This window comes from Galbitalea soli, from assembly GCF_010686725.1.
Taxonomy (GTDB): Bacteria; Actinomycetota; Actinomycetes; order Actinomycetales; family Microbacteriaceae; genus Galbitalea; species Galbitalea soli.
On sequence record NZ_JAAGWZ010000003.1, the window covers coordinates 1 to 56,740 of the forward strand.

A 56,740-nucleotide genomic window follows, 5' to 3' on the forward strand; every position below is an offset into this window, starting at 1 on the left:
TCAACGCCACCACCGGCGAACTGATCCGCGAACTCACCCTCGACCCCACCAAGGACTACCAACCCCAAAACAAAGAAAACCGCTGAACCCAGGGGTTCAACGGTTTCCTATGTCCCGAGACAGGACAGCGGTGCGCGAGGGGGGACTTGAACCCCCATGCCCTCACGGGCACACGGACCTGAACCGTGCGCGTCTGCCAATTTCGCCACTCGCGCTCACCGGTCGACGACGAGTCGTCAACCCAGCGAGATTATCACAGCAAGCGCCGTCGCACGGCCACGCTCTGACCGGGAGCGGACCCGCGCTCACGCCGCGCCGCTGAGCAGGCCGTAGAGGAGGATCGCGAGAAGAGCGACGCCGAGGACGATCATCCCCGCGATCAGAAGCACCTGTTCCACCACGGGTGCAAGACTATGCGAATGAGTCTCAATCATTTGAGTCTTATCCACAGCCGTGCGTGCTCGCGGAGGCGGTCGGCCGATGCTCAGCGTGAGCACGTCGCGCGCCGACTAACATCAAAAGATACGTATTCGCAGACTTGGGGAGAGCCTTGGGCCTTCTGGACAGCTTCGAGAAAGGTCTTGAGCGCGCCGTCAACGGCGCGTTCGCCAAGACCTTCAAGAGCGGGCTGCAGCCGGTCGAGCTGACGAGCGCGCTGCGCCGCGAGCTCGACACCAAGGCCGTCGTGGTGGCGCGCGACCGCATCCTGGTACCCAACAAGTTCACCGTGCATCTCGGCCGCACCGACTACGACCACCTCAACGCGATCGGCCCGACCCTCATCGACGAGTTGGTGCGGCAGGTGCAGCGCCACGCGACCGCGCAGCACTACGCGTTCGCGGGTGGAATCTCGATCCGGCTGTCGGCCGACGACAAGCTCGGACCCGGGATCATCGACATCGAGTCGAGCAGTGTGAAGGGCGCCGTCAACTGGAACCCCGTACTCGACATCAACGGCAAACGGCACCCGATCATCCACTCGCGCACCATCATCGGGCGCGGGTCTGAAGCCGACATCACGGTCGACGACAACGGGATTTCCCGCAAGCACGTCGAGATCCTGTGGGACGGCAAGCGCGCGCAGGTCAACGACCTCGGGTCGACGAACGGCTCGAAGCTCAATGGCGCGCCGCTCACCACCGCGCCGCTCGACCCCGATTCGGTCATCGACATCGGTCGCACCCGTATTGTGTTCCGAGTGCTTCCCCAGTCAGCCGACGTCGACCAGTTCTCCGACCTCCGCATCGACGAGGGTCGGCAGAGTTAGATGAGCGCGCTGACGCTTCTCATCCTCCGCCTGGCGTTCCTGGCGGTGCTGTGGGCGTTCGTCTTCGCCGTCGTCTACGCGCTCCGCTCCGACCTCTTCGGTCAGCGTGTGCGCCGACAGACCGCGGAGCAGGCCTCTTCCCCCTTCCCCACCGCACCGGTCGCGCCGCTCGCACCAACCCCGAGGGTCGCCGCTCCCGCGCCGGCCGCCGTGACGGTGCCCTCCATTCCCCTCGCTGCCGCGCCGGCCCCGCCCACCGAGCCGATCCGCTCCACCCTCTCCCCCAGCTTCGGCGAGCGCCCCGGCCCCGCCCGGCGACTCGTGATCACCTCCGGCCCCAAAGAGGGCTTGGAGATCGAGCTGCCCAGCGAGCAACTCGCGATCGGGCGGTCGAGCGAGTCGGGGCTCGTCATCCGCGACGACTACACCTCCACCCACCACGCGCGGCTCATGCTCTGGAACGACGGCTGGGTGGTGCAAGACCTCGACTCGACCAACGGCACCTTCCTCGACGGCGTTCGCGTCACCCTTCCCACTCCGGTGCCGCTCAACACGCCCGTGACCATCGGCACGACGACGTTCGAGCTCCGGCGGTAGCACGTGGCCAACGACGACAAGAGCGCCGCCGTCTCGCATGTGGGCAAGATCCGAGCCAACAATCAGGACAGCGGCTACGCGGGCACCCACCTGTTCGTGGTGGCTGACGGGATGGGCGGCCACGCCGGGGGCGACGTCGCGTCCGCGATCGCGGTGCGCCGCATCCTCGAGATCGACCGCCACTACCCCACGCCGCACGAAGCCGTGTTCGCCCTGCAGTCGGCACTCATCGCGGCGAACGCCCTGCTCGCCGAGACGGTGTTCGAGCACAACGAGCTCACCGGCATGGGCACCACGGTCAGCGGAATCCTCCGCGTCGACAACCACATCGCGGTCGCCCACATCGGCGACTCCCGAATCTACCGGCTGCGCGGCGACGCCCTCGAGCAGATCACGACCGACCACACCTTCGTGCAGCGGCTCGTCGACAGCGGCCGCATCACGCCCGAGGAGGCGGCCGTTCATCCTCGGCGCTCGGTGCTCATGCGCGTGCTCGGTGACGTCGATGCCGCCCCCGAGATCGACACGAGCGTGCTCGAGACCGCCCCGGGCGACCGATGGCTCATCTGCTCCGACGGGCTGAGCAGCTACGTCTCCGACGAGAAGATGAAGCACGTGCTCGAGACCGTCACCGGCGCGAATGCCGCGGCCGAACGACTGGTCAAGGAGAGCCTCGACGCGGGAGCGCCCGACAACGTCACCGTGGTCGTCGTCGACATCGATGAGACGAACGACTCGGCCCACGTGCCGCCGGTCACGGTCGGGTCGGCCTCCATCCCGCTCTCCTACGACAGCGACAGCGCCAAGCGCTCCCTGCGCCTGCCCACCCTTCTCCTTCACCCGCTCAAGGCGACGCAGCCGGATCCGAGCCACTTCGAGCCCGAATCCGAGGACTACCTCGACGAGCTCATCCAGGAGGATCGCCGCCGCGCCCTCCGACGCCGCGTCACCTGGCTCGTGGGGTTGGCCCTCGTGGTCATCGCCGTGGTGGTGGGGCTGGTTCTCGGCTACCAGTGGACGCAGCGGCACTACTTCGTCGGCAACGACAACGGCACCGTCGCCATCTACCGGGGCGTGCAACAGGATCTGGGACCGATCAAGCTCTCCTCCGTCTACTCGACGACGAAGATCAAACTGAGCGACCTCCCCTCCTTCAACCAGCAGCAGGTGAAGTCCACCATCAGTGCGGACAGCCTCGCCCTCGCGCAGCAGATCGTGGATCGGTTGGCGGATGCCCGCACCAACTAGCTGGAGTCCGAACCCGCCCCCCGCGCCGTCCTACGACGCGGGCCCCCGGTCGACCTTCACGAACACGATCCGACTGAAGCTGCGTGTGCCGGCGCGACTGCGCAACCTCGAACTCGCACTCCTCGTCCCCGCCCTCGGAATCGTGGCGTTCGCGCTCGTGCTGGTGCAGCTGGCGACATCGGGCAAGACGGATGCGGGCATCCTCACCCTCGCGGGGCTCCTCGCGCTGCTCGTGCTCGCGATGCACGTCGCGATGCGGCTCGTCGCGCCGAACGCCGACCCGCTCATCCTGCCGATCATCACCGTTCTCAACGGACTGGGCATCGCTGAGATCTACCGCATCGACATCTCCGCCAAACTGAGCGGCTGGGAGAGCGCCGGCGTGCGCCAGATCGCGTGGACCGCCATGGCCATCGTGATCGCCATCGTCGTCATCGTGCTCATCCGCAACCACCGAGTGCTGCAGCGCTACCGCTACATCGCCATGTTCAGCGGAATCCTGCTCCTCATCCTCCCGATGCTCCCGCTCATCGGCACCACCATCAACGGTGCGCGGGTGTGGATCTCGGTCGGCCCCTTCTCGTTCCAGCCGGGCGAGCTCGGCAAGGTGGCCCTCGCGATCTTCTTCGCCGGCTACCTCGTGACCGCGCGCGATTCGCTCTCCATGGTCGGCCGCAAAGTGCTGTGGATGACCTTCCCCCGCGCCCGCGACCTCGGCCCGATCCTCGTCGTCTTCGCCGCGTCCATGGCCGTCCTGATCTTCCAGAAGGATCTCGGCACCTCGCTCCTCTACTTCGGACTGTTCCTCGTGATGCTGTACGTCGCGACGGGTCGGGCGAGCTGGGTGGTGCTGGGGGTCGGCATGTTCCTGGTGGGCGCCTACGTGGCGTTCACCACCCTGAGCTACGTGACGGGTCGCGTGAACTCCTGGCTCGACGCGTTCAGCAACGCCAACTACACGGCGCAGGTCAACAGCAGCTACCAGATCGTGCAGGGCATCTTCGGGCTCGCCCACGGCGGGCTGATCGGAACCGGCCTGGGCCTCGGCCAGCCGTATCGCACGCCCCTCGCCCGCAGCGACTTCATCTTCTCCTCGCTCGGCGAGGAGCTCGGCCTGGTCGGCATCTTCGCGATTCTCGCGCTCTACCTGCTGTTCGTCTCGCGCGGCTTCCGCATCGGCTTCGCGGGCGAAGACGACTTCGGGCGACTGCTCGGCGTGGGGCTCGCCTTCGTCGTGGGGCTCCAGGTCTTCATCGTCATCGGCGGAGTCACCCGGGTGATCCCACTGACCGGCCTCACGACCCCGTTCCTCGCGGCCGGCGGTTCCTCGCTCGTGGCCAACTGGATCATCGCCGCCCTGCTGTTGAGACTCTCCGACACGGTGCGCACGACCCCGAGGCTGGTGGTGGAACCGTGAGCAAACAGCTGCGCCGGGTGAGCATCGTGGTGTTGATGATGTTCGTGGCACTGTTCGTGTCGAGCTCGATCATCCAGGTGTTCTCGACCGACACGCTCAAGTCGGACTCCCGCAACGTTCGCACCCTGTACGACAGCTATTCGGCGCAGCGCGGCGAGATCCTCGACGCGAACGGCAAGGTGATCGCGCAGTCGGTACCGTCGAAAGACGTCTACAAGTTCCAGCGGGTGTACGCCGACCCCAAGCTGTACTCCGCGGTGACCGGTTACTTCACGATCAACCAGGCCAACCCCGGCATCGAGGGCTCGCTGGGCGACTACCTGAGCGGCACCGCCAACGAGCAGTTCTTCGACAATCTCAACAACATCGTCACCGGGAAGACGCCGAAGGGCGCCTCGGTGCAGCTCACCATCGATCGCGCCGTGCAGAAGGCCGCCTACGACGCCCTCGGTGACAACCGCGGAGCGGTGGTGGCGATCGACCCGAAGACGGGCGCGATCCTCGCGATGGTCTCGAAGCCCGCCTACGACCCCAACCAGCTGGCCGTGCACGACACCAGTAAGTTCTTCGCCACCTACAACGCGCTCTCGGGGCAGAAGTACTCGCCGCTCGTCAACCGGGCCATCGCGGGCGACCTCTACCACCCCGGATCCGTGTTCAAGCTCGTCGTCGCCTCGGCCGCCCTCGAGAGCGGCAAGTACACGCCCGAAAGCAGCTTCCTCAACCCTGCGCGACTGCAGCTCCCCGAGTCGACGTCGTTCATCCAGAACGCCGGGGGCGGCACCTGCGGCGCGGGGGCGAAGGCCACGATCGCGACCGCGATCAAGCTGAGCTGCAACATCCCGATGGCGCAACTGGGCGCAGCCCTCGGCAATCAGGCGATCGCCGATCAGGCCGCCAAGTTCGGCTTCGGTCAGAGCGTGCAGATCCCGATGAAGTCGACGCCGAGCATCTATCCGACCGGTCTGGATGCCCCGCAGACGATGCTCTCGGCCTTCGGGCAGAGCGACGACCGCGTCACTCCCCTGCAGATCGCGATGGACTCCGCGGCGATCGCGAACGGGGGCGTCGAGATGCAGCCCACGCTCGTGCAGAAGATCATCGCCCCCGATCTGAGCACGATCAAGTCGCTCACCCCCACCGTCTTCAGCACGCCGATCAGCGCAGATACGGCCGCCAAAGTCCGCGACATGATGATCTCGAGTGTGGCGGGTGGTGCGGCGAGCAATGCGACAATAGACGGAGTCGAAGTGGCGGGGAAGACCGGAACAGCAGAAAACGGCCCAGGGGATCCCTACACCCTGTGGTTCACCGGTTTCGCGCCTGCGAACGACCCCAAGGTTGCCGTGGCAGTCGTGGTTGAGAACGGCGGTGGACTCGGCCAGGACGCCTTCGGCAACCTGGTCGCCGCTCCCATCGGCAAGAAGGTACTTGAGGCGGTGCTAAACAAATGAGACCGACGAGCGGGCTCACTTTCGGCGGCAGATACCAGCTGTCCAGTCGCGTGGCGATCGGCGGCATGGGCGAGGTGTGGCAGGCGACCGACCTCGTCATCGGGCGCACGGTCGCGATCAAGATCCTCAAGGACGAATACCTCGGCGACCCCGGCTTCCTCGAGCGGTTCCGCGCCGAGGCCCGGCACGCCGCCCTCGTCAACCACGAGGGGATCGCCAACGTCTTCGACTACGGCGAGGAGGACGGCAGCGCGTTCCTCGTCATGGAGCTCGTGCCGGGTGAGGCGCTTTCCACGATCCTCGAGCGCGAGCGCGTGCTGTCGACCGACCGCGTGCTCGACATCGTCGCGCAGACCGCCAACGCGCTGCACGCCGCGCACTCGGCCGGCCTAGTCCACCGCGACATCAAACCGGGCAACCTCCTCATCACCCCCGACGGCCGCGTGAAGATCACCGACTTCGGCATCGCGCGCATCGCCGACCAGGTTCCGCTCACGGCGACGGGGCAGGTGATGGGAACGGTGCAGTACCTCTCGCCCGAGCAGGCGAGCGGTCATCCGGCCAGCCCGACGACCGACATCTACTCGCTCGGAATCGTCGCCTACGAGGCTCTCGCCGGCCGCCGGCCGTTCACCGGCGAGTCACAGGTCGCGATCGCGATGGCGCAGATCAACGAGACGCCACCGGAACTGCCGGTGACGGTCTCCGAGCCGGTGCGCAACCTCGTCTACTCCTCCATCGCGAAGAGTCCCGCGGATCGCCCGGCCTCCGCCGCGCATCTCGCCCGCGCCGCGCAGGCGCTGCGACGGGGGGATGTCGCGGCCGCGGCCGCCTCGGTGCCCGGCATCATCGGCCCCGGCTCGCTCGCCTCGACGGTCGGCGCCAACTACGGCCAGCCGACCACGGCGACGCGCCTCCTCACCCCGACGGCGGTGCTCGCCACCGAGCAGCCGGTGGAGGAGAAGAAGCGCAACCCGTGGACCTGGCCGCTCATCGCCCTCGTGACGCTGCTCGCGCTCGTGCTCATCGGCACGATCATCGCGCTCGTGTCGCAGGCCAACAAGCCGACGCCGGCCGCCTCGACCTCGGTGTCGCAGTCGCCGTCGATCTCGCCGACCCCGAGCGAGTCACCGACTCCGAGCCCCACCCCGACACCGGTGGACACGAACGTCTCGTTCGACCCCGCCGACATCATCGGCAAGACGAAGGACTACGTGGACGGCTACCTCACCGACCGCGGTCTCACTCTCAACGCGGTGACGGGCACGCCGGCGAGCGACTCGGGCAAGGTCGGGCTCGCGTACAAGGCCGACCACGTGAAGGGCAACGTTCCCCCGGGGTCGACCATCACGGTGACCTTCTACGGGCCGGTGGCGACCCCGCCCGCACCGGCGACGCCCACGCCCACCACGCAGGGTCCGTACGCGGGAGGGTCGACGGTGACGATCAACTGGCCCGCCTACTCCGGATGCCCGGGAGGAGTGCAGCCGACGGCCTACAACTTCACCGTCACCAACGGTCAGGCGGCCGACCAGAACCCCATCAGCGGTTCGGTGACCTCCCTCGACATCACTGTCGGGCCCGCCAGCTCGGGAACGACGCAGGTCACGTACACCGCGACCTGCGGCACGAGCCAGACCTCCAACACCTCCGACCCGCTCGTCCTCCAGATCGCGCCCTGAGCGCAGATTTTCGACGGGTACACTGGCACCCTCATTCGTGACAGAAGTACAGGAGACAGGTTCGTGACAGAGGTCGTGGGGGAAGGTGTGCGGCTCCTCGCGGGGCGCTACCAGATCGGCGAACTCATCGGCCGCGGCGGCATGGCCGACGTGCGTGTGGGAACGGATGCCCGGCTCGGGCGCCGCGTCGCGATCAAGCTCCTCAAGCCCGCCCTGGCCATGGACCCCGCGTTTCGCACTCGCTTCCGCCGTGAGGCCCAGGACGCCGCCAAGATGGCTCACCCCACGATCGTGCGCATCTTCGACGCCGGCGAGGAGACCGTCACCGACCCGAAGGGCAACGAGGCGCAGATCCCCTTCATCGTGATGGAGTACGTCGACGGGCGCCTGCTGAAGGACGTCCTGGCGGAGGACGGCCCGCTCGACCCCGCGGAGGCGACCCGCATCATCGCTCAGGTGCTCACCGCGCTCGAGTACTCGCATCGTGCGGGGGTGATCCACCGCGACATCAAGCCCGGCAACATCATGATCGCCAGCAACGGCCAGGTGAAGGTCATGGACTTCGGCATCGCCCGCGCGATCTCCGACTCCTCCGCGACGATCGCCGAGACCAGCAAGATCGTGGGCACCGCGCAGTACTTCTCGCCGGAGCAGGCGCGCGGCGAATCGGTGGATGCCCGTACCGACCTCTATTCGACGGCCGTCGTGCTGTTCGAGCTCCTCACCGGCCAGGCTCCGTTCCGCGGGGAGAACCCGGTGGCCGTCGCCTACCAGCACGTCAACCAGAACCCCGCCGCACCGAGCACGATCAATCCGAAGGTCTCCCCTGCACTCGACGCCGTCGTGCTGCGCGGACTCTCGAAGGATCGCACGACGCGCTTCCAGAACGCGACCGAATTCCGCGACGAGGTGGAGGCCGCCGCCGCGGGTATCGCCCCGCCCCGCAAGACGGTGCCCGTGACCGACTTCACGGCCACGCTCTTCGGCGTGAACCCGCAGGCGACCGCGAGCTCCGAGGCCGCGCTGCGGCAGCTGACCGTGGATGCCGAATCCCGCGGTACGCGCACCCAGACCCGTCCCCCCGTCGCCTGGATCTGGGCGGGCATCGTGCTCGTCGCCGTGGTGCTCGTCGCTGTCGTGTTCTGGACCATCAACCTGCCGAAGGGCACCGACATCGCGCAGGGCCTCTCCGTCGCGGTGCCGGATGTCGCGGGCGAGAGCTACGCCTCGGCCGCCAAGGAGCTCACCGGGCTCAAGCTCATCCCGCAGCGCCAAGACCAGGCGAGCGACACGGTCGACGTGGGCACCGTGATCGGAACCGTCCCCGGCGCGGGCACCAAGGTCGGCGCAACCCAGATCATCGAGGTCATCGTCTCGCTCGGCCCCACGACGATTCCCGTGCCCGATCTCGCCGGTTTCAACACGACGAAGGCGAAGTCGACGCTCACCGCTCTCGGGCTCACGCTCGGTTCGACGACGAAGGCCAACTCGCCGACCGTCAAGGCGGGAATCATCATCAAATCGAATCCGGCCGTCGGCTCGAACGCGGTGAAGGGCGATGCGATCGACATCATCGTCTCGACGGGCAAGGTCACGGTGCCCTCCGTCGTCGGCGACGCCGCGGGAGTGGCGGGGAGCACGCTCGCCGCACTTCACCTGAACGTGCAGGTGGTCACCACGACCACCTGCAGCGGCGGCAAGGTCACCGATCAGTCACTGAGCCCCGGCACCCACACACAGGGATCCGACATCACGCTGACGGTCTGCGCGGGCTGACCGTTCCGCTCCACCGGCTGACCGCTCCACTCAGCGCAGGGGCTGACTGCGCCGGGCCCACTGCTCCGCTCAGCTCGCGTTGATGAGCGGGGTGAGGCCGACGGCCGCGTCGCGCGCGCTGGGCAGCCCGGCGACCGCGAGCCAGTTGCCGATCATCCGGTACCCGCCCTGGGTCAGGACGGACTCCGGGTGGAACTGCACGCCGAAGATGGGCAGCGAGACGTGGCGCACTCCCATGATGACGCCGCCCGCGGTGCGCGAGGTGACGACGAGGTCGTCGGGCACGGTCGAGTCGACTACGGCGAGCGAGTGATAGCGGGTCGCGAGAAACGGCTGCGGAACCCCGTCGTAGAAGTCGCTGTCGTCGTGCGTGATGAGCGAGGTCTTGCCGTGCATGAGCTCCTCGGCGTGAGTGACGGTGGCACCCATGGCCTCGGCAATGGCCTGATGCCCGAGGCAGACCCCGAAGGTGGGCTGACCCGAGTCGAGCACCGCCTTCACGATCGGAATGGACACGCCCGCGTCGGCCGGCGTGCCGGGGCCGGGCGAGAGAAGCACGGCGTCGTACTCGGCGATGCGATCGGCCGCCTCGGCGGGAGCGAAGTCGTCGTTGCGCACGACGGTCGTGGTCGCGCCGAGCTGCAACAGGTATCCATTGAGGGTGTAGACGAAGCTGTCGTAGTTGTCGACAACGAGTACGTGGGTCACTTCTTCACCGTCACATCGGGGCTGGGCGTCGGGGCCGGCGTTCGCGGCCGGGCTTGTGGTGCCGCGCGAGCACCAGCATGAGTACCCAGAATACGCAGACGGTGACGATGACGGCGACTCGGGGCGCCCGCACCCACCTCATCGTGGCGGTCGCCCGTGGTGCTCGAGCATGAATCTGCGCGGATGCGCGGGCCCAGCGATCGGGCTCTGGCCGTCTCGGAGGGTCGACAGGCTACAATTTCGGCATGGCTCGTACAACCAACACCAAGCCCGCCCGCAGCGTCGAGGCGCGGAGCGGTGAGCAGGCACCCAATCCGGTGTGGTTCAAGCCGGTCATGTTCGGGTTCATGCTCATCGGTCTGATCTGGATCATCGTCTTCTACGTGAGCGGTAGCTCCGCGCCGATTCCGAGCCTCGGCACCTGGAACATCCTCGTCGGTTTCGGCATCATGTTCGTCGGCTTCCTCATGACGACGCGCTGGCGCTAGCCGTCCCGCGCCTGTCGCCCGCCCTCGACACTCACGCCTTCGCGCCTGCCGCGCTCCCACCGGATCCCTGCATTCGCAGGGCCTGTCGACCCCCGATCGGGGGAACTACACGCGTGTAATTATCCCCACTGTGGAGACGCCTGTGGATAACTCTGGCGACGGGAGAACGGTTCAGGCGTAGACGTGCGCGTACAGCGCGACGATCATCCCGATGGCGACGACGGCGATCGCGGCCACCTCGAGCGGGCGGCGTCGGCGCGCGCGCAGTTCGAGCATGACGAACGCGACGAGACCGCCCGTGAGGAGTCCGCCCACGTGGGCCTGCCAGGCGATGCCGGGGATGACGAATCCAATCACGAGGTTGATCACGATCACCGAGATCAACGACCCGCTGCCGAGCCCGCGTCGACGCTGGATCACGAAGAGCGCACCCAGGAGTCCGAAGATCGCACCGGACGCCCCGAGCGCGGCGTTCTGCGAGAAGAAGTCGACGGCCACCCACCCGCCGGCCCCGCTCAGGAGAAAGAGAACAAGAAAGCGGCTGCGGCCGAGGAGGGTTTCGACGATCGGCCCGAGAACGAACAGCGAGTACATGTTGAGGGCGATGTGCAGAATGCTGCCGTGACCGAAGTCGGCGGTGAGCAGAGTCCACGGCCGGGCGACGATGTCTCCGGCGACGTAGGTCACCTGGTTGCTGACGACCGCGCCGAACACGAACTGCAGCACGTAGGTGACGATGGCCGTGGCCATCAGCACGAAGGTGACCACGGGCAGCCCGCTGCGACGGAACAGCGCGCGGGGCGCGGTCACGAGTGGCGTGCGAGTCCGGGGGCCGCCGAGTCGGGCCTCGCGCACGCACTCGGGGCAGTGCACGCCGACCGCCGCGAGCGTCTGGCACTGCGGGCAGATCGTGCGGCCGCAGCGCTGGCATCGCACGAAGCTCTCCCGGTCGGGATGCCGGTAGCAGCGGTTGAGCTGGTCGGTGGGCTGCGCCACACCCGTCTCATCACTCACGCGACGAGCGCCTTGACGAGGGCGAGCACGACCAGCACCGCCGAGATCCCCGTGAGCATCAGTCGACGCTGTCGGGCCTTCGCCGCCGATCCCTCGAAGTAGTAGGTGAGCGCCGTCACGGCGCCGACGACCAGTCCGCCGAGCGCGCCCTGCCATGACACGGCTCCCGGCAGGAGGATGACGAGCACCAGGTTGATGCCGATGATCGCGTAGATGAAGATCATGTTGCCGCCCAGGCGCCGCGCGAACACGACGAACGCACCCATCAACCCGAAGATCGCCCCCGAGGCACTCGCGACGATTCCGCCGAAGAGCGCGACGAACACGGTCGCCCCCAATCCGCCCAGCACGTACAGCAGCAGGTAGCGAGAGCGGCCGAACTGCTGCTCCAGCTGCCGACCGAAGACCCAGACCGAGAATCCGTTGAACAGCAGTGAGAGGATGCCCGGGCTCAACAGCATCGCGGTCAGAAAGGCCCAGGGCCGCACAAGCGTCGAGCCCGAGGTGAAAGCGAACGCGTTCAGGATCGCCCCGCCCGCGAACAGGTCCGCGAAGAACACCACGACGAGCACGGCCATGATCGCGTAGCTCGCGATCGGGGATCCCTCGGGGAGGTTCAGCGCGGGGCGTCGGATCCGCCGGCGCTGCTTCGAACGGATCGGCGTGACGGGCGCCATTCGCACCTGGTGCGCGTCATCCGGGCACAGCACCTTCCCGTCGACGTGGGTCTGGCACTCGAGGCAGATGGTGCGGGCACAGCGATCGCAGAGCACGAAGCTCGGTCGATCGGGATGCCGGTAGCAGTAGTCGTCCGCCCGGAGTGCCGAGTCGCCCACCTAGACCTCGACGACGCTGATGCTCTCGATCACGACCGGCGTGAGGGGCTTGTCGCGCGAATCGGTGTCGACGGCCTCGATGGCGTCGACGACTTTCTTCGACGCCTCGTCCGCGACGAGGCCGAAGATGGTGTGCTTGCCCTGCAGCCAGGGCGTCGCGACGGTGGTGATGAAGAACTGGGAGCCGTTGGTTCCCTTGCCGCCGCGCGTTCCCGCGTTGGCCATGGCGAGCACATAGGGCTCGTTAAAGGTGAGCTCGGGGTGGATCTCGTCGTCGAACTGGTATCCCGGGCCGCCGAAACCCTCGCCCAGCGGGTCGCCGCCCTGCAGCATGAACTGCTTGATGATGCGGTGGAAGATCACGCCGTCGTACAGCGGCTTCGTCGAGACCTCGTTGGTCGCCGGGTGCGTCCACTCGATCTCGCCCTTGGCGAGTCCGACGAAGTTCTTGACCGTCTTGGGGGCGTGGTTGCCGAGCAGGTTGACGACGATGTCGCCCAGGTTCGTGTGGATGGTTGCAACAGCGGTGTGAGCAGACATGACGACAATTCTTGCATAGCGTGCCCACCCGAACCCGAGTGTGTGCCCAGCAGGTGCACAGGTCAACCGGTTTGCCCACAAAGTAATGAGTGGGAGGATGGAGGCGATCGCTCGACCAAGCTATGGAGGGTTTCGATGGGACTGACACGAAAGCGCCGCAAGGAGCTGGGCAAGCTCAAGGGGCAGGCGGGAGATCTCTGGGATGACCAGAAAGAGGTTCTCGACCAGGCCAGCCGCATTCTGCGCGAGGCCAGCCGCCAGGCGTCCAACTACACGAGAGAAGAAGTGGCACCCCGCGTGCGCGAGGCCTACGAGCACCAGGTCCGCCCCGTCGTCGCCACCGGCGTGAACGCAGCCCACCACGTCGCCGGCGCCGCCCGGGAGAAGTTCTCGGAGGATGTGCTCCCCGCCGTCTCCTCCGCCGTCGGCTCGGCGCTCGCCATGATCGACGTCGCGAAGGACCCGAATGTGCGCGCGGCGCTCAAGCGCGTCTCGGCCGTCGGCAGCGGTGCCGCGAGCAAGGCGGGTCTCGTGAAGGCCAAGCCGACCCCCGGGCCCGGTCGCTACATCCTCATCGGAATCGGCATCGTCGCCGTCGTGGGCGTCGCCTACGCCGCGTGGCAGACGCTTCGCGCCGACGACGACCTGTGGATCGACGATGACGACATCTCCGAGGCGGGAACGGCGTCGCAGCCCTCCTGACCTCACCCGCGGGAGCGACCCGCGACGCTGTGCCCCGATGGCGCCCACCACACGGTGGGCGCCATCGGCGTCTTCGGGCGCCGCGGGCCGGTCATCCACCGCAGCGCGTCGTGCCAGCTATAGGCTGCCCTCACACCCGGCCACGGAAAGGGATGCGATGCGAGCGAGCCGACGCGGCGCGGCGACGGTTCTGGCCGCGACACTCGTGGCGGTCATCCTGAGTGGCTGTACGGTCGCCGACGTGTTCCGCCCCAACGACCCCGGCGCCGACGCCTTCATCGGCCAGTGCTGGTTCGGTCCGCCCGACGAGATCACCCAGTGGGGCACCTGGACGGGCGACACCGCCATCGGTTGCGGCGAGAGCCACAACCTCTACACCTTCGCGGTGGATGACCTGCCGAAAGGCATCGCGAAAGACTGGCGCCGCGCGGGCAGCAGCTCGACGCCCAGCGACGTCGTCTCGACCGCCGCTCAGAAGCTGTGCGCGGCCAGCTTCGACCGCCTCCTCCCGACGCACTCGTGGAAGCAGGAGCTCCTCACCTGGTACTTCTTCCTGCCCTCCGCGAGCGCGTGGGAGCAGGGCAAACGGTGGGTGCGCTGCGATCTCGGCGTCTATCGCCTGGGCACGACGCTGTCGACGCGCACGCTCCGGGCGTTGCCCGATCCCATCAGGCCGATGCTCGACTCGGTGAAGACCCATCCGAAGGCGTTCGAGCTGTGCCTGTCGGGCGCGCGGAATCCGAGCCCGCTTCTCGATACGAGCGCCACGCTGGCCGACTGCCGGCGTTCGCCGCAGTGGGTCCTCGCCGCGCGCGGCGCGCTGCGCGCGTCCGCCACCGACCCGTACCCCGGAGACGCGACGGTCGCTCGGGAGGTGGCGGCGCTGTGTCGGGCCGCGACGCCCGGCGTCGGCCTGGAACGCGCCGGTTATGGACCGACGGAGATGACCTGGCCCCTGGGTCGTCGTGAGGTTCAGTGCTGGGTGTCGCAGCCGTAGGGCTCAACCGAGTTGTCACTCACCGAACGTCCGATACATCTGCCGGTGGAGCCTAGGGGAATCGAACCCCTGACCTCCTGCTTGCAAAGCAGGCGCTCTACCAATTGAGCTAAGGCCCCGCACCTCGGAATCGAACGTGTCACCGTTCCAATGCGTGGGGGTACGTGGACTTGAACCACGGACCTCTTCGTTATCAGCGAAGCGCTCTAACCGCCTGAGCTATACCCCCGTGAGGCAGATACGAGAGTATCGCACCCGCCCGATTTTCCGTAATCGCGCCGATCCGGCCGACGCGCGTCAACGGAACGGTGCGATCACTGGTTGGTGAAGCCCACCAGGAGTCCGCCCGTCAGCTTCACGCTGAAGTTGTACAGAAGGCTCGCAATGGCCCCGAGAGCGGTGCCGATCACCGTGTTGAGCAGGGCGACCACGATCGCGAACAGGGCGACCTGCGGCAGGGAGACCGACTGCGATACCGAGTAGGTGTTGTCGGAGAGGATCTGCTGCATGATGCTGTCGATCGACGAGAACACGCTGGTCGAGGCGAGCACGACCCAGATGAAGATGGTCGCCACCACGAGGATGATCCCCAGCGAGATCGACACCAGGAAGCTGAACTTCAGGGCCGACCAGAAGTCCACATAGACCAGCTTGAGGCGAACCTGCTTCGTGGCAGCGGGCTTCTGGGATTTGCGCTGGAGCTTCTCCGCAACGCTACTCATCTACCGACTCGTCCTTTCCAGGTTCTGCCTCGGTGTTCGCGGATTCGGCCGCGTCGAGGTCCTGACTTTCTAGATTACGTTCCGTGTTCCTGGCGACCGCGATGATTCTGTCGTCTTCAGCGAACCGGGCGAATACCACGCCCATGGTGTCACGACCCTTGGCCGGCACCTCGGCCACGGAGGAGCGTACCACCTTGCCGCTGGCAAGAACCACGAGCACCTCATCCTCCTCGCCGACGATGAGAGCGCCCGCAAGATCTCCGCGCGCTTCCTGAAGCTTTGCCACCTTGATTCCCAGCCCGCCCCGGTTCTGCACGCGGTACTGGTCGGCAGAGGTGCGTTTTGCGTACCCGCCCTCGGTGACCACGAAGACGAATCCGCTGTCTGACACTACGCTCGCGTCGAGCAGGCTGTCGTCATCCCTGAAGTGCATTCCGATCACTCCAGAGGTTGACCGTCCCATCGGACGCAGGGCCGCGTCGGACGCGGTGAAGCGGATCGACATGCCCTTGCGTGAGACCAGGAGGACGTCGTCCTCCTCCTCGACAAGCATGGCCGAGACGAGCTCATCACCCTCGCGCAGGTTGATGGCGATGATGCCGCCGCTGCGGTTGGTGTCGTAGTCGGTGAGCGCCGTCTTCTTGATCAGACCGTCGCGAGTGGCGAGCACGAGGTATTTCGCCGCGGCGTAGTCGCGGATATCGAGAACCTGCGCGACCTCTTCACCCGGCTGGAGCGCGAGCAGGTTGGCGAGGTGCTGGCCCTTGGCGTCGCGCCCGGCCTCCTGGATCTCGTAGGTCTTGGCGCGCAGAACGCGACCGGTGTTGGTGAAGAACAGCAGCCAGTGGTGGGTGGTGGTGACGAAGAAGTGCTCCACCACGTCATCCGCCCGCAACTGCGCACCCTTCACGCCCTTGCCGCCGCGGTGCTGGCTGCGGTAGTTGTCGCTTCGCGTGCGCTTCACGTATCCGCCGCGGGTGATGGTGACGACCATCTCCTCCTCGGGAATCAGGTCTTCGACACTCATGTCGCCGTCGAAGCCGAACATGATCTCGGTGCGCCGGTCGTCGCCGAAGCGGTCCACGATCTCGGTGAGCTCGCTCTTCACGATGGCCCGCTGCTCGGCCGGGGTGACGAGAATGCGCTGGTATTCGGCGATCAGGCGCTCGAGTTCGTCGTGCTCGTCGATGATGCGCTGGCGCTCAAGGGCGGCGAGGCGACGAAGCTGGAGTTCGAGGATGGCCCGCGCCTGCAGCTCGTCGACGCTCAGCAACTCCATCAGCCCGTCGCGTGCATCCTCGACGGTGGGCGAACGGCGAATGAGCGCGATGACCTCGTCGAGCGCATCAAGCGCCTTGAGGTAGCCGCGGAGGATGTGGGCGCGCTCCTCCGCCTTGCGCAGACGGAAGCGGGTGCGTCGCACGATGACATCGACCTGGTGATCGATCCATGCCGTGATGAAACCATCGAGCGGGAGGGTCCGCGGTACGCCGTCGACGATCGCGAGCATGTTCGCGCCGAAGTTGTCCTGCAGTGGGGTGTGCTTGTAGAGGTTGTTGAGCACGACCTTCGCGACCGCGTCGCGCTTGAGCACGATCACGAGGCGCTGACCCGTGCGACCCGAGGTCTCGTCGCGGATGTCGGCGATACCGCCGATCTTGCCTTCCTTCACGAGGTCGGCGATCTTGAGCGCCAGGTTGTCGGGGTTGACCTGGTACGGCAGCTGGGTGACGACGAGGCAGGTGCGACCCTGCAGTTCTTCGACATTGATGACCGCGCGCATCGTGATCGACCCGCGACCCGTGCGGTAGGCGTCTTGAATGCCCTTGACCCCGAGGATCTGCGCACCGGTGGGGAAGTCCGGCCCCTTGATGCGCTGCAGGAGGGCCGCGAGAAGTTCGTCCCGCGTCGCGTCCGGGTTGTCGAGGGCCCAGAGGGCGCCGTCCGCGACCTCGCGCAGGTTGTGCGGCGGAATGTTCGTGGCCATCCCGACTGCGATTCCCACCGAGCCGTTGACGAGCAGGTTGGGGAACCGGGCCGGCAGCACGGTCGGCTCCTGAGTCTTGCCGTCGTAGTTGTCCTGGAAGTCGACGGTCTCCTCGTCGATGTCGCGCACCATCTCCATGGCGAGCGGCGACATCTTGGTCTCGGTATACCGCATGGCGGCGGCGCCGTCATTACCGGCCGAACCGAAGTTGCCCTGACCGAGGGCGAGGGGGTACCGCAGACTCCACGGCTGCACGAGACGCACGAGCGCGTCGTAGATAGAGGAGTCGCCGTGCGGATGGAACTGCCCCATCACGTCGCCGACGATGCGCGTGCACTTGTTGAAGCCCTTGTCGGGGCGGTAGCCGCCGTCGTACATGCCGTAGATGACGCGGCGGTGCACGGGCTTGAGGCCATCGCGCACCTCGGGCAGGGCGCGCCCGACGATGACGCTCATCGCGTAGTCGAGGTACGAGCGCTGCATCTCGAGCTGCAGGTCGACCTGCTCGATCTTGTCGTGCCGGTCGTCGATCACCGCCTTCTCGAAGGTGGGTTCCGGTGTCGCGCCCTCATCGGGGGTGGTGGTGTCAGCCATGTGTGCGTCTTTCGGAATCAGATGTCGAGGAAGCGGACGTCGCGCGCGTTCTTCTGGATGAACGTGCGCCGAACATCCACGTCTTCGCCCATGAGCGTCGAGAAGATCTCGTCGGCCGCCGCCGCGTCATCGAGGGTGACCTGCATGAGTGTTCGAGTGGCCGGATCCATCGTGGTCTCCCAGAGCTCGGTGTAGTCCATCTCACCGAGACCCTTGTATCGCTGGATTCCGTTGTCTTTCGGGATGCGCTTTCCGGCGGCGAGCCCGTCGTTCAGCAGCGCATCGCGCTCACGATCGCTGTACACGAACTGGTGCTCGGCGTTCGTCCACTTGATCCGGTAGAGCGGCGGCTGGGCCAGGTACACGTACCCGTGGTCGATGAGTGGCCGCATGTAGCGGAAGAGCAGGGTGAGGATCAGCGTGGTGATGTGCTGGCCATCCACGTCGGCATCCGCCATCAGCACGATCTTGTGGTACCGCGCCTTCTCCGGGTTGAAGTCCTCACCGACCCCGGCGCCGAACGCCGTGATCATCGCCTGCACCTCGTTGTTGGCGAGCGCACGATCGAGGCGCGCCTTCTCGACGTTGAGGATCTTGCCGCGGAGGGGCAGGATCGCCTGGAACTCGGGATTGCGGCCCTGCACGGCGGAACCGCCGGCCGAGTCGCCCTCGACCAGGAAGATCTCGGAGAGCGCCGGGTCTTTGCTGGAGCAGTCGCGGAGCTTGCCGGGCATGCCGCCGGACTCGAGCAGCCCCTTGCGTCGGGTGCTCTCCCGTGCCTTGCGTGCGGCGATCCGCGCCTGCGACGCCTGAATCGCCTTGCGGATGATGTTGCGCGCGTCGACCGGGTGGGAGTCGAACCAGTCGCCGAGTTGCTGCCCCGCCACTCGCTGCACGAACGCCTTCGCTTCGGTGTTGCCGAGCTTGGTCTTGGTCTGGCCCTCGAACTGCGGCTCGGCGAGCTTCACCGAGATGACCGCGGTGAGACCCTCGCGCACGTCATCGCCCGACAGGTTCTCGTCCTTGTCTTTGATGATCTGCTTCTCGCGCGCATAGCGGTTGACGAGCGTCGTGAGCGCAGCACGGAATCCCTCTTCGTGCGTTCCGCCCTCGTGCGTGTTGATGGTGTTCGCGTAGGTGTGAACGCTCTCCGTGTAGGCATTCGTCCACTGCATCGCGACCTCGAGCGAGATCTTGCGCTCGGTGTCCTCCGACTCGAAGGAGATGACCTCCGGGTGGATCACGTCGATCTTCTTGCTCGCGTTCAGGTGCTCGACGTAGTCGACGAGTCCGCGCTCGTACATGTAGCTCTCGACCACGTCCTCCTCGCCGCGCTCGTCGGTGACGGTGATGCGCAGACCCTTGTTGAGGAAGGCCATCTGCTGGAAGCGCGCCCTCAGGGTCTCGTAGTCGAACTCGACGGTCTCGAAGGTCTCGGCGCTCGGCCAGAAGGTGATGGTCGTGCCGGTCTCGTCGGAGGACTCGCCCTGCTCCAGAGGAGCAGTGGGCACCCCGTTCACAAAACTCTGGCGCCAGACATAGTCCTGGCGCCGCACCTCGACGTCGAGCTCGCGGGAGAGCGCGTTGACGACCGAGATTCCCACCCCGTGCAGGCCACCGGAGACCGAGTACCCGCCGCCGCCGAACTTGCCGCCGGCGTGGAGGATCGTGAGCACGACCTCGACGGTGGACTTCTGCTCCTGCTGGTTCATGTCGACCGGAATGCCGCGACCGTTGTCGACGACCCGCACCGATCCGTCCTTGCGGATGAACACCTTGATGTCGTCGCAGTAGCCGGCGAGCGCTTCATCCACCGAGTTATCCACAACCTCATACACAAGGTGGTGGAGACCGCGCGGACCAGTCGACCCGATGTACATGCCGGGACGCTTACGAACCGCCTCCAGCCCCTCGAGGATCTGGATCTGGTCGGCCCCGTAGCTGTCGTCCGGCGCCTTGCGCTCATGGACGAATGCGGTCGTCTCGTCGGCGGGTAACGGAATCTCGGTGCGATCGTCTGCGGGCAGGTCGTTGGATGATTCCGTTGTCATATGTTCTTTGGCTCCCGCCGATGTGGTGACTCGCGCCATCCGGGAGAGAGTGTTCAATAGAACGGTCCCGACGGCCCCTTAATTCTACCAAATCGGATGCCCGCCCGCGGCCATAGACGCCATTCTGCGGACTTTTCCTAGCCGGTTGGACTGTTTTGCATTCCTAGCCGTAGGTATCGCGCGGGCCACGTCCTGGAATCGATCGTGGGCCTCTTTTCCACGAGGGGGCACCCGGTCCCTCAAATTTCACCGACTCGATGCCCGCCTCCGGGTACCGCTGAGCGATACTCGTCGTGATCTGACCGCGCATGAGGCGAAGCTGAGTCGCCCAGGCGGTGGAGTCGCAGCGGATGACCAGCACCCCGTCCTCGATGGCGGTCGGCACCGCGTGCTCTGCCGTCTCCGCTCCGGCGATCTCCGCCCACGCGGCCACGAGGTCGGCCTTCGCGAGGGAGGAGCTCCACCCCAGCCGGGAGGTGAGGTTGCCCAGCACCTGATCGATGCCGAGCGGATCGCGACCATCCCCGAAGGGAACGCTCGCACCCTCCTTCGCCCGTTTGGCGCGCTTGCGGGCATCCGCCGATCGAACTCCCGGCTGGCCGAAGACCGCGCGCAGCCGCAGATACACCCCGATGTGCTCCGGCACCGCCTCGTCGGGTCGTCCCTCCGTCATTCCTCACCCTCCTCGAGGATGCGCCCGGCGCGGATCCGCACCACGTGCCCCGCCAGCGCCGGCGGAACGTCGTCGAATACTGCCGCGGTGATGATGACCTGCTCGTAGTCGGCGACCGCCGCCGCGAGCCGTCCGCGACGGGAGTCGTCGAGCTCGGCGAACACGTCGTCCAGGATGAGCACCGGATCTCCCGTCGTCGACTCCCGCCGAAGCACCGCGGCCGAGGCGAGCTTGAGCGACAGGGCGAATGACCAGGATTCGCCGTGGCTCGCGTAGCCGCGTGCGGGCAGACCATTGAGGGTGAGAACGAGATCGTCGCGGTGCGGACCGACGAGGGTGATCCCACGCAGCAGCTCATCGCGCCGGCGACGCTCGAGGGCCGATCGGAAGTGGCGTTCCGCGACCTCGGCCGACACGATTCCGCCCGTGTAGCTCTCGGAAGTGGCGTCGACGTCATCATCGTTATCCACAGATGTGGATAACACGCTCAGACTGTTGGTAAGTGCCGCTGAATGCATCTGTCCGGCGATCGCCGTGTAGGCCGCGTCGACCTCGGGGAGGAGCTCCGCGACGAGCGCGGTGCGCGCCTCGATGATCTGGGATCCGATGACGACGAGGCGGTCATCCCAGATCTCGAGGGTCGACAGGCCCGAGCTGCGAACACCGGATACCCGCGCCGACTTGAGAAGGGAGTTGCGCTGTTTGAGCACGCGCTCGTAATCGGCGATGACGCCGCTCAGCCGCGGGGAACGAAGCACGAGCAACTCATCCAGGAACTTGCGCCGACCCGACGGTTCGCCGCGCACGAGAGCGAGGTCCTCGGGGGCGAACAGCACACTCGAGAAGTACCGAGGAAGCTCCCGCGTCTTGATCGCACCCCGATTGATCTGGGCACGATTGGCGGATGACCGATTGATCTGCACCTCGGCAAGGATCGAGCGCTCACCGTGCTCCAGCCTCGCACGCACGATCGCGGCGCCCTGACCCGCGCGGATCATCGCGTGATCGACCGAGACCCGGTGCGACCCCAGCGTGCTGAGATAGCCCAGGGCCTCCACCAGATTGGTTTTCCCCTGGCCATTGCTGCCCACGAGAAGGTTGGCCCCCGGGGAGAGGTCGAGCTCGGCAGACTCGTAATTACGAAAGTCGGCGAGGCTGAGGTGAGTTACGCGCACATCAGATCTTGCGAACCGCGTGCCCGCCGAACTGCTTGCGAAGGGCGGCCACCGCCTTCATCGACGGTGAATCCTCCTGCCGCGAGACGAATCGGGCGAAGATCGAAGCGCTGATCGTCGGAACGGGGACCGCGTTGTTGAGGGCCTCCTCGACAGTCCATCGACCCTCGCCGGAGTCCTCGACGTATCCCTCGATGTCTTCGAACTTGGGATCCTCTTCGAGCGCCTTCACGAGAAGCTCGAGAAGCCAGGAACGGACGACCGTTCCGCGCTCCCAGGCCTTGAAGGTTCCCGTGACGTTCTTGATGAGATCACCACGCGCACTCATGAGCTCGTAGCCCTCGGCCCACGCCTGCATGATCGCGTACTCGATGCCGTTGTGCACCATCTTGGCGTAGTGGCCCGCGCCGACCTCGCCAGCGTGCACCCAGCCTTCTTCGCGCGGCCCCTCGGGGCGGAGGGCGTCGAACACCGGCATCGCGCGCTCGACGTCGGCCGTGTCGCCGCCGCACATGAGACCGTATCCGTTCTCGAGACCCCAGACGCCTCCGGAGACACCGCAGTCCATGAACCGGATGTCCTTCTCAGCGAGTTGCGCCGCGTGCTTGAAATCCTCACTGAACCGCGAGTTTCCCCCGTCGATCACAAGATCGCCGGGCTCCAGCACCGTCGAGAGCTGGGTGATCACGTCATCCGTGATCTTCCCCGACGGAACCATGACCCAGACGAGTCGCGGGGTGGGGAGCGCCTCGGCGAGAGCGGCGAGCGTCGGGACATCGGTCACGGCCGGGTTCGGGTCGTAGCCGGTCACGTCGATCCCGCCCTTACGGAGCCGGTCGCGCATGTTGTTGCCCATCTTGCCGAGACCGATGAGACCAATGTGCATGAGATTCCCTTGTGACTAGCGCAGCAGCAGATTGGGCTGCAGCAGATACTTGTAGTTGTCGGCGCCCGCCTGGTCTTTCGACGACTGGCTGGTGATGAGCACCGGACCCGGCTTGTTGGGGTTGTCGGTCTTCGTGAACGAAATCCTGACGAATTCCGAGTGGACGGCACCGAGCCCGTCGAGCAGGAACTGCGGCTTGAGAGAGACCACCGTGTCTCCGCCGGTAAGGAAGGCGTCGATCGTCTCGGAGGCCTGGGCCTGCTCCGATCCGATCGCCTCGAGAGTGAGTCCATCGATCGAGAAGGTGAATCGGAGCGCCGCTTCGCGCTCGAGGACGAGCGATACGCGCCGCGTGGCCTCGATCAGCTCCGCCGTGTTCATGACTGCGTAGTTATCCACAGACTCGGGGAAAAGTCGCTTCACCGGGGGAAAGTTGCCCTTGATGAGGAGTGACGTCACCGTGCGCTTGTCGGCGTGGAACGCGATCAACTCGCGGTCATCCGTGCTCGTGATGGAGACCCCGATGGTTCCGCTGTGACCGAAGGTCTTGCCGATCTCGGTGAGGGTGCGCGCGGGGACGAGCGCGGTCACCGTGTCTGTCACGGAATCGCCGGCATCCCACTCGATCTCTCGGATGGCGACGCGATAGCGGTCCGTCGCCACAAGCGACAGGCTCGATTTGGTGACTTCGAGCTGAACGCCGGTGATGACGGGAGTGACATCGTCACGGGACGCGGCGACGGCGACCTGAGCGACGGCGCTGGCGAACGCCTCCGCCGGGAGGGATCCGGAGTTGCCGGTCACCTGAGGCAATGTGGGGTATTCCTCCACCGGCATGCTCAGCAGGGTGAAGTGCGCCGTACCGCAGGCCACCGTGATGCGGGAGTCCTCGGTGCTGAATCGCACCGGGGCGTTGGGAAGCCGGCTCGCGATATCGGCCAGGAGACGGCCGGAGACGAGAATGCGTCCCGGCTCCTCGATGTCGGCGGCGATCTCCGTCTGCGCGGAGACCTCGTAGTCGAACGACGACAGGGCGAGGCCGCCCGCGGTGGTTTCCAGCAGCACACCACTGAGGATGGGCAGGGTCGTCCGCTGCGGAAGCAGCTTGACAGCGAAGGACACTGCCTCGCTGAAGACGTCTCTGTTGACCTGGAATTTCACGGGTTCACCCCTTCGCGCCGCTGTCTGTCGTACGGCGGATTAATACTGGCACAGGCTCACAGAACCGCAGTCCCAAGGTTGTCAGAGGTGAATTCTTTAAAGATCAAAGAGATAAGACTCATAACCGTTGTGGAAACTGTGAGTAACTCGTCCGATCGCAGAATACGACTGGAAACTACAACTGTGTCACTTGTGAGCGGCATGGGGACGTTAATGTGCACGGATTCGATCCACGGTGGCCCGGCCCGTGCTGTTTCCACATGACTGGATTAATCATCAACAGCCGACCTCGGCGAGTCCCGCAAGTTGTCCACAGGTTATGCACACTGTGTGAAAGACCCCGTTTGGGGGGCATTTCGGTCAGATCTTGCCGTATCGGTGGTTCTGCTTGATCCTGCTGGTGAGCTCGGTCACCTGGTTGTAGATCGACCGTCGCTCCTTCATGAGCTCCGTGATCTTCTTGTTCGCGTACATCACGGTCGTGTGGTCGCGGTTGCCGAAGAGCTGCCCGATCTTGGGCAGAGACAGGTTCGTCATCTCCCGGCAGAGGTACATCGCGATCTGGCGAGCCGTCGCGACCGCCTGTGAACGGGAAGACCCGTACAGGTCATCCACGGTCAGTTTGAAGTAGTCGGCCGTGTGGTTGATGATCTCGACCGGCGCGATGACGTTGTCTTCGTCGAGGGTGATGAGATCCTTCAAAACCGTCTGCACGAGCGCCATGTCGACGGGCGTGCGATTGAGATTCGCAAAGGCGGTGACGCGGATGAGCGTTCCCTCGAGCTCGCGGATGTTGGAGGAGACCTTCGACGCCATGTATTCGAGGATGTCGTTGCCGACCTGCAGCTTCTCGTTCTGCGCCTTCTTACGGAGGATCGCGATGCGCGTCTCGAGGTCGGGCGCCTGCACGTCGGTGATGAGGCCCCACTCGAAGCGGCTGCGCATGCGGTCTTCGAAGCCGGTGAGGTGCTTCGGCGGGAGGTCGCTCGTGATGACCACCTGCTTGTTGTGGTCGTGCAAGGTGTTGAAGGTGTGGAAGAACGCTTCCTGCGTGCTGTCTTTGCCTTGGAGGAACTGGATGTCGTCGATGAGCAGGATGTCGATCTCGCGATAGCGCGACTGGAACACCGATGCTCGGTTGTTGGCGATCGAGTTGATGAAGTCGTTGGTGAATTCCTCGGAACTCACGTACCGCACGCGGATCCCCGGGTAGAGGCTCTGGGCGTAGTGGCCGATTGCGTGCAGGAGGTGGGTCTTACCCAGACCGGATTCCCCGTAGATGAAGAGCGGGTTGTACGCCTTGGCCGGCGCTTCGGCGACCGCGACTGCCGCCGCATGCGCGAACCGGTTGGAGGCGCCGATCACGAAGTTGTCGAAGCTGTACTTGGGGTTGAGCCTGCTGTCGGAGCGGCGATTCGCGGAGGGCTGGTCGAGGGTCGCCGAGACGATCGTGGTCTCGATGTACGGCTGCTCCTCGGTGCCGCCCTGACTCTCGAGCGCGTCGGGCTGGATCTCGGGATTGACCACGATCGCGAAAGTCGAGACCGCCGCGGAATCCTCGAGGGTCGCGATCGCGTTCAGGAGGGGCAGCCGGATGCGCTGCTCGAGCATGCCGCGCGTGAGCTCGTTCGGCACCTCGAGGTAGAGGGTGCCGGCCATGACGCCTTTGGGCTCGACGAGATTGAGGAAACCGTGCAGCTGGGGGGTGATCCGATCATCCATCGTCAATTGCGAGAGGACGGTCGACCAGATGTCCCTCGTTGAGTCCGGTGCCTCAGCCATTGGTCCAATCTCTCTGCATGCAGTTACTCACAGGTTTATGCACCACTGTTACTGACTGCTGAATGTCGGGGAAGCCTGTCCTGTACTCGCAGAACGACTGCCATTCACCTTAGTTGTCCACAGGGTGTCGTTACCAACTAGAAAATCTCTGGTGTGGATAATGGCCTCTTTGGGCATTTAGTTTGACCAGAGTCGCTGAACGCCGTATTTTTAACCAGTTGACTTCTGGCCATCTGGCCACCTACTTCTTTCCGGCCTTCGAAGCTGGGCTTTGGAGATACCACTATGAGCAAGCGAACCTTCCAGCCGAACAACCGCCGTCGCGCCAAGGTGCACGGCTTCCGTCTTCGCATGCGCACCCGCGCCGGCCGCGCCATCCTGGCTGCCCGTCGTCGCAAGGGCCGCACCGAACTCTCCGCGTAGTCGTTCACCCTTGCTCGCCAAGGTGAACCGGATCGCTCGGGCCGAGGACTTCAGGTCAACGGTTCGCCGCGGTCGGCGCGCCGGTCTGGAGCATGCCGTGGTGTACGTCGCTGAACGAGGCGACTCGTCGCCCACCCGTTTCGGTTTCATCGTGTCGAAGGCTGTGGGCAATTCCGTGGTTCGCCACCGGATGGCCCGTCGACTGCGGGCGGTCGGCCACGAGCTCCTCCCGTCCTACCCCACCGGGCGGGATGTCATCGTGCGGGCCTTGCCAGGTTCCCCCGAGGTTTCCTGGTCTATCCTCCATGGTGAGATTTCAGACGGTCTTGAGCGGAGCACGGGCAAGCGATGAAGCGCATCGGCACGTTCCTTCTCCTCCTCCCCCGCAACATCTGCGTCGTGATTCTCCGCATCTATCGCGCGGTGATTTCTCCCCTGTATGGCGACGTCTGCCGCTACTACCCCTCCTGCTCCCACTACACCTTGCACGCCATCCAACAGCACGGTGTGATTCGTGGAGTATTCCTCGGCACCTTGCGGATCGCCCGCTGCCATCCCTGGGCGGCCGGCGGCGTGGATGATGTGCCCCAGCCCGCGCGTGCGCGCTACACCACCACGCGATTCGGATTTGTCATTGCAAACGGCCACGGAAAGGGCTGACCCGTAACTCATGGATATCAATGCACTGATTGCCGGAATCGGCAATCTCCTGTGGCCGCTCAAGTGGCTGATCGAGGCGATCCTCGTCACCTTCCACACCGGTCTCACCTTCCTCGGCATGGATCCGGCGGCGGGTCTGACCTGGGTGCTCTCCATCGTCGGCCTCGTACTCGTTGTACGTGCCGCCCTCATTCCGATCTTCGTGAGACAGATCAAGAGTCAGCGCCGAATGCTCGAGGTGGCGCCGCAGATCAAGAAGATCCAGGACAAGTACAAGGGTAAGAAAGACCAGTACTCCCGTGAGGCGATGTCGCGCGAGACGATGGAGCTCTACAAGCGGACGGGAACCAACCCGCTGAGCTCGTGCCTCCCGCTGCTGATCCAGATGCCGATCTTCTTCTCACTGTTCTCGACCCTCAATGGTGCGCAGACCGGTCACGCGGGTGTCGGCCTCCTGAACAAGGCGCTCTCGACAGAGTTCGGTCAGTCGAGCCTGTTCAACATCGCTCCCCTGCACGAATCCATCACGACGGCCAATGGCAACGGAGTGGTGATCGCCATCGCGATCACCATGGTCGTCTTGATGACGGCATCGCAGTTCATCACGCAGCTGCAGATCATGTCGAAGAACCAGTCGCCCGAGATGAAGGCGAGCCCGACCTACAGGCAGCAGCGCATCATGCTGTACATCCTCCCCTTCGTGTTCCTCTTCTCGGGCATCAACTTCCCGCTCGGCGTGATGTTCTACTGGCTGACCACCAACATCTGGACGATGGTGCAGCAGTTCATCGTGATCAGGAACATGCCGACGCCCGGCTCTGAAGCCGCCCTCGCGAGAGAGGCACGTCTGGATCGCAAGCGCCAGCGACGCAATCTCGGCGCACCTGCAACCGAGACGGCCGGCGGCAGCTTCGCTATCGTCGAGGACGTCAAACCCGTATCAACCCAGCGCCAGCAGCCGGTCGGCAAGACCCGCGCCAAGAAGAGTGGAACCAAGAAGTGAGTGATGTGACCGAGACCACCGAGTTCGACCCGACGGCCACTGCGACCGAGGCCGATGCCGGTGACGAGACCGCTCTCACCCCTTCGCAGCTCGAAGAGGAAGGCGACATCGCGGCCGACTACATCGAGGAGCTGCTCGACATCGCGGATCTTGACGGGGACATCGATATCGATGCGCGCGGTGGTCGGGCGTACCTCTCTGTCAACGCGAGCGAGGGCAGCAGCAATCTTCGTGTGCTTTCCAAGCCCGATACCGTCAATGCCTTGCAGGAATTGACCAGGATCGCGGTGCAGACCAAGACCGGTTCGTTCTCGCGCCTCATTCTGGATGTCGGCGGATCGCGCGACGCTCGCGCGTCGGAGCTTGCGGTGCTGGTCGACAAGGCGATTGCGCGCATCGAGGAGGGTGCCGACTCGGCAGCCCTTCCACCGATGTCGTCGTACGAACGCAAGCTGATCCACGACATCGCGAGCGAGCGCGGATACTCCTCGGAATCCGAGGGTGAAGGTCGCGACCGACACAATGTGATCACCCGGGCGTAACCAGGGGTGTGACAGAGCGGGAGTTTCCGGGCAGCCGGGAGCTCCCGCTCTGTGTTTCACGTGGAACATCACTGTGTCGATCAGGCGACACTGTTGAGGGGTGGTCATTGCGTCGGTGGATCGGGAGCGCGATGGGTCAGCCCGCGTGCAACTCTCTCCGACCCTCGAAGACGTCGATGGCGCGGGGAAGGTCGACGGCCGTGAGGCTGTCGTCCACAGGTGGGTGGTCTGGCGTGTCGTGATTGCGACTCAATGTAGCGTTAGCGTGGCTGATCCCCGTACCGCGAGCGATCGATCGAGGAGGGCGCAGGTGGTCGGTGGCGTCTCGCGTCGCTGACGGCATGTGCGGAACGCATCATTGAAACACGGTGCGCATGCGGTCGCGACCTTGGTGCGCTGGTGCGCTGGTGCGCTGGTGCGCTGCTGCGCTCGCTGGGCGAGATGGCGGGCTGCCTGACACACCTGCGTCGAGGGAGGCGGACAATCTCGCCCATGTTTGCAGCATCGGATTCACGTTCTGGCGGGCGGACAGGCGGCCCGCGCTTCACTCAGCAGTGCTCTGCCACTCCCCCACTCGCGTTTCACGTGAAACATGCGTGTGACCGCGGCCCGGTTGGGAATCCGTCCCGGCGACCACGTTCGGATTCTGGACGCTGAGTGCAGAGCGGCGTTCGCACCACGAACCACACGCCGGGCTTGTGGTTTGCAGCCAATAGTTGTCATTGCTGGCGTGCCCCGCCTCGCGGCAGCTTGGGTCGGTCGGTCACTCGGTCGGTGCTGTGGGAGGTTCCGTGGGAGGGTCCGTGGCGTGGGTCGTTCCGCAGTGCGGGAGCGACGATGCGGGTTCGTTCGACATCCTCCACGGAGCGTCCTTTAGTCGCCACAGTCCTTGGGATATTGACATTCGCGCCCTTCACGGCCCATCGCAAGCCGTCTGTCTCTCCAGTCGATCACTGCTTAGCGGTGTGGCACCCCGACCACCAAGAGAACTCCTAGTGCGGTGTCGATCGTCGCAGATCGGTGCCGATGCTCCCTGATCGGTGTCTACTATCCCCGAAGCGCGCGTACACTCCTGGACTGGTGTTGGCAGCTCCCGAGCCGCACCGATGGTTCCCGAGCGGTGTCTACAGTCTGGGAGCAGTACGAGGATTCCCAAAGCGCTGCGAGTCACGCCCGCAGCGGGCTCGATGGTGCCCGAGCGGAGTCATCGGGACCAGGTCCGGGGACAATCAATCCCCCGGGCAAGAATTCCGGTTTCACTTCCTCTGGTGAGGCACCGCATGGGTGTGGGTGGGCCGCACCTCGCTTGCCTGTGGCATCTTGCGTATGAGAACTGCGCAGGGCCCGGTCGATCTACGGTCCTCGGGACCACGCTCCGGCAGCGTCTCCATCCGGGAAGCAGCCGCGCAGACCGGCCACAGCGTGTCCGCGTGCGCGACGCGCACCAACCATCAGAGTGAGTGTTTCACGTGAAACAGTCGGAGTGCGAACGGGCAGGTGGCGCCGTGGCGCACGGCTCACACTCCCGTGTCCGCACCCGATCGCCCTCGCCCGTCCGCTCGGGTAGCGTTGTTCCGCACCATCCCCGAATCCCCCGCCGATGGATGCATCACCCGTCTGCAGAAGACCGAAGGACGCCCACCGTGAATGACTCTTCAGCGCCGCACGATTCCGGTTCGGATATCGGCCAGGCGGGCAGTATCGGCGATCTGGAGTCTGTGGAGGCGGAGCCGGCGGTCGCCTCCGCGCTCTTCGGCCATCAGATCGAGCTCGCTCGGCGCTACACCTCGAATCTGGTGACACGGGGTGAGGAACTCGGTCTGATCGGACCACTGGAGCTTCCCCGCATCTGGACGCGGCACATCCTGAATTCGGTTCTTGTCGCGCCGCTGCTTCGCCCCGGTCTCGTGGGTGATGTGGGCAGCGGCGCTGGACTCCCGGGCCTCGTCCTGGCGATTGCGCGCCCCGATGTCGAGTTCGTGCTGATCGAGCCGATGGAACGCCGTGTCGACTGGCTCCGCGACCAGGCAGCAGAACTCGACCTCGAAAACGTCACGGTCGTGCGGGCACGTGCAGAGGAGGTTCGCTTGGATCGCCCTCTCGGACAGGTGACAGCTCGCGCGGTCACCGCTCTCAGCAAGCTCATTCCGATGACCGCTCCCTTGTTGATCCACGAGGGAGAGATGGTGTTTCTCAAGGGCGCGCGGGTGGCCGATGAGGTCACCGCCGCAGCGCGACAGATCAAGAAAGCGCACTTGCGCGACGTCGAGATCATCGAGCTCGGCGCGGGTGTTCTGCCGGAGATCACCCGAGTTTTTCGGGCTACAGTGGACTGAGCGTCCGGACACCCCCATCCGTCATTTCAGAAGGTTTCACGTGGAACATCCCGAAGGCAATATCGCCGAAGTTCCTCCCATCGCCGCGCAACAGCCGCGACCTTCGGCCACCAAAAGAGCCTTCGATGAGGAGACGCCTCTCGCTCGAGAAATCGCCGATTTGACGCGTCGCCGGCAGCAATTGGCCGCGGACGCGCTTCCCATGCCCAAATCCACCCGAATCTTCACGGTCGCCAACCAGAAGGGCGGGGTCGGTAAGACCACGACCACGGTCAATCTCGCGGCCGCACTCGCCCGCGCGGGCGCTCGGGTGCTCGTGATCGACCTGGATCCCCAGGGGAACGCGTCGACGGCGCTCGGCGTGGAACACCGGTCAGAGACCGTGAGCGTCTATGACGTGATCATCAACGACGTTCCCGTCGCCGAGGCGATCCAGAAGAGCCCCGAATTCGCAGCGCTGTACTGCGTTCCGGCGACCATCCACCTGGCGGGCGCGGAGATCGAGCTCGTCTCCCTTGTCGCGCGGGAGCAGAGACTGCGCCGGGCACTCGACACCTTCCTGGACGAGTCGCCCGAACCATTCCACTTCGTCTTCATCGACTGCCCGCCGTCGCTGGGGCTCCTCACCATCAACGCGTTCGTGGCGGCGCGCGAGGTGCTCATCCCGATCCAGTGCGAGTATTACGCGCTGGAGGGGCTCAGCCAGCTGCTCAAGAACATCGAACTCATTGAGAAGCATCTCAACCCGACACTGTCGGTCTCGACGATCCTCCTGACGATGTACGACGGGCGCACCAATCTGGCCAATCAGGTGGCGCAGGATGTGCGCGACCACTTTCCGTCCGAGGTGCTGAACGCGGTCATCCCCCGGTCCGTCCGCATATCTGAGGCACCCAGCTACGGGCAGACCGTCATCAGTTACGACACCAATTCACCCGGCTCGATCTCGTACCTCGAGGCCGCTGCCGAAATCGCCCGCCGAGGAGCACCCGCCTGATGGCAACACCACGACGCACTGGACTCGGCCGAGGAATCGGCGCACTCATCCCCGTTTCGGAGGACGCGACCGCGGCACGGCCCGTGGACGTCTTCTTTCCCGACAGCCGCGTCGCGGAGGTCGCGGAGCCCGAGCTCCTGGCCGTTCCCGGGGCGCGGCTCGCGAACATCTCCCCCGACGACATCGTTCCCAACCCGCAGCAGCCGCGCACGGAGTTCCGTGATGAGGAACTCTCCGAACTGATCGTGTCGATCCGGGAGATCGGCGTGCTTCAGCCGATCGTGGTCCGGCCGCTCGCGGGCGCGACGGCCGGCGGTCCGCAGTACGAGCTCATCATGGGTGAGCGTCGTCTGCGCGCATCCAAGGAATTGGGCCTCGAGACGATACCCGCGGTGATCAAGAACACCGCCGACGAGAACATGCTGCGGGATGCCCTGCTGGAGAACCTCCACCGTGCCAACCTCAACCCACTGGAAGAGGCGTCGGCGTATCAGCAGTTGCTGAGCGACTTCGGCATCACGCAGGAGGAACTGGCGAATCGGATCGGACGCTCCAGGCCTCAGATCACCAACACCATTCGCCTGCTTCGCCTGCCCGCCCCGGTGCAGCAGCGAGTGGCGGCCGGTGTCCTCAGCGCGGGCCACGCCCGTGCGATCCTGTCGGCCGGCGACGAGGCAGCAATGCTGAAGCTCTCCGACAAGATCGTCAATGAGGACCTCTCGGTGCGAGCCGCCGAAGCGGCTGCCGGCCTGTCCTCCCCTAAGACGAAGCGCGTGAAGCCCCAAGCCGGTGGGCGCCAGGGGCACCTCGACGAGGTCGCCGAACGACTCGGAGACAAGCTCAACACCCGGGTCAAGGTGTCCCTCGGGGCGAGCAAGGGCACGATCGTCATCGACTTCGCGACGGTCGCCGACCTTAATCGGATCCTCACCGAACTCGGAATTGATCCCTTCGGTCGCTGAAAACGGCCCTGATCAGCTTTTTAGTTGAGCGTCACGCCCGGGCCTCGGCGATGGCGGCGTCCGCGAGAGCGGAGTAGACCCAGCCCAGATCGTGTCCTGCGGCTTCGAGCGCCTGCGGCAGAAGCGACGTTTCGGTGAGACCCGGCAGAACGTTCGCCTCGAGGAACCACGCTGTTCCCGCGGCGTCGACGATCATGTCCACCCGCGAGATGTGCCGCAGCCCCAGCGCCTGGTGCGCCGTGACGGCCGCCTCGGCCGCGCGTGCGGCGATGTCAGCCGACAGCCGGGCAGGCGTGTAGAACCGGGTCTCCCCCGCGTTGTACCGCGCTTCGAAACTGTAGACGCCGCTGAGCGGCTCGATCTCGACCGCCGGCAGCGCGACCGCGCCGTCGCCGGTGTCAATGATGCCGATGGCGATCTCGGTGCCCACGATCTTCTGTTCGATCAGTGCGACATCGCAGTAGGTGTAGGCATTCACCATGGCGCGTGGCAGATCATCCACGGAATCCACAACGGTCACGCCCTGCGCCGACCCTCCCCGCGCGGGCTTCACGACGACGGGGATGGGAAGCTCATCGCTGATGGCGTCGAGAACGCTCGTCGCACCGAGCTCACGGAAGGCGTCGCGACTGAGCGTGATCGAGCGCGGGGTCGATACTCCGGCGCGGGCGACCAGCACCTTCGCGGTCGGCTTGTCCCAGGCGAGACGCGACGCGTCCGCAGAGGAGCCGACGAAGGGGATGCCCATGAATTCGAGCAGACCCCGGAGCGCACCATCCTCTCCGCTCGCGCCGTGCAGAGCCGGCCACACGACGTCGGGAGCGGAGGCGCGCAGATGGGCGAGCAGCGACGCGTCGGGATCCCGCAGTTCAACGCGCGTGCCGTGTTCGGCGAGGGCGTCGGCGACCCGGCGACCGGAGCGGAGAGAGACATCGCGCTCATGGGAGATCCCACCGGCGAGCACGAGGATATGGGGGGCGGGGGCGTTGCTGTTCATTGATTCCTAGCCCAGATTGGCGGGCGGACTGACGATTCGCTGCTCCGCACGGACGGTCGCGAGCGGGGCGGTCTGCGAGAAGGTGTTCAACAACTCGAGTTCGCCGTTGATGACGGTGGAGAGACGCCGGATGCCCTCACGAATGAAGTCGGGCGTGGGGTAACAGAACGCGAGCCGCATGTGCGTGCGCCCGTCGCCATTGGCGTAGAACGCGGTGCCCGGCGTGTACGCGACGAGCTCCTTGACGGCGCGCGGCAGCATCGACTTGCTGTCGACGTTGTCGGGAAGGGTGAGCCACACGTAGAAGCCGCCGTTGGGGACCGTCCAACTGAGGTCGGGGAGGTAGTCGGTGAGCGCCTGCAGCATGGCATCGCGTCGCTCGCGATACACGCCCCGGAAGGTGTCGATCTGGCCCTTCCAGTCGGCGGTCGACAGGTACTCCGAGATGATCATTTGAGTGAGCGAACTCGGTGACAGTACCGCGGCCTCATTGGCGAGGATGAGCTTCTCTCGAATAGCGTGCGGCGCGAGCGCCCAGCCCACCCGGAACCCCGGCGCGAGCGTCTTGGAGAAGGTACCGAGATAGATCACGCCCTCCTCCTCAACCGACCGCATCGCGTGCGGTGGCGGACCGTCGAAGTACAGAAGGCCGTAGGGGTTGTCTTCCAGCACCAGGATGTCGTTGGCGCGGGCGATCTCGAGCACCTCGAGCCGGCGCTCCCAGCTCATCGTGATGCCGGAGGGATTACCGAAGGTGGGCACCGTGTAGAGGAACTTGATCCGTCGTCCCTGGGCACGAAGCCGGGCGATGTGCTCCCGCAGAGCCGAGGGAACGAGACCGTGCTCGTCGGTGAGCACGTGCTCGACCTGTGCCTGGAAGGACTTGAAGACGACCATGGCTGTCACGTAGCTGGGTGCCTCGGCGAGAACGACATCCCCGGGGTCGAGGAAGATCTTGGCGACCAGCTCGAGGGCGTGCTGCGACCCGGTCGTCACGACCACGTCATCCACGTTCGCCCGGATGCCCTCCAGGGCCATCACCTCGAGGATCTGTTCGCGCAGCGCGGGCACGCCCTGCCCCGAGCCGTACTGGAGCGCGACGGGACCCTTGTCGCGCATTACGCGCTCCATCGCGCCGCTGACGAGTTCGCGGGGCAGCGCGGAAACGAAGGGCATGCCGCCGGCGAGCGAGACCACCTCGGGCCGGGAGGCGACGGCGAAGAGGGCTCGAACCTCGGAGGCCGCGAGGCCAGCCGTGCGTTCGGCGTAGGAGCCGTACCACCGGTCGAGATTGTTGCCCTGGGAAGTCATGCCGTTCGATCCTGTCTCTGTTTCGCTCAAGAATATGGGGTTAAGCAGGAACGGCCGCCCAGATCAGAGTCTGGGCGGCCGTTCCGGTGCGTTTTCGTTACGCGAGGAACTCCGCCAGGTCGGCCTCGAGGGCCGGCTTGGGCTTGGCGCCGATGACCGTCTTGACGACCTCGCCACCGCGGAAGACCTTCATCGCCGGGATGGACGTGATCTGGTACTTCATCGCCATCTGGGGGTTGTCGTCGACGTTGAGCTTGACGATCTTGATCTTGTCGGAGTGCTCACCGGCGATCTGGTCGAGGATCGGGGAGACCGCGCGACACGGGCCGCACCACTCGGCCCAGAAGTCGACCATGATCGTGTCGGACGAGTTCAGGACCTCGGTCTCGAACGTTGCGTCAGTGACATCCTTCGCATTTGACATTGTTGTGTTCCTTCTTTTCGTGGAATTCGTGGGTGGGGAAATCAGACGGTCGCGGCGAGCGGCTCGGCACCGGCGCGCAACTCTGCCGGGAGCGAAGCCAGGTAGTGCTCGGCGTCGAGGGCCGCAACCGTGCCCGATCCGGCAGCGGTGACAGCCTGCCGGTAGGTGGGGTCGATCACGTCGCCGGCGGCGAACACACCCGCGAGGTTGGTGCGCGAGCTGCGGCCGTCGACGGCGATCGTGCCGAAGGTGGTGAGGTCGAGCTGGCCGTGCACGAGGTGCGTGCGCGGGTCGGCGCCGATGGCGATGAACAGTCCGGAGACGTCGAGGGTGGTCTCGGCGCCCGTCACGGTGTCGATGAGTCCGAGGCCCGTCACGAGCTCGTCGCCGTAGATGCGCTCGACCCGCGTGTTGTAGTGGATCTGGATCTTGGGGTCGTTGAACGCGCGCTCCTGCATGACCTTCGACGCGCGGAGGCTGTCGCCGCGGTGGATCAGGTGCACGGTATCGGCGAACTTGGTGAGGAAGGTCGCTTCCTCCATCGCTGAGTCGCCGCCGCCCACGACCGCGATGGTCTTCTTGCGGAAGAAGAACCCGTCGCAGGTGGCACACCATGAGACGCCGTGGCCACTGAGGCGGTCTTCATCCGGCAGTCCGAGCTTGCGATAGGCGGACCCGGTCGCGAAGATCACGGCGAGGGCCTCGTGCACATCGCCGTTGCCGAGCGTCACGCGCTTGACGTCGCCCTCCAGCTCGAGAGCGACGACATCGTCGAGCACGATCTCGGCACCGAACTTCTCGGCCTGCTCCTGCATCTTCATCATGAGCTCGGGGCCTTGGATGCCCTCCGGGAACCCCGGATAGTTCTCCACCTCGGTGGTCTTCATGAGCTCGCCGCCGGCCTCGACAGAACTGGCGATCACGAGGGGGTGCAGATTGGCGCGAGCGGCATAGATCGCCGCGGTGTATCCGGCAGGACCGGAGCCGATGATGATGAGCTGGCGCACGTGCGATTCTCCTCGAGGAATGGATTCTGGCCGGTATAACCCATCCTACGGTCGGGGTATTCCGCCCCGGTCAGCGCCGCCGAAGCCTGAGGAAAACCGGCCGCACGAGGTCTCGCAACTCGTCGACCCGCAGAATTCCGAGCGCGACGACGTAGATGAAGGCCATGGATGCTCCGCTCACCACGAGCGTGACGATCGCGCCGCCCACACTCGCCGTGCCGTATCCGCCCGTGTACGCGCCCATCGCGAGGCAGGTGCCGGCGCCGACGACCGCGGTCGGGACCATGCCGAGCAGGTACTGGAGGTGTTGACGCGCGATGCGGCCGGCGCCGATCATCCCGAGGCGGCGCCTGACTAGGACCGCGGCCAGGATCATCTGCAGAACACCCGCGACGCTTGTGACGAGCGCGATACCGAACGCGATCCGGTCGCTCGGCAGGGTGCTCACGAGCAGCGCCCCCGCGACGAACAGCACCGCCTGGAAGACCTGCACGACGAACGGCGTGCGGGTGTCTTCGAGTGCGTAGAACACGCGCTGCAACAGGAACAGGGCGCTGAACGGCACGAGTCCCAGCAGGAAGGCGATGAGCACGGCTCCCATCGCCCGCACGTCGGCCTCGGTGTGGGCGAACACCGCCGCGAAGGGGTAGGCGAGCACGATGAGCCCGACGGAGGCGAACACCATGATGAGCCCGATCGTGCGCAGCGAGGCCGAGAGGTCGTCGCGCACGGCGGCGAGGTCTCCGCGGTGGGCGTGGCCGCTCATCCGGGTGAAGTAGGCGGTGGCGATCGACACGGCGACGATGGAGTGCGGCAGCATGAAGATCAGCCAGGAGTAGCGCAGCACGCTCGTGGATGCGCCCGTGCTGCCCGCCAGGGTAGCGACGTTGGTCTGGACGATGCCCGCGAGCTGCGTGACGAGAACCATCGCGAAGGTCCAGCCCGCCGCCTTGCCGACCGAGCCGAGCCCCACCCCGCGCCAGGTGAACTCGGGACGGTAGCGGAGGCCGGTGTGCCGCCAGAACAGCGCGAGGGTGGCGGCCTGGGCGGCCACTCCGAGCGTGGCGGTCCCCGCGAGGGTCGCGACCATGGCCGGCGTCCAGGACGCGACCGGGCCGAGTCCCCGCGAGCCGAAGGCGATCGAGAAGGCCAGGATTCCGGCGATCGCGACCACGTTGTTGACGACCGGCGCCCACGTGAACGCACCGAATCGCCCGCGCGCGTTCAGCACCTCGCCCAGCAGGCTGTAGAGGGCGTAGAAGAGCACCTGCGGAAGACACCAGAACGCGAACGCGGTCGCGAGGTCGAGATCCGCCTGCGAGTATCCTCTGATTCCGCTCGCCGACTGCTGGGCGTAGAGGTTCACGAGCAGTGGAGCGCACGCGGTGGCGATCGCCGCGATGAGGATGAACACCACTCCCCCGAGCGTGACGATCCGGTTGACGAACCGCTCGCCGCCGTCGTCGTGACTGCCCGCCCGCACGATCTGCGGCACGATCACGGCGCTGAGCAGCCCGCCCGCGACGATCGCGTAGATGTTGTTGGGCAACTGGTTGGCGAGCGAGAAGGTGTTGGAGCCCGCCGTGGAGACGCCGATGGCACGCGCCAGAGCGAGCAGACTCACGAATCCGAGGATGCGCGACACGAGTGTGCCCGCCGCGAGCAGGGCGCTCGCCCGACCGACCCCGCCCGTGGGCGCCGCGGTCGTGGGGCCGCTAGCCATCGCTCGCCCCCGGGGAGCGGCCGGCACGGGCATCCGCGTCGGTGTCGTCGGGATCGTCGGTATCGGTGTCGGATTCGTCGGTGTCGTCGCCGCGCCGACGACGCTTGCGGATGTTGCGCACGACCCCCACGGCGAAGATCGCGATGATCAGCGCGCCGAAGACGAGCGTGCCCGCGGTCTCCCACCCGGCTTGCACATTGATGTCGATGCCGCGCCGGTCGCCGACGCGATCGCCGGAGGGGGCGACCAGCGCGATGACGATCCGCACCCGGCCGTTGGAGAGCGATTGAACCGGCACCTGCACGCGCCGCTGCGAGTTCGCGTCGACGGTCACCAGTACGCGCCGGTACTTGGGGTCGATGGTGAGCGAGGTGCTCTGCGAGCGCACCGTCACATAGACGGTGATCGGCTGGGCGTAGCCGTTGGAGACGATCACGGGCACGGAGCCCTGGCTGCTCGGGATGGTGATGGTGCTCGACTTCGCGACCTGCACCGAGGCGAGAATCTTCTCCGACTCGGCCACGAACGCCCGACTCGCGGTCTCCCAGCCGGCCGAATCCGCTGTCCACGCGTTCGACAGCAGCGTGAGCAACTCGATGCGGTGGCCCGAGGTGAGCGTCTGCGGGCTGTCGGCGATCGCGCGCGAGAAGCGCACGATGGGGGGCTGGGTGGCGAGGAGTTGCCGCACGAGGTCGACCCGCGCATCCTTCTCGCTCATGCTCGTGAGGGTCGCACTCGTGCGCGGCCCCTGCACCTGGGCCGCGAGGCTGCCCTGGGCCACCCAGGCACGCGAGTAGATCGAGGTGACCGCGCGGTCGAGCTGAATGCCGTCATCGACCCAGTTGCGGCCGAGCGTCAGCAGAAGGGATGCCCGCCCGCCGCCCGAGCCGGTGAGACTCGCCTGCGCGAGAGAGGCCGTGAGCCCGGCCACCGCCGACTGCCACTGCGAGAGCGAGGTCGCCGCCGTCGCCGCCCGCAGCTGCGCGGATGCTGACCGGTCGGACACGATGCCCGTGGTCGCCCCGATCGCGAAGCCGGGCACGGTGGAGTCGGCGCGCTTCAGGTTGTCGCTCGCGAGGATCAGCGAGGAGTAGCCCGAGGCGCGCAGTGGGGCGAGGTCGCTGCGGGAGACCGAGTCATCGGCGGGCCAGGAGAGCGTGGGGAGTGTGTAGTTCCACGCGGTGAGGTCGGCGGAGGTCGGGAGGGTGGGATCCGCCTGCGGATTCGAGTTGTCGGTGGCGCTCGGATCCGGCACGGTCGGCGCGAGGGTTCCCGTCTCGGACGGCACGATCGTTCCCGTGTCGGTCGGCGTCGGCGACGGCGTGGGCGGGGTGGCGAACTGCTTGGGATCGATGGCGTAGTCGAGCGGTTGCACGGCGGGCACCCGCTCCGCGCCGGCCTGCAGCGCCACGGTGAGGTCGGCGTCGCCCCACGAGAGCGGGAAGGTCTCGTTCGGGGCCGCCTCCAGGCGCGCGAGCCAGGTGCGCGCCGTGAGCGGGGCAGATCGACCGAGCACGCGGATGGAGGCGATGACGCGGGGATCGATGCCGATGGCGACGGGCGTGCCGAGCAGGTCATCCAGCTCACGGGTGAGCACGCCACCCGGTGCGGTGTACGTGGCCAGCGTCGCGGAGTCGATGAAGCCCGTGGTGGCGGCGGGGGCCGAGAGCGGCGCCGCGATCGCGACGGAGACGGGCGAGGTCGAACCGGTCTGCCAGACGACGGCGGTGCGCGCGGTGCCGAGCGTCTCCACGCCACTCGTGACGGCCACCGCGACGGCATACACGCCGGGCGCGCCGAACCCGAGAGACGCGGCGGGCACCGTGAGCCGGAACTGCTGATCCTGACCGGCGGGAATGGCCTGGCTGGTGGTCTGGAACACCTGCCGGTCGGCGGTGCTGCTTCCCTTCGCGTCGCTCAGCCAGGCATCGAGGGCGGTGCGGGAGCCGAGCGGGGTGCGATTCACCGAAACGGTGGCCGTGCCGGCGGGGAGGCCACCCCCCGCCGCATCCCCGATCGTGAGCGTCAGTTCGAGCGGCGAGTTCGCCGTGAGCGACCCCTGATCGGTCGGAACCACCGACAGGATCGCTGCACCGCTCGATGTCGTGGCGGCGACGGCCGGTGTCACGGCCCCCGCAGACGCGAGTCCGAGAATGAGCGCGGATGTCGCCAGAACGGCCTTCAGATTCACCGGCTGACCCCGCAGAATTCCTCGGCCAGCATGCGATGAGTCTATTGTCTCGGCGCTGGGCGACCGGTCAGCGCCGCCCGGCCCTGTGGCAAGCTTGTCAACTATGAACAGCGTCGCGTCGGCCATCCAGCGGCTCGACGCACTGGCCGATTCCGCGCCCGTCGCGCGCCTCGCCCAGGCCTTCGCCGCGGCCGGCCGGGAGCTCGCGCTCGTGGGCGGCCCGGTGCGCGACGCGTTCCTCGGCCGCGACCTCACCGACCTGGATTTCACGACGGATGCCCGACCCGACGAGATCCTGCGCATCGTGAAGCCCATCAGCGAGACCCAGTGGGACATCGGCCGTGAGTTCGGCACGATCGGCGCCATCATCGCCGGCGAGACGGTCGAGATCACCACCTACCGCGCCGACTCCTACGACCCCGACTCCCGCAAGCCCACCGTCGAGTTCGGCGACACTCTCGAGGGCGACCTCGCCCGGCGCGACTTCTCCGTCAACGCGATGGCGCTTCGCCTCCCGGGGCGGGTGCTCGTCGACCCCTCCGGCGGCATGGATGATCTGCTCGCCGCCCGGCTCCGCACCCCCGGCCCACCCGAGGTCTCCTTCGGCGACGACCCGTTGCGGATGCTGCGGGCAGCCCGGTTCACGAGCCAACTGGGGTTCACCGCTGCGCCCGAAACCGTTGCCGCCATGGCGGAACTCGCGCCGCGCATCGAGATCGTCAGTGTCGAGCGCGTGGCGGCCGAGCTGACGAAGCTGCTGATGAGTGCGGCGCCGCGGGCGGGCATCCAACTTCTCGTCGACACCGGTCTCGCGGAGCTCGTGCTGCCGGAGGTGCCGGCCCTGCGGCTCGAGATCGACGAGCACGCCCACCACAAGGACGTCTACGAGCACAGCCTCACTGTGCTCGAGCAGGCGATCGGCTACGAGCGCTCGCGCGGGCACGAGCCCGACCTCGTCTTGCGCATCGCGGCTCTGCTGCACGACATCGGCAAGCCGTCCACCAAGCGCGTGGAGGCGGGCGGTGCGGTCAGCTTCCACCACCACGACGTCGTCGGGGCGAAGCTCGCGGCGAAGCGGCTGCGCGCCCTGCACTTCGACAAGGAGACGATCACGGCGGTGGCCCGGCTGATCGAACTGCATCTGCGGTTCTTCGGCTACACCGAGGGCGCGTGGACGGACTCCGCGGTTCGACGGTACGTGCGCGACGCCGGCCCGCTCCTCGAGCGGTTGCACATCCTCACCAGGGCCGATGTGACCACCCGCAATCGCCGAAAGGCCGATCGGCTCGGGTTCGCCTACGACGACCTCGAAGAGCGAATCGCGGCGATCGCCGAGGCCGAGGGCGTCGCAGCCGTGCGCCCCGACCTCGACGGCGAACGGATAATGGAGATTCTCGGTATCCGTCCCGGTCGCGAGGTGGGAGAGGCCTACCGCTTCCTGCTCGAGATGCGTCTCGACGAAGGCCCCCTCGGCGAGGTCGAGGCCGAGCGCCGTCTTCGCGCGTGGTGGGCCGCACGCGCCTGAGCCGCGTGCTCCCCTGACCAGCGTGCTCCCCTCACCCCAGCGTGCCGCGGGCGCGGGCGACCGGCTACGAGTGCTGGGCGATGAACGCGTCGAGCATGGTGCGGGCGATCGGATCGGGGTATTGCACGGGTGGGGACTTCATCAAGTAGGCGGATGCGGCCTCGACGGGGCCGCCGAGCCCGGCGGTGAGGGCGATGCCCGCGATCCTGATCGCATCGATCACGACGCCCGCGCTGTTCGGCGAGTCCCAGACCTCGAGCTTGTATTCCAGGCTCGTCGGAGCATTGCCGAAGCCGTGCCCCTCCAGCCGCACGTACGCGACCTTGCGATCCTGCAGCCAGGGCACATGATCGCTGGGGCCGATGTGCACGTCCTCCGGAGCGATCGTCGCGTCGATATTGCTCGTCACCGACTGCGTCTTCGAGATCTTCTTCGACTCGAGCCGCCGACGCTCCAGCATGTTCTTGAAGTCCATGTTGCCGCCCACGTTGAGCTGGTAGGTGCGGTCGAGCACGAGCCCGCGCTCCTCGAACAGCCGCGCGAGTACACGGTGGGTGATCGTCGCGCCGAGCTGACTCTTGATGTCGTCACCGACGATCGGGATGCCCGCCGCGCGGAACCGCTCGGCCCAGGTCGGGTCGCTCGCGATGAACACCGGCAGCGCGTTCACGAAAGCGACCCCTGCCTCGATCGCGGCCGCAGCGTAGAAGCGGGCCGCCTCCTCGCTGCCGACGGGCAGATAGCAGACGAGCACCTGAGCCCCGCTCTCACGGAGTGCCGCCACCACGTCGACCGGGGGTGCCGACGACTCGGTCACGATCTGGCGGTAGTACTCGCCGAGGCCGTCGAGGGTCGGGCCCCGTTGCACGGTGACGCCGGACGACGGCACCTCGGCGAAGCGGAAGGTCTCGTTCTGCCCCGCCCAGATCGCCTCGGCGAGGTCGAGTCCCACCTTGTCGGCGTCGACGTCGAACGCGGCGACGAATTCCAGGTCGCGGATGGCGTAGGGACCGAGCTTGGTGTGCATCAGACCGGGGACGATCGCGTCATCCTCGACCCCGGCATAGAAGGTGACGCCCTGAACGAGGGAATTGGCGCAGTTCCCGACGCCGGCGATGGCAACCCTGAGGGTCATGAGGGTGGAGCTCCTTGATAGGCGTGACGAAGTCGGACTATGCTAGGCAGGTTGTCTCGACCTCGATGGTCGTGTACAACACGTCAATACCCTCCTGCTGCAGATCGTCTGCAGCCGTTCTAGTCCAAAGGAGGTGGGTTTGTGACGCATCAGTACGAACTAATGGTGATCCTCGATCCAGAGATCGATGAGCGCACCGTGGCTCCCAGCCTAGACAAGTTCCTCAATGTGATCCGCAACGATGGGGGAACCATCGACAATGTGGACATCTGGGGTCGTCGTCGCCTGGCTTACGAGATCAACAAGAAGACCGAGGGCATCTACGCCGTCGTGCAGCTGACCGCGAACGCGTCAGCGACGGTCGAGCTCGACCGCCAGCTGAAGCTCTCCGAGGCCGTCATGCGCACCAAGGTGCTGCGTGCCGAGGAGGCGATCGCTCAGGTCGCCGAGGCCACGAAGGCTGCCGAGGAGAAGGCCGCTCGCAAGGCTGCCGCTCCCGCCAAGCCGTCCGCCGCCGCGCCCGCCGAGGCGGCCGACAAGGCTGCCGAGTAGTCCATGGCAGGCGAAACCGTCATCACAGTGGTGGGCAACCTCACCAGCGACCCCGAGCTGCGGTACACGCAGAACGGGCTGGCTGTGGCCAACTTCACCATTGCTTCGACGCCTCGTTCATTCGATCGCGCGAGCAACGACTGGAAAGACGGCGAGGCGCTGTTCCTCCGCGCGAGCGTCTGGCGCGAGTTCGCCGAGCACGTGGCCGGCTCCCTCACCAAGGGATCCCGCGTCATCGTGACCGGGCGGCTCAAGCAGCGCTCGTACGAGACCAAGGAAGGCGAAAAGCGCACGAGCATCGAGCTCGAGGTCGACGAGATCGGCCCCAGCCTGCGCTACGCGACCGCCCAGGTCACCCGCACCTCTTCGTCCCGCGAGGGAGGTGGCTTCAGCGGTGGTAACAGCCGTGGCCCCGCCCAGGTAGCCGACGAGCCGTGGGCCGCAAGCGCACCGGATGCCTCCGGTGGCGACGTGTGGAACACGCCGGGCAACTACAACGACGAAACCCCGTTCTAAACACTTAAGGAAACCAAGACCATGGCAGGAAAGAGCAGCGGCGACCGCCGCAAGCCCCTCCGCAACGCCAAGGGCGGCAAGAACGCCGCTCCCGCAAAGGCGATCCGCGTCGGCGTGATCGACTACAAGGACGTTGCAACCCTTCGCAAGTTCATCTCGGAGCGTGGAAAGATCCGCGCCCGTCGCATCACCGGTGTCTCCGTCCAGGAACAGCGCCTCATCGCCCGTGCCGTCAAGAACGCGCGCGAGATGGCACTGCTCCCCTACGCCGGCTCAGGCCGTTAGGAGCCACTGATATGTCCAAGCTCATCCTCACGCACGAGGTCACCGGACTCGGTGCCCCCGGCGATGTCGTCGACGTCAAGAACGGTTACGCGCGCAACTTCCTCATCCCGCAGGGCTTCGCCGTGACCTGGACCCGCGGAGGCGAGAAGCAGATCGAGTCGATCAAGGCGGCCCGCGCCGCGCGCGAGCACGCCACCCTCGAGGAGGCCCAGGACCTGAAGGCCCGCCTCCAGGCCACCACGGTCAAGCTCGCCGTCAAGGCGGGTCAGGGCGGTCGGCTGTTCGGCTCGGTCAAGACCTCCGATGTTGCGGCCGCTGTCGCTGCCGCCGGTCTCGGCGAGGTCGACAAGCGAAAGATCGAGATCACGACGCCCATCAAGGCGGTCGGCGAGCACGAGGCCACGATTCGTCTTCGTGACGACATCGTCGCCACGATCGCGCTGCAGGTCGTCGCCGCGAAGTAGTCGCGCACCACAGGAAGGTGGCCGGGAGCGGATGCTCCCGGCCACCTTTTTCGTGCGCCCGGAACGCTCCCCAGCGCTTGCGCTGACCCGAGTTTTGTGCACAGGTGCTGTGCAAATCGTCAACCCTCAAGCAGCGGTCTAAGCCTGTTTCTACACACACGATGTGTAAAGATAAAAAGCAGGTCAAGCGGTTTATTCATCGAAATATCGCCGGGTTTCCCACAGTTGTTTCCACAGCTTGCCCACACTGTTCCCGGCGTTTCTCAACAGTTCTCCACAGTGCTGTACACAGGGCTATTTGTGTGCGCCGATCCCGGTTCCTAGTCTGGGCGACGGCCATCGATTCACGGTGGCGCTGGTGTCGCGGGCGGGGCCGGAGTGTCGGTCGTCGCGGGTACCTTCCGTTGCGTACGGTCAGCTATGAGAAGGGGATCAGATGTCGATTGCGCACCTTGGCCTCGCGAGTGACTCGCGGGGTTCGAGCGAGACGCGTGCAGGCGACCGTACCCCACCGCACGATCTCCTCGCGGAGCAGAGCGCGATCGGCGGCATGCTTCTCAGCAAGGACGCGGTGGCCGACGTCATCGAGGCGGTCCGTGGCGCAGACTTCTACATCCCGAAGCACGAGCTGATCTTCGACGCCGTGCTCAGCCTGTACTCGCACGGCGAACCGACAGACGTCATCGCGGTCACCGACGAGCTCACGAAGTCCGGTGAGATCGGGCGCGCGGGCGGTGCGGAATACCTGCACACCCTGACCGGTCTGGTGCCGACCGCGGCGAACGCCGGCTTCTACGCGTCGATCGTCGCCGAGAAGGCGGTGCTGCGCAGGCTCGTCGAGGCTGGAACCCGCATCGTGCAGATGGGATACGCGAGCGAGGGCGAGGTCGTCGACCTCGTCAACAACGCTCAGGCCGAGATCTACGGCGTGACCGGCGGCGTCGAATCCGAAGACTACGTGCCGCTCATCCAGGCGATCACCGCCGCGACCGACGAGATCGAGGCGGCGGCGGGCCGCGACGGCCAGATGGTCGGCGTTCCGACCGGATTCCACGATCTCGACGCGCTCACCAACGGCCTACACCCGGGTCAGATGATCATCCTCGCCGCGCGCCCCGCCATCGGAAAGTCGACGCTCGCGCTCGACTTCGCCCGCGCGGCCGCGATTCACAATGACCAGCCCACGATCATCTTCTCCCTCGAGATGAGCCGCAGCGAGATCGCGATGCGTCTGCTCTCGGCCGAGGCCTCGGTACCCCTGCAGTCGATGCGCAAGGGAACCGTCCACACGCAGGACTGGACCAAACTCGCGAGCATCCGGGGCCAGATCGCGGATGCACCGCTCTACATCGACGACAGCCCCAACATGACACTCGTCGAGATTCGCGCCAAGTGCCGGCGGCTCAAGCAGAAGGTCGGGCTGAAGATGGTGATCATCGACTACCTGCAGCTCATGACGAGCGGCAAGCGCGTCGAATCCCGTCAGCAGGAGGTGAGCGAGTTCTCGCGAGCGCTCAAACTGCTCGCAAAGGAGATCGGCGTCCCCGTCATCGCGATCAGCCAGCTGAACCGCGGCCCGGAGCAGCGCTCCGACAAGAAGCCCGCGCTCTCCGACCTCCGCGAGTCCGGGTCGCTCGAGCAGGATGCCGACATGGTGATCCTGCTGCACCGCGAAAGCGCCTACGAGAAGGACAGCCCTCGCCAGGGCGAAGCCGACCTCATCATCGCCAAGCACCGCAACGGACCGACCGATACGCTGACGGTCGGCTTCCACGGCCACTTCTCGCGCTTCGTCGATCTGCCTCCCGGCAGCTGAGCTCCCCCGCAGCCGCCCTCGGGGGGCACACGGTTTCGGCAGGCCGCGACCGCGTAAACTGAACGCGATGGCCGCCACCGAACTCACGACACCGACCACGGCCCCCTGGTACGTACCGCTCACGCGCGCTGTTCCCGCAGCGGCGCTGGCGATCGTGATCACCTTCGCGGGCGGCAACTACTCCCCCGACTTCGGTCTTGCCTGTCTGGGCGGATTCGCCCTCGTCAGCGGCGTCGCCGGGATCGTCGTCTCCCTCAGGGCCTTCGCCCGCGGCGTGTATCGCACGATCTTCCTGGTTCAGGCGATCGTCTCCGTGGTCACCGGAATCCTCGCCCTCGCAGGGCAGCAGGTCGGTCTTCCCCTGTTCCTCGTGCTGCTGAGCGGGTGGGCCGCCATCACCGGCTTCCTCGAGCTGTACGCCGGTCTGCGCTCGCGACGGGAGCGGCTCGCCACCTCGCGCGACTGGATGTTCGTGGGCGCGCTGACGGCGGTGCTCGCGATCGTGAGTCTGGTCATCCCGCCCGACTATGTGCAGCACTATCAGGCACCCGACCACACCGACCGCATCCTCAATACCTCGGTGGTCGTCGTCGGCCTGTTGAGCGTCTATGGCGCGATCACGGCCGTTTACCTCATCATTGCCGCACTCTCGCTGAAATGGGGACCGAGCGCGACTCCCCGGGACGGAACCGCATCGTGACCGAACCGAGTCGCAAGGACCGCTTCCGGCCGCTCGAACTCCTGACCCTGTCGGCGATCGTCGCGGTGTTCGTCGGCATCGTGGTGGCGGCGTCGACACGCGATATCGGCCTCGGTGCCGTTTTCCTCGGCATCGCGTTCATCGTCACGCTCGTCACCCTCGCGACGCTCGCGATCACGGGCAAGCCCGACGATGCCGAGATCATGGACCTCGACGACCAGGACCGCAAGGGTCACTGACTCGCGCCGAGCCGGCGTCAGCGCAGGATGTGATCGACGAGCGCGCTCGCCACTCCCGTGTAGGCGGCGGGTGTCAGCACGCGGAGCCGGTCCTTCGCCTCATCGCCGATGTCGAGACCGTCGATGAAGGCGACCAGCTCGGGCTGACCGATGCGCTTGCCGCGGGTCAGCTCCTTCAGCAACGCGTAGGGGTCGGCGATGGAGCTGCGGCCCGCCGTGACCTCGGCGCGGATCACCGTCTGGATCGCCTCGCCGAGGATCTCCCAGTTGCCGTCGAGATCGGCGAGCAGGGCATCCGTGTCGACATTGATCTCCCCGAGTCCGCGGGTGAGGTTGTCGAGGGCGAGGAGCGAGTGGCCGATCGCGACACCGACGTTGCGCTGCGTGGTCGAGTCGGTGAGGTCGCGCTGAAGCCGTGAGGTGACGAGGGTCGCGGCGAGCGACTCGAGCAGGGCGCTCGACAGCTCGAAGTTCGCCTCCGCGTTCTCGAATCGGATGGGGTTGATCTTGTGGGGCATCGTCGACGACCCGGTGGCGCCCGCCTGGGGAATCTGGGTGAAATAGCCCATGGAGATGTAGGTCCACGCGTCGGTGCACAGATTGTGGAGGATCCGATTGACGTGACTGATTCGGCTGTACAGCTCTGCCTGCCAGTCGTGCGGTTCGATCTGAGTCGTGAGCGGGTTCCAGTCGAGGCCGAGCGAGGTCACGAACTCCCGTGAGACGGCGGGCCAGTCGACCTCCCCGTCGGCGACCACGTGAGCCGCGAAGGTGCCCGTGGCACCGCTGAACTTGCCCAGGTACTCCGTCGCCTCGATCTGCGCGAGCACGCGCTCGAGCCGGCCGACGAACACCGCGAACTCCTTGCCCACCGTCGTGGGCGTCGCGGGCTGGCCGTGCGTGTGGGCGAGCATCGCATCGTCGCGGTGGGCGACGGCCCGCTCGCGCAGGACCGCGATGAGGGCGCGAAGTTTCGGCAGCCAGACCTCGCGCACTGCGGTGCCGATCGTCAGCGCGTAGGAGAGGTTGTTGATGTCCTCGCTCGTGCACGCGAAGTGGGTCAGTTCGGCCACATCGCCGAGACCGAGTGCGGCGAGCTTGCGCCGCACCAGATATTCCACCGCCTTGACGTCGTGCCGCGTGGTCGCCTCGAGAACGCCGAGTTCGTCGATCTCCTCCTGACCGAACTCCGTCACGAGCTGGCGGAGGGCATGGGTCTGCTCAGTGCTGAGGCGACGGGAACCGAACATCTCGTGACTCGTGAGATAGATCAGCCACTCCACCTCGACGCGCACGCGGGCACGATTGAGCCCGGCCTCCGAGAGGAACTCGCCCAACTCGGTCACCGCGGGGCGGTACCGACCGTCGAGCGGGCTGATGGGCTGTGCGGGCATCGGGCTCATGAAGCTCCCTTAGAGATTCCGGGGGTGACCTGGCGGAAGAGGACGGTGCAGGCGCGTTCGATCATCGCAAGCACCTGATCGAACATAGCGGCATCCGAGTAGTACGGGTCGGGCACATCGAGCGAACCGGTGTGCTCACCGTCGAAACCGAGCAGCAGCTGAACCTTGGAACGGTCGAGGTCGTTTCCCGCCCATGCCTTCAGGATGCGCTCCTGGCTGCGGTCGAACACGACGACGAGGTCGAGCCGCTCGAACCACTCCGGGTCGAACTGGCGCGCCCGGTGGCTGCGGCCGTCGAGGCCGTGGGCGCGGAGTGCGTCGAGCGTGCGGTCATCCGACTGCTCCCCGACGTGCCAGTCGCCGGTGCCGGCCGACGACACCGCGATCGCGTCGCTGAGTCCCGCCCGGGCCACGAGGGACCGGAACACGGCCTCGGCCATGGGCGATCGGCAGATGTTGCCGGTGCAGACGAAGCAGATTCGGAAGAGCGCCGACTCGTCGAGTACGCGGTCGAAACTCATGCCCATAGTCTCCCGCGTTTTGCGCTCCTGCACAGGTGGCATTTCCTCGGATCCTTACACGAGCGGCGGGACTCGCGGGATGCGGCGGCGAGGTCATCGACACACTCGTGGCGACAGAAAGGACGCCATGATTCCCAGCGCCATCCCCGACCCGTCCCAGATCCTCGCGCAACGTGAGGCGCTCGCACGAATCGATCGCGAAGTCGCGGCGGCGACTCCGGCGGAGCACCCGCCGCACGGCTGGTCCGGCCCCGCGGCAGACGCGTACCGCAGCGCCGTCGTCAGGCTGCACCGCGAACTGTCGTCGGCTCGGCATGCGCTCTGGCGCGCCGAGAATGCGACCGACGCCGCCGTGATCGAAGTGACGATGGGGGTGGCGCATGTCCGATGAGATCGAGATCAGCGGCGGCGGCTCGACCATGGTCGCGACCGACGGGATGCGGGCCGGCCTCGACCAGTTGCGCCACCTGCAGCACCACCTCGAATCCTGCCACCGCGAGGTCGCGGCCATGACCGTGAACGGGATCGCGCCGCGGGCGACCTCTTCCCTCCTCGATGCCTCTCACGAGTTGCATCTCGCCTCGACCCGGTGCCGTCGGCTCGTCACCGCGGTGACGACGAGCATCGAGCTGTACTCGGAGGCCAACCACGCGGTGTTGACGGCGGTGCGCAGCGCCTCGTCGGTCGCGGCGTGGGAGGTGGGATTCATGCTGTACAGCAATCCCTCGCTGGCGGGCGGTCTGCTCGTCGCGGGCCTGGGCATCTTGGGGCTGGGGATGAGCACCGGGCTGCTCGGATTCGCACTCGGTCTGGTCAGGAGCTTCGCCCGGGAGCACCCGGCGCTGCTCAACAACCACGTGCTGCCCGAGATCATCAGCGAGATCGAGATGAACTGCGACGACTTCTGGGATGGTCTGCATGGACGGCCATACGGCTCCGCCGCCCGCAAGGCCCAGTCGATGAAAGGGGGACCGGATGACGGTTACGGGCATCCGTCCGAACTCGCGCTGTCGGCGAGCGCGATCGCGACGGCACTCGCCCAATTAGGAATGCTGCGCGAGACGGGCATCCGGGTGGAGCGGGTGCGGCACACTCTCGCCATCCGGCCGGTGGACTCGGTCGCGAGCCTGTTCGCGGGCATCCCCGTCGCCTCAGCGCAGATCGGCAACGCGCGGGTGCGCATCGACAGGTATGTGATGCCGGATGGATCGCTGCACTGGGTGGTCTATGTCGCGGGCACTATCGACTTCAATCCGGTGCCGGGCACAGAGCCGTTCGACATGACGAGCAATATCCACGGCGTGGGGCACGGCATCTCCCCCGGCCACCCCGAGGGCACGCCGGAGCAGACGGCCGCATCGACCCGCGCGGTGCTCGAGATGATGCACGAGGCCGGGATCTCCCCGACCGATCCGGTGATGATCGTCGGGCATTCGCAGGGCGGCACGGCCGCGACCGAGGTGGCCGCTCGGGGCGAGTTCAACGTGCGCGCGGTCGCCTCCTTCGGCTCCCCCGTGGGTCAGATGATCGTGCCCGGCGACATCAAGCACTTCATCGTCAAGAACATGGAGGACCCGGTCGCGGCGATGGGCGGGCCCGACCGCGACCCCGCGGCGATCATCTACCGGCGCGACATGACCGCCGCCCACGCCCTGCACCCGGGGAGCGCGTTCGCGTCCCACACCGGAGACGCGTACCCAAGCTTCGCCCGGAAGCTCGATCACCAGCACAGTGAGCTGGGACGGGAGCTGCACGACTTCGTGCACGACTTCACCGCCGGCGCGACGGCGGGCGAATCCGAGTACTGGCGGGCGGAGCGAGTCCCCGCCGCTAGCGATCCCGCCCTGCAAGGGGCCGCAAAATGATCCCGATGATCCAGCTGAGGATGCCCAGCACGAGCGCGCCCAGAACCCCCCACCAGAAGCCGCTCACCACGAGTCCGAACCCCATCAGGCTCGACAGCCACGAGACCAGGAGCAGCAGCAGACCGTTCACGAGAAGCGCGACGAGACCGAGAGTGAGGATGTAGAGCGGGAAGGCGACGATGCGGATGAGATTTCCGATGACGCCGTTGACGATGCCGAAGATGAGGGCGACCAGCAGGTAGGTCACAATCGTCGCGAGGGCACCCGAGTCGTAGGGCTCGACCTTGACGCCCGCCACGATGAGAGTCGTGAGCCACAGAGCGACCGCGTTGATGATGAGCCGAACCAGGAATCTGCGCATGCGCCTACTATGCACCGGGCTCCGAGCGTGCCGCAATTAGGCTGGTCACCGTGACGTCGCCCCGTGTTCGCCTCCGCCCCGCCATCGAATCTCTCGCCCCCTACCGACAGGGCAAGCCCGCCGCTGACAACGCTTTCAAGCTGTCATCCAACGAGAACCCGTTCGAACCGCTGCCCGCAGTGCTCGACGCGATCGCGGCCGCTCCCGTCAACCGGTACCCGGACGCCACCGCGCTCGCGCTTCGCGAGCGGCTCGCCGAGAGACTGGGCGTGACGCCGGCGGAGATTCAGGTGGGCGCGGGCTCGGTGTCGATCCTGGCGCAACTCATCACCGCGGCGGCCGCACCTGGCGACGAAGTCGTGTACAGCTGGCGCAGCTTCGAGGCCTACCCCGGTCTCGTCACCGTCGCGGGCGCCACGAGCGTCGAGGTGCCGAACACCGCGGACCATCGCCACGATCTTCCGGCCATGGCGGCCGCCATCACGGAGCGCACCCGTGTCGTCATCGTCTGCTCGCCCAACAACCCCACGAGCACCGTCGTCACGGCGGCGGAATTCGAGACGTTCATGGGCGCCGTTCCCCGCACCGTGCTCGTCGTTCTCGATGAGGCCTACATCGAATTCGTCACCGACGAGTCCGCCGTCCGTGGAATCCCGCTGCTGGGCCGCCACCCCAACCTCGTCGTGCTCCGCACCTTCTCGAAGGCCTACGGCCTCGCGGGCCTGCGGATCGGCTACGCGTTCGGCCCGGAGTACGTGATGGATGCCGCGCGCGCGACCGCCATCCCGCTCTCTGTGATCGGACAGGCCCAGAACGCCGCCATCGCGTCGCTCGACCACGAGGACGAGCTCCTCGAGCGGGTCGCCCGGATCACTGTCCTTCGCGACGAGGTCTGGCGATCCCTCGTCGACCAGGGATGGGACTCGCCCAGGCCGCATGGCAACTTCGTCTGGCTCCCCACCGGCTCCGCCACCGCAGCTGCCGCCGATGTCTTCGCCGAGCACGGCATCATCGCGCGTGCGCTCGGGGAGGGCCTTCGAGTGACGATCGGAGAGCCCGCCGCTGTGGACAAACTCCTAAGGGCTTCGGCTGAGGTTGTCCGCAACCTACGAACAGCCGTCTAACGCGCCACGTTAGATTGGATTCCATGTCTTACACAGAGGCGACGCTGCAGCTGCTCTCCCCGGAGGGCCGACTCGTCGAAAGCGACGCCTCCGCCGAGTATCTCCCGCTCATCCAGCAGCTGACCGACCAGCAACTGCGCGAGTTCCATCGCGTGATGGTGGTGACGCGCGCCTTCGATGTCGAGGCCACCAATCTGCAGCGACAGGGGCAGATGGGGCTGTGGGTGCCCAGCATGGGCCAGGAGGCTGCGCAAGTGGGCTCCGGATTCGCCGCCCGGCCGCAGGACCACGTGTTCCCCGCCTATCGCGAGCACGCCATCGCGCACATCCGGGGCGTCGACTACGTCGACATCGTCCGCATGCTGCGAGGTCTCACCCACGGCGGCTGGGATCCCCGGGAGAAGAACAACTTCCACATCTACACGCTCGTCATCGGCTCGCAGTCGCTGCACGCGACCGGGTACGCGATGGGCATCCAGCTCGACGGCGACACGAACACGGGCGATCCGGAGCGCGATCGCGCCGTCATCGTGTACTTCGGTGACGGGGCCACGAGTCAGGGCGACGTGAGCGAGGCCCTCGTGTTCGCGGCGTCTTATCAGACGCCCGAGGTCTTCTTCCTGCAGAACAACCAGTGGGCCATCTCGGTTCCCGTGTCGACGCAGTCACGCACGCCGCTGTACCTGCGCCCCTCGGGGTTCGGGATCCCGGGCATCCAGATCGATGGCAACGACGTGCTGATCAGCTACGCCGCCACGCGAAAGGCGATGGATGAGGCGCGCAGCGGGCAGGGGCCGCGATTCATCGAGGCGCTCACCTACCGCATCGGTGCGCACACCTCCAGCGACGACCCCACCAAGTACCGCACGCAGGAGGAGCTCGAGCACTGGATGGCGCTCGACCCGATCACGCGCTTCGCCAGCTACCTGCGGGGCAGAGGCGAGGGCGAGGAGTTCTTCCGCGACGTCGACGCCGAAGCCGCCGACACGGCATCCGACGTGCGCCGCCGCACGCTCGAGCTGGGGATTCCCCCGGTCGAGAACATGTTCGACAACGTCTACTCCGAACCGCACCCGCTCATGCAGCAGCAGAAGCAGTGGCTCGCCGACTACGAGGCGTCCTTCGACGCGGAGGGTGCCGCCGAATGAGTGAGCTGCAGTCGATGCCCATGGCGAAGGCCCTCAACGCCGGGCTGCGCAAGGCGCTCGCCGACGACCCGAAGGTGCTCCTCATGGGCGAGGACATCGGCCCGCTGGGCGGCGTGTTCCGCGTCACCGAGGGCCTGCAAGCCGAATTCGGGAAGCAGCGGGTGATGGACACCCCGCTCGCGGAATCCGGGATCGTGGGGACCGCGATCGGCCTGGCGCTCGCCGGGTATCGCCCCGTGTGCGAGATCCAGTTCGACGGATTCATCTACCCCGGCTTCGACCAGATCACCTCGCAACTGGCGAAGCTGACCAACCGGCACGACGGCACGATCACCATGCCGGTGGTCATCCGGGTTCCGTATGGCGGCCACATCGGCGCCGTCGAGCACCACCAGGAGAGCCCCGAGGCCTACTTCGCCCACACCGCCGGACTCCGCTCGGTCAGCCCGTCGACACCCCACGACGCCTACTGGATGATCCAGGAGGCGATCGCGAGCAACGACCCCGTCATGTTCTTCGAGCCGAAGAGCCGATACTGGCCCAAGGGCGACGTCGACCTGAGCGAGAGCGGCCGTCCCTTGCACAGCAGCCGGGTTGTGCGCGAGGGCACCGAGGTCACCCTGCTCGGGCACGGCGCCATGCTCTCCGTTCTGCTGCAAGCCGCCGAGATCGCCGCGGCCGAGGGCACGAGCATCGAGGTCATCGACCTCCGCTCCATCTCCCCCATCGACTACGACCCGATCCTCGCCTCCGTGCGCAAGACCGGCCGACTCGTGCTCGCTCAGGAGGCGCCCGGCTTCGTGAGCGTGGGCTCGGAGATCGCGGCCACGGTGACGGAGAAGGCGTTCTACTCGCTCGAGGCGCCGGTGATCCGCGTCGCCGGTTTCGACACCCCGTTCCCGCCCGCGAAGCTCGAAACCGTCTATCTGCCCGATGCCGACCGCGTGCTCGACGCCGTCGACCGGGCGCTCGCGTACTAGCTAAGGACTGATCGCATGGCTGACTCCGAGTTCCTCCTCCCCGATGTCGGCGAGGGTTTGACCGAGGCTGAGATCGTGACCTGGAAGGTTGCGCCCGGCGATTCCGTCACCATCAACCAGGTGCTGGTGGAGATCGAGACGGCGAAGTCGCTCGTCGAGCTGCCGTCGCCGTTCGAGGGCACGGTCGGGGCGATCCTGGTCGAAGAGGGCCAGACGGTCGATGTCGGCACCCCGATCATCGTCGTGACGACGGGCGGAGCGGCCGGAGCCGCGCCCACGGTACCGAACGCGAGCGAGGAGGAGTCGGCGACGATCCTCGCGACCGCGGCGACCGTCGACCGCGAACCCGTCGAGGACAAGGCGCCGGCAACGCTCGTCGGGTACGGCAGTAAGGGGCACGCCGGGTCACGGCGTCGGCGGGTCGAGGCGAGCGGGTCATCCGCGCCCGCCCCCACGGCCCCGGCCCCCGTGACGACCGCTCCGGCCTCGGTGCCGGCGGCCGCGGCGGTCGGCGTGATCGCGAAGCCGCCGATCCGCAAGCTGGCCAAAGACCTCGGCGTCGACCTGACCACGGTCACCGGCACGGGCCTCGTGGGCGAGATCACCCGTGACGACGTGGTGCGCGAGGCGAAGCAGGCGAGCGTGTTCCGCAACATCGAGACCCCGGCGTGGTCGGATGAGCGCGAGGAGAAGATTCCCGTCAAGGGAGTGCGCAAGGCGATCGCGACCGCAATGGTGCAGAGCGCCTTCACCGCCCCGCACGTCAGCGTATTCGTCGACATCGACGCCACGCGCACCATGGAGTTCGTGAAGCGGCTCAAGGCCTCGACCGACTTCGCCGGAATCCGAGTCTCTCCACTCCTGATCGTCGCCAAGGCGCTCATCTGGGCGGTGCGGCGCAACCCGACCGTCAACTCCTCGTGGACCGACAAGGAGATCACGGTCCACCACTACGTCAATCTGGGCATCGCGGCCGCGACACCGCGCGGTCTGCTCGTGCCCAACATCAAGGACGCCCAGGAGCTGTCGCTGCTGGAGCTCGCCAAGGCGCTCGAGAACCTCACGATCACGGCGCGCGACGGCAAGGCGCAGCCCTCCGACATGGCGGGCGGCACCATCACCATCACGAACGTCGGCTCGTTCGGCATGGACACCGGAACGCCGATCCTGAATCCGGGCGAAGCCGCGATTCTCGCCATGGGAACGATCAAGCAGAAGCCGTGGATCGTGGACGGCGAGGTGCGCCCGCGGTTCGTCACGACCGTCGCGGGAAGCTTCGACCACCGAATCGTCGATGGCGACGTCGCCTCGCGATTCGTGGCCGATGTGGCGAGCATCCTCGAGGAGCCGGCGCTCCTGCTCGACTGAGGAGCGACCCCGCGACGCGGGGTTCACGTGAGACGCGTCTGGTCGCGTCGATGCTGCGGAGTGGCGCGTGGCACCTGCGCACCCTACTATTGATAACGAGTATCAATACCCTTCTCGTTTAGAAAGCTCATCATGAGCCCCTTCCCGCGTCTCCGCGCCCGCTCCCGGGTGCTTCCCGCAACCTTCGCCGCCGTCCTCCTCGCTTCCGCGCTCGCCGGCTGCAGCAGCTCCGCGGCTCCCCCGGACACTCGAATCCCGGTGGTCGCCTCCACGAACGTCTACGGCGACATCGCGATGGCGATCGGCGGATCGGCCGTGCGCGTCGACTCGATCATCGCCGACCCCTCGCAGGACCCGCACTCCTACGAGGCCGACGCGCGCGTGCAACTCGCGCTGTCGCGCGCG

At 66.4% G+C, this 56,740-nt stretch carries 55 protein-coding genes and 3 tRNA genes (1 of these 58 cut by a window edge); 33 read left to right on the plus strand and 25 right to left on the minus strand.

Annotation, left to right across the window (positions count from 1 at the left end; all coding sequences use genetic code 11):
- Window positions 1-131 precede the first annotated feature (131 nt).
- A tRNA-Leu gene (locus G3T37_RS10250) sits at window positions 132-215 on the minus strand.
- A 335-nt stretch (window positions 216-550) separates the two neighbouring features.
- On the opposite strand from G3T37_RS10250, the gene G3T37_RS10255 reads away from it, so the two are divergent.
- The 7 genes from G3T37_RS10255 (at window position 551) to pknB (ending at window position 9,441) form a co-directional block, all read left to right on the plus strand.
- Window positions 551-1,267, plus strand: coding sequence for an FhaA domain-containing protein (locus tag G3T37_RS10255; protein ID WP_163473776.1), 717 nt, complete (start codon window positions 551-553; stop codon window positions 1,265-1,267).
- On the plus strand, window positions 1,268-1,864 hold the full coding sequence (locus tag G3T37_RS10260) for an FHA domain-containing protein FhaB/FipA (protein WP_163473779.1): 597 nt from the start codon (window positions 1,268-1,270) through the stop codon (window positions 1,862-1,864).
- A 3-nt stretch (window positions 1,865-1,867) separates the two neighbouring features.
- A complete protein-coding gene (locus G3T37_RS10265) occupies window positions 1,868-3,112 on the plus strand; it encodes a protein phosphatase 2C domain-containing protein (RefSeq protein WP_163473781.1) in 1,245 nt (414 codons plus the stop codon).
- Window positions 3,096-4,529 (plus strand): FtsW/RodA/SpoVE family cell cycle protein, encoded by a 1,434-nt coding sequence (locus G3T37_RS10270; RefSeq protein ID WP_163473783.1) that lies wholly within the window; start codon window positions 3,096-3,098, stop codon window positions 4,527-4,529. Before G3T37_RS10265 ends, G3T37_RS10270 begins: the two co-directional genes overlap by 17 nt.
- Window positions 4,526-5,983, plus strand: coding sequence for a penicillin-binding transpeptidase domain-containing protein (locus tag G3T37_RS10275; RefSeq protein WP_163473785.1), 1,458 nt, complete (start codon window positions 4,526-4,528; stop codon window positions 5,981-5,983). Before G3T37_RS10270 ends, G3T37_RS10275 begins: the two co-directional genes overlap by 4 nt.
- Window positions 5,980-7,665, plus strand: a complete 1,686-nt coding sequence (locus tag G3T37_RS10280) for a serine/threonine-protein kinase (protein ID WP_163473786.1) — start codon at window positions 5,980-5,982, stop codon at window positions 7,663-7,665. The genes G3T37_RS10275 and G3T37_RS10280 overlap by 4 nt, the downstream gene beginning before the upstream one ends.
- Before the next feature lie 63 nt (window positions 7,666-7,728).
- Complete coding sequence (gene pknB / locus G3T37_RS10285) at window positions 7,729-9,441, plus strand: Stk1 family PASTA domain-containing Ser/Thr kinase (protein WP_163473788.1); 1,713 nt, start codon at window positions 7,729-7,731, stop codon at window positions 9,439-9,441.
- Between the two features lie 69 nt (window positions 9,442-9,510).
- On the opposite strand, the gene G3T37_RS10290 is transcribed toward pknB, so the two are convergent.
- Window positions 9,511-10,149 (minus strand): glutamine amidotransferase-related protein, encoded by a 639-nt coding sequence (locus G3T37_RS10290; RefSeq protein WP_163473790.1) that lies wholly within the window; start codon window positions 10,147-10,149, stop codon window positions 9,511-9,513.
- A 245-nt stretch (window positions 10,150-10,394) separates the two neighbouring features.
- Between G3T37_RS10290 and G3T37_RS10295 the strand changes: the two genes are divergently transcribed.
- Complete coding sequence (locus tag G3T37_RS10295; RefSeq protein WP_163473792.1) at window positions 10,395-10,637, plus strand: cell division protein CrgA; 243 nt, start codon at window positions 10,395-10,397, stop codon at window positions 10,635-10,637.
- 171 nt (window positions 10,638-10,808) lie between these two features.
- On the opposite strand, the gene G3T37_RS14945 is transcribed toward G3T37_RS10295, so the two are convergent.
- The 3 genes from G3T37_RS14945 to G3T37_RS10310 are packed head-to-tail and all read right to left on the minus strand — an operon-like array spanning window position 10,809 to window position 13,027.
- Complete coding sequence (locus tag G3T37_RS14945; protein ID WP_338401239.1) at window positions 10,809-11,651, minus strand: rhomboid family intramembrane serine protease; 843 nt, start codon at window positions 11,649-11,651, stop codon at window positions 10,809-10,811.
- On the minus strand, window positions 11,648-12,487 hold the full coding sequence (locus G3T37_RS14950; protein ID WP_163473796.1) for a rhomboid family intramembrane serine protease: 840 nt from the start codon (window positions 12,485-12,487) through the stop codon (window positions 11,648-11,650). Before G3T37_RS14950 ends, G3T37_RS14945 begins: the two co-directional genes overlap by 4 nt.
- Window positions 12,488-13,027, minus strand: a complete 540-nt coding sequence (locus G3T37_RS10310) for a peptidylprolyl isomerase (RefSeq protein ID WP_163473798.1) — start codon at window positions 13,025-13,027, stop codon at window positions 12,488-12,490. It abuts the gene before it with no gap.
- A gap of 135 nt (window positions 13,028-13,162) precedes the next feature.
- Between G3T37_RS10310 and G3T37_RS10315 the strand changes: the two genes are divergently transcribed.
- Both G3T37_RS10315 and G3T37_RS10320 read left to right on the plus strand, forming a co-directional pair.
- Complete coding sequence (locus G3T37_RS10315; protein WP_163473800.1) at window positions 13,163-13,729, plus strand: hypothetical protein; 567 nt, start codon at window positions 13,163-13,165, stop codon at window positions 13,727-13,729.
- 157 nt (window positions 13,730-13,886) lie between these two features.
- Window positions 13,887-14,726 (plus strand): septum formation family protein, encoded by an 840-nt coding sequence (locus G3T37_RS10320; protein ID WP_163473802.1) that lies wholly within the window; start codon window positions 13,887-13,889, stop codon window positions 14,724-14,726.
- A gap of 46 nt (window positions 14,727-14,772) precedes the next feature.
- Here the strand turns inward: G3T37_RS10320 and G3T37_RS10325 are convergent.
- The 10 genes from G3T37_RS10325 to dnaA form a co-directional block, all read right to left on the minus strand.
- Window positions 14,773-14,845 (minus strand) — tRNA-Ala (locus G3T37_RS10325).
- Window positions 14,846-14,881: 36 nt separating this feature from the next.
- A tRNA-Ile gene (locus tag G3T37_RS10330) sits at window positions 14,882-14,955 on the minus strand.
- Between the two features lie 85 nt (window positions 14,956-15,040).
- Entirely contained in the window at window positions 15,041-15,448 is a 408-nt protein-coding gene (locus G3T37_RS10335) for a DUF3566 domain-containing protein (RefSeq protein ID WP_163473804.1), read from the minus strand.
- Entirely contained in the window at window positions 15,441-18,029 is a 2,589-nt protein-coding gene (gene gyrA / locus G3T37_RS10340) for a DNA gyrase subunit A (RefSeq protein ID WP_163473806.1), read from the minus strand. Before gyrA ends, G3T37_RS10335 begins: the two co-directional genes overlap by 8 nt.
- Window positions 18,030-18,046: 17 nt before the next feature.
- Window positions 18,047-20,080 (minus strand): DNA topoisomerase (ATP-hydrolyzing) subunit B, encoded by a 2,034-nt coding sequence (gene gyrB / locus G3T37_RS10345; protein ID WP_163473808.1) that lies wholly within the window; start codon window positions 20,078-20,080, stop codon window positions 18,047-18,049.
- 163 nt (window positions 20,081-20,243) lie between these two features.
- A complete protein-coding gene (locus tag G3T37_RS10350; RefSeq protein WP_163473810.1) occupies window positions 20,244-20,753 on the minus strand; it encodes a DciA family protein in 510 nt (169 codons plus the stop codon).
- Window positions 20,750-21,928, minus strand: coding sequence for a DNA replication/repair protein RecF (recF, locus tag G3T37_RS10355; protein WP_163473812.1), 1,179 nt, complete (start codon window positions 21,926-21,928; stop codon window positions 20,750-20,752). The genes G3T37_RS10350 and recF overlap by 4 nt, the downstream gene beginning before the upstream one ends.
- A 1-nt stretch (window position 21,929) precedes the next feature.
- A complete protein-coding gene (gene gnd, locus G3T37_RS10360) occupies window positions 21,930-22,814 on the minus strand; it encodes a phosphogluconate dehydrogenase (NAD(+)-dependent, decarboxylating) (RefSeq protein ID WP_163473814.1) in 885 nt (294 codons plus the stop codon).
- A gap of 15 nt (window positions 22,815-22,829) precedes the next feature.
- Window positions 22,830-23,975 (minus strand): DNA polymerase III subunit beta, encoded by a 1,146-nt coding sequence (gene dnaN / locus G3T37_RS10365; RefSeq protein ID WP_163473816.1) that lies wholly within the window; start codon window positions 23,973-23,975, stop codon window positions 22,830-22,832.
- A 360-nt stretch (window positions 23,976-24,335) separates the two neighbouring features.
- Window positions 24,336-25,757, minus strand: a complete 1,422-nt coding sequence (dnaA, locus tag G3T37_RS10370; protein WP_163473818.1) for a chromosomal replication initiator protein DnaA — start codon at window positions 25,755-25,757, stop codon at window positions 24,336-24,338.
- A 285-nt stretch (window positions 25,758-26,042) separates the two neighbouring features.
- Here dnaA and rpmH point away from each other — a divergent pair, with 285 nt between their 5' ends.
- The 8 genes from rpmH (at window position 26,043) to G3T37_RS10410 (ending at window position 32,680) form a co-directional block, all read left to right on the plus strand.
- Window positions 26,043-26,180 (plus strand): 50S ribosomal protein L34, encoded by a 138-nt coding sequence (gene rpmH, locus G3T37_RS10375; RefSeq protein WP_022881903.1) that lies wholly within the window; start codon window positions 26,043-26,045, stop codon window positions 26,178-26,180.
- Window positions 26,181-26,202: 22 nt separating this feature from the next.
- Entirely contained in the window at window positions 26,203-26,532 is a 330-nt protein-coding gene (gene rnpA, locus G3T37_RS15395) for a ribonuclease P protein component (RefSeq protein ID WP_422110985.1), read from the plus strand.
- Window positions 26,529-26,840, plus strand: a complete 312-nt coding sequence (yidD, locus tag G3T37_RS10385; RefSeq protein WP_163473822.1) for a membrane protein insertion efficiency factor YidD — start codon at window positions 26,529-26,531, stop codon at window positions 26,838-26,840. The genes rnpA and yidD overlap by 4 nt, the downstream gene beginning before the upstream one ends.
- Window positions 26,841-26,850: 10 nt before the next feature.
- Window positions 26,851-27,843, plus strand: coding sequence for a membrane protein insertase YidC (gene yidC, locus G3T37_RS10390; RefSeq protein ID WP_163473824.1), 993 nt, complete (start codon window positions 26,851-26,853; stop codon window positions 27,841-27,843).
- A complete protein-coding gene (locus G3T37_RS10395) occupies window positions 27,840-28,385 on the plus strand; it encodes a R3H domain-containing nucleic acid-binding protein (RefSeq protein ID WP_163473826.1) in 546 nt (181 codons plus the stop codon). The genes yidC and G3T37_RS10395 overlap by 4 nt, the downstream gene beginning before the upstream one ends.
- A 1,709-nt stretch (window positions 28,386-30,094) precedes the next feature.
- The gene (rsmG, locus tag G3T37_RS10400) at window positions 30,095-30,721 is read left to right on the plus strand and encodes a 16S rRNA (guanine(527)-N(7))-methyltransferase RsmG (RefSeq protein WP_241732393.1); all 627 of its coding nucleotides are present in this window, start codon (window positions 30,095-30,097) and stop codon (window positions 30,719-30,721) included.
- Between the two features lie 40 nt (window positions 30,722-30,761).
- Window positions 30,762-31,718, plus strand: a complete 957-nt coding sequence (locus G3T37_RS10405; protein ID WP_422110980.1) for a ParA family protein — start codon at window positions 30,762-30,764, stop codon at window positions 31,716-31,718.
- Window positions 31,718-32,680 (plus strand): ParB/RepB/Spo0J family partition protein, encoded by a 963-nt coding sequence (locus G3T37_RS10410; protein WP_163473829.1) that lies wholly within the window; start codon window positions 31,718-31,720, stop codon window positions 32,678-32,680. The genes G3T37_RS10405 and G3T37_RS10410 overlap by 1 nt, the downstream gene beginning before the upstream one ends.
- Window positions 32,681-32,711: 31 nt before the next feature.
- Here the strand turns inward: G3T37_RS10410 and G3T37_RS10415 are convergent, their stop codons facing one another.
- From G3T37_RS10415 to G3T37_RS10440, 6 genes are all read right to left on the minus strand, one after another.
- Window positions 32,712-33,677: a D-alanine--D-alanine ligase family protein gene (locus G3T37_RS10415; RefSeq protein ID WP_163473831.1), complete on the minus strand. Its 966-nt coding sequence runs from the start codon at window positions 33,675-33,677 to the stop codon at window positions 32,712-32,714.
- A 6-nt stretch (window positions 33,678-33,683) separates the two neighbouring features.
- The gene (locus G3T37_RS10420) at window positions 33,684-34,988 is read right to left on the minus strand and encodes an aminotransferase-like domain-containing protein (protein ID WP_163473833.1); all 1,305 of its coding nucleotides are present in this window, start codon (window positions 34,986-34,988) and stop codon (window positions 33,684-33,686) included.
- A 97-nt stretch (window positions 34,989-35,085) separates the two neighbouring features.
- A complete protein-coding gene (gene trxA / locus G3T37_RS10425; protein ID WP_163473835.1) occupies window positions 35,086-35,412 on the minus strand; it encodes a thioredoxin in 327 nt (108 codons plus the stop codon).
- Between the two features lie 41 nt (window positions 35,413-35,453).
- Window positions 35,454-36,419: a thioredoxin-disulfide reductase gene (trxB, locus tag G3T37_RS10430; RefSeq protein WP_163473837.1), complete on the minus strand. Its 966-nt coding sequence runs from the start codon at window positions 36,417-36,419 to the stop codon at window positions 35,454-35,456.
- A 70-nt stretch (window positions 36,420-36,489) separates the two neighbouring features.
- Window positions 36,490-38,142, minus strand: coding sequence for a murein biosynthesis integral membrane protein MurJ (gene murJ, locus G3T37_RS10435; RefSeq protein ID WP_163473839.1), 1,653 nt, complete (start codon window positions 38,140-38,142; stop codon window positions 36,490-36,492).
- Window positions 38,135-40,333 (minus strand): DUF6049 family protein, encoded by a 2,199-nt coding sequence (locus G3T37_RS10440; RefSeq protein ID WP_163473841.1) that lies wholly within the window; start codon window positions 40,331-40,333, stop codon window positions 38,135-38,137. The genes murJ and G3T37_RS10440 overlap by 8 nt, the downstream gene beginning before the upstream one ends.
- Window positions 40,334-40,436: 103 nt before the next feature.
- Here G3T37_RS10440 and G3T37_RS10445 point away from each other — a divergent pair, with 103 nt between their 5' ends.
- Entirely contained in the window at window positions 40,437-41,858 is a 1,422-nt protein-coding gene (locus G3T37_RS10445; RefSeq protein WP_163473842.1) for a CCA tRNA nucleotidyltransferase, read from the plus strand.
- Window positions 41,859-41,922: 64 nt separating this feature from the next.
- Here G3T37_RS10445 and G3T37_RS10450 read toward each other — a convergent pair whose 3' ends face one another.
- On the minus strand, window positions 41,923-42,993 hold the full coding sequence (locus G3T37_RS10450) for an inositol-3-phosphate synthase (protein WP_163473843.1): 1,071 nt from the start codon (window positions 42,991-42,993) through the stop codon (window positions 41,923-41,925).
- Window positions 42,994-43,134: 141 nt separating this feature from the next.
- On the opposite strand from G3T37_RS10450, the gene rpsF reads away from it, so the two are divergent.
- From rpsF to G3T37_RS10485, 7 genes are all read left to right on the plus strand, one after another.
- Window positions 43,135-43,545 carry a 30S ribosomal protein S6 gene (rpsF, locus tag G3T37_RS10455; RefSeq protein ID WP_163473844.1) on the plus strand — a complete coding sequence of 137 codons (411 nt, stop codon included), beginning with the start codon at window positions 43,135-43,137 and terminating at the stop codon, window positions 43,543-43,545.
- A 3-nt stretch (window positions 43,546-43,548) separates the two neighbouring features.
- Window positions 43,549-44,061, plus strand: a complete 513-nt coding sequence (locus G3T37_RS10460) for a single-stranded DNA-binding protein (protein WP_163473845.1) — start codon at window positions 43,549-43,551, stop codon at window positions 44,059-44,061.
- 21 nt (window positions 44,062-44,082) lie between these two features.
- Window positions 44,083-44,346 (plus strand): 30S ribosomal protein S18, encoded by a 264-nt coding sequence (rpsR, locus tag G3T37_RS10465; protein WP_163473846.1) that lies wholly within the window; start codon window positions 44,083-44,085, stop codon window positions 44,344-44,346.
- Window positions 44,347-44,357: 11 nt separating this feature from the next.
- Window positions 44,358-44,810 (plus strand): 50S ribosomal protein L9, encoded by a 453-nt coding sequence (rplI, locus tag G3T37_RS10470; protein ID WP_163473847.1) that lies wholly within the window; start codon window positions 44,358-44,360, stop codon window positions 44,808-44,810.
- Between the two features lie 436 nt (window positions 44,811-45,246).
- A complete protein-coding gene (gene dnaB, locus G3T37_RS10475) occupies window positions 45,247-46,626 on the plus strand; it encodes a replicative DNA helicase (protein WP_163473848.1) in 1,380 nt (459 codons plus the stop codon).
- 67 nt (window positions 46,627-46,693) lie between these two features.
- Window positions 46,694-47,326 (plus strand): hypothetical protein, encoded by a 633-nt coding sequence (locus G3T37_RS10480; protein WP_163473849.1) that lies wholly within the window; start codon window positions 46,694-46,696, stop codon window positions 47,324-47,326.
- A complete protein-coding gene (locus G3T37_RS10485) occupies window positions 47,323-47,565 on the plus strand; it encodes a hypothetical protein (protein WP_163473850.1) in 243 nt (80 codons plus the stop codon). Before G3T37_RS10480 ends, G3T37_RS10485 begins: the two co-directional genes overlap by 4 nt.
- A 17-nt stretch (window positions 47,566-47,582) precedes the next feature.
- On the opposite strand, the gene purB is transcribed toward G3T37_RS10485, so the two are convergent.
- Both purB and G3T37_RS10495 read right to left on the minus strand, forming a co-directional pair.
- Complete coding sequence (gene purB / locus G3T37_RS10490) at window positions 47,583-48,968, minus strand: adenylosuccinate lyase (RefSeq protein WP_163473851.1); 1,386 nt, start codon at window positions 48,966-48,968, stop codon at window positions 47,583-47,585.
- Entirely contained in the window at window positions 48,965-49,489 is a 525-nt protein-coding gene (locus tag G3T37_RS10495; RefSeq protein ID WP_163473852.1) for a low molecular weight protein-tyrosine-phosphatase, read from the minus strand. The genes purB and G3T37_RS10495 overlap by 4 nt, the downstream gene beginning before the upstream one ends.
- Before the next feature lie 127 nt (window positions 49,490-49,616).
- Here G3T37_RS10495 and G3T37_RS10500 point away from each other — a divergent pair, with 127 nt between their 5' ends.
- Entirely contained in the window at window positions 49,617-49,880 is a 264-nt protein-coding gene (locus G3T37_RS10500) for a hypothetical protein (protein ID WP_163473853.1), read from the plus strand.
- Complete coding sequence (locus G3T37_RS10505; protein ID WP_163473854.1) at window positions 49,870-51,354, plus strand: alpha/beta hydrolase; 1,485 nt, start codon at window positions 49,870-49,872, stop codon at window positions 51,352-51,354. Before G3T37_RS10500 ends, G3T37_RS10505 begins: the two co-directional genes overlap by 11 nt.
- Here G3T37_RS10505 and G3T37_RS10510 read toward each other — a convergent pair.
- Complete coding sequence (locus G3T37_RS10510) at window positions 51,320-51,715, minus strand: phage holin family protein (RefSeq protein WP_163473855.1); 396 nt, start codon at window positions 51,713-51,715, stop codon at window positions 51,320-51,322. The genes G3T37_RS10505 and G3T37_RS10510 overlap by 35 nt on opposite strands.
- Before the next feature lie 50 nt (window positions 51,716-51,765).
- On the opposite strand from G3T37_RS10510, the gene G3T37_RS10515 reads away from it, so the two are divergent.
- From G3T37_RS10515 to G3T37_RS10535, 5 genes are all read left to right on the plus strand, one after another.
- Window positions 51,766-52,839: a histidinol-phosphate transaminase gene (locus G3T37_RS10515; RefSeq protein ID WP_163473856.1), complete on the plus strand. Its 1,074-nt coding sequence runs from the start codon at window positions 51,766-51,768 to the stop codon at window positions 52,837-52,839.
- A gap of 23 nt (window positions 52,840-52,862) precedes the next feature.
- Window positions 52,863-53,987, plus strand: a complete 1,125-nt coding sequence (gene pdhA / locus G3T37_RS10520) for a pyruvate dehydrogenase (acetyl-transferring) E1 component subunit alpha (protein ID WP_163473857.1) — start codon at window positions 52,863-52,865, stop codon at window positions 53,985-53,987.
- Window positions 53,984-54,967, plus strand: coding sequence for an alpha-ketoacid dehydrogenase subunit beta (locus tag G3T37_RS10525; protein WP_163473858.1), 984 nt, complete (start codon window positions 53,984-53,986; stop codon window positions 54,965-54,967). The genes pdhA and G3T37_RS10525 overlap by 4 nt, the downstream gene beginning before the upstream one ends.
- 15 nt (window positions 54,968-54,982) lie before the next feature.
- Window positions 54,983-56,335 carry a dihydrolipoamide acetyltransferase family protein gene (locus G3T37_RS10530; protein WP_163473859.1) on the plus strand — a complete coding sequence of 451 codons (1,353 nt, stop codon included), beginning with the start codon at window positions 54,983-54,985 and terminating at the stop codon, window positions 56,333-56,335.
- A gap of 132 nt (window positions 56,336-56,467) precedes the next feature.
- On the plus strand, window positions 56,468-56,740 hold the 5' end (the start) of the coding sequence (locus tag G3T37_RS10535) for a metal ABC transporter solute-binding protein, Zn/Mn family (protein WP_163473860.1). It continues 654 nt past the right edge of the window; the window shows 273 of its 927 coding nt (coding positions 1-273); its start codon is at window positions 56,468-56,470; the stop codon falls past the right edge of the window.

Bases quoted from the DNA above. Each gene is read 5' to 3' on its own strand.
- G3T37_RS10260 (WP_163473779.1), top strand. From the start codon at position 1,268: ATGAGCGCGCTGACGCTTCTCATCCTCCGCCTGGCGTTCCTGGCGGTG.
- G3T37_RS10270 (WP_163473783.1), top strand. From the start codon at position 3,096: ATGCCCGCACCAACTAGCTGGAGTCCGAACCCGCCCCCCGCGCCGTCC.
- G3T37_RS10280 (WP_163473786.1), top strand. From the start codon at position 5,980: ATGAGACCGACGAGCGGGCTCACTTTCGGCGGCAGATACCAGCTGTCC.
- G3T37_RS10295 (WP_163473792.1), top strand. From the start codon at position 10,395: ATGGCTCGTACAACCAACACCAAGCCCGCCCGCAGCGTCGAGGCGCGG.
- G3T37_RS10310 (WP_163473798.1), bottom strand. From the start codon at position 13,027: ATGTCTGCTCACACCGCTGTTGCAACCATCCACACGAACCTGGGCGAC.
- G3T37_RS10315 (WP_163473800.1), top strand. From the start codon at position 13,163: ATGGGACTGACACGAAAGCGCCGCAAGGAGCTGGGCAAGCTCAAGGGG.
- G3T37_RS10320 (WP_163473802.1), top strand. From the start codon at position 13,887: ATGCGAGCGAGCCGACGCGGCGCGGCGACGGTTCTGGCCGCGACACTC.
- G3T37_RS10335 (WP_163473804.1), bottom strand. From the start codon at position 15,448: ATGAGTAGCGTTGCGGAGAAGCTCCAGCGCAAATCCCAGAAGCCCGCT.
- gyrA (WP_163473806.1), bottom strand. From the start codon at position 18,029: ATGGCTGACACCACCACCCCCGATGAGGGCGCGACACCGGAACCCACC.
- gyrB (WP_163473808.1), bottom strand. From the start codon at position 20,080: ATGACAACGGAATCATCCAACGACCTGCCCGCAGACGATCGCACCGAG.
- G3T37_RS10350 (WP_163473810.1), bottom strand. From the start codon at position 20,753: ATGACGGAGGGACGACCCGACGAGGCGGTGCCGGAGCACATCGGGGTG.
- gnd (WP_163473814.1), bottom strand. From the start codon at position 22,814: ATGCACATTGGTCTCATCGGTCTCGGCAAGATGGGCAACAACATGCGC.
- dnaA (WP_163473818.1), bottom strand. From the start codon at position 25,757: ATGGCTGAGGCACCGGACTCAACGAGGGACATCTGGTCGACCGTCCTC.
- rpmH (WP_022881903.1), top strand. From the start codon at position 26,043: ATGAGCAAGCGAACCTTCCAGCCGAACAACCGCCGTCGCGCCAAGGTG.
- yidD (WP_163473822.1), top strand. From the start codon at position 26,529: ATGAAGCGCATCGGCACGTTCCTTCTCCTCCTCCCCCGCAACATCTGC.
- yidC (WP_163473824.1), top strand. From the start codon at position 26,851: ATGGATATCAATGCACTGATTGCCGGAATCGGCAATCTCCTGTGGCCG.
- G3T37_RS10410 (WP_163473829.1), top strand. From the start codon at position 31,718: ATGGCAACACCACGACGCACTGGACTCGGCCGAGGAATCGGCGCACTC.
- G3T37_RS10415 (WP_163473831.1), bottom strand. From the start codon at position 33,677: ATGAACAGCAACGCCCCCGCCCCCCATATCCTCGTGCTCGCCGGTGGG.
- G3T37_RS10420 (WP_163473833.1), bottom strand. From the start codon at position 34,988: ATGACTTCCCAGGGCAACAATCTCGACCGGTGGTACGGCTCCTACGCC.
- trxA (WP_163473835.1), bottom strand. From the start codon at position 35,412: ATGTCAAATGCGAAGGATGTCACTGACGCAACGTTCGAGACCGAGGTC.
- murJ (WP_163473839.1), bottom strand. From the start codon at position 38,142: ATGGCTAGCGGCCCCACGACCGCGGCGCCCACGGGCGGGGTCGGTCGG.
- G3T37_RS10445 (WP_163473842.1), top strand. From the start codon at position 40,437: ATGAACAGCGTCGCGTCGGCCATCCAGCGGCTCGACGCACTGGCCGAT.
- G3T37_RS10450 (WP_163473843.1), bottom strand. From the start codon at position 42,993: ATGACCCTCAGGGTTGCCATCGCCGGCGTCGGGAACTGCGCCAATTCC.
- G3T37_RS10460 (WP_163473845.1), top strand. From the start codon at position 43,549: ATGGCAGGCGAAACCGTCATCACAGTGGTGGGCAACCTCACCAGCGAC.
- rpsR (WP_163473846.1), top strand. From the start codon at position 44,083: ATGGCAGGAAAGAGCAGCGGCGACCGCCGCAAGCCCCTCCGCAACGCC.
- rplI (WP_163473847.1), top strand. From the start codon at position 44,358: ATGTCCAAGCTCATCCTCACGCACGAGGTCACCGGACTCGGTGCCCCC.
- dnaB (WP_163473848.1), top strand. From the start codon at position 45,247: ATGTCGATTGCGCACCTTGGCCTCGCGAGTGACTCGCGGGGTTCGAGC.
- G3T37_RS10480 (WP_163473849.1), top strand. From the start codon at position 46,694: ATGGCCGCCACCGAACTCACGACACCGACCACGGCCCCCTGGTACGTA.
- purB (WP_163473851.1), bottom strand. From the start codon at position 48,968: ATGAGCCCGATGCCCGCACAGCCCATCAGCCCGCTCGACGGTCGGTAC.
- G3T37_RS10495 (WP_163473852.1), bottom strand. From the start codon at position 49,489: ATGAGTTTCGACCGCGTACTCGACGAGTCGGCGCTCTTCCGAATCTGC.
- G3T37_RS10500 (WP_163473853.1), top strand. From the start codon at position 49,617: ATGATTCCCAGCGCCATCCCCGACCCGTCCCAGATCCTCGCGCAACGT.
- G3T37_RS10505 (WP_163473854.1), top strand. From the start codon at position 49,870: ATGTCCGATGAGATCGAGATCAGCGGCGGCGGCTCGACCATGGTCGCG.
- G3T37_RS10510 (WP_163473855.1), bottom strand. From the start codon at position 51,715: ATGCGCAGATTCCTGGTTCGGCTCATCATCAACGCGGTCGCTCTGTGG.
- pdhA (WP_163473857.1), top strand. From the start codon at position 52,863: ATGTCTTACACAGAGGCGACGCTGCAGCTGCTCTCCCCGGAGGGCCGA.
- G3T37_RS10525 (WP_163473858.1), top strand. From the start codon at position 53,984: ATGAGTGAGCTGCAGTCGATGCCCATGGCGAAGGCCCTCAACGCCGGG.
- G3T37_RS10530 (WP_163473859.1), top strand. From the start codon at position 54,983: ATGGCTGACTCCGAGTTCCTCCTCCCCGATGTCGGCGAGGGTTTGACC.